The 56,058-nt window shown below is 45.8% G+C and carries 63 protein-coding genes and 1 pseudogene (1 of these 64 only partly in view); 16 read left to right on the forward strand and 48 right to left on the reverse strand.

All coding sequences use genetic code 11. From position 1 onward, the window contains the following. Positions 1-27: 27 nt before the first annotated feature. The 4 genes from AC58PQ_RS00005 to AC58PQ_RS00020 form a co-directional block, all read right to left on the reverse strand. A complete protein-coding gene (locus tag AC58PQ_RS00005) occupies positions 28-198 on the reverse strand; it encodes a hypothetical protein (protein WP_497239962.1) in 171 nt (56 codons plus the stop codon). Positions 199-289: 91 nt separating this feature from the next. Then, the gene (locus AC58PQ_RS00010) at positions 290-631 is read right to left on the reverse strand and encodes a hypothetical protein (RefSeq protein ID WP_497239963.1); all 342 of its coding nucleotides are present in this window, start codon (positions 629-631) and stop codon (positions 290-292) included. Between the two features lie 236 nt (positions 632-867). Next, positions 868-1,770: an S-layer homology domain-containing protein gene (locus AC58PQ_RS00015; protein ID WP_497239964.1), complete on the reverse strand. Its 903-nt coding sequence runs from the start codon at positions 1,768-1,770 to the stop codon at positions 868-870. Between the two features lie 102 nt (positions 1,771-1,872). Next, on the reverse strand, positions 1,873-3,426 hold the full coding sequence (locus AC58PQ_RS00020) for a tetratricopeptide repeat protein (RefSeq protein WP_497239965.1): 1,554 nt from the start codon (positions 3,424-3,426) through the stop codon (positions 1,873-1,875). Between the two features lie 92 nt (positions 3,427-3,518). Between AC58PQ_RS00020 and AC58PQ_RS00025 the strand changes: the two genes are divergently transcribed. After that, a complete protein-coding gene (locus AC58PQ_RS00025) occupies positions 3,519-4,397 on the forward strand; it encodes an alpha/beta hydrolase (protein ID WP_497239966.1) in 879 nt (292 codons plus the stop codon). A gap of 10 nt (positions 4,398-4,407) precedes the next feature. Here AC58PQ_RS00025 and AC58PQ_RS00030 read toward each other — a convergent pair whose 3' ends face one another. From AC58PQ_RS00030 to AC58PQ_RS00055, 6 genes are all read right to left on the reverse strand, one after another. Next, on the reverse strand, positions 4,408-5,781 hold the full coding sequence (locus tag AC58PQ_RS00030) for a PDZ domain-containing protein (RefSeq protein ID WP_497239967.1): 1,374 nt from the start codon (positions 5,779-5,781) through the stop codon (positions 4,408-4,410). A gap of 33 nt (positions 5,782-5,814) precedes the next feature. Then, positions 5,815-6,576 (reverse strand): phosphoribosylformimino-5-aminoimidazole carboxamide ribotide isomerase, encoded by a 762-nt coding sequence (hisA, locus tag AC58PQ_RS00035; RefSeq protein ID WP_497239968.1) that lies wholly within the window; start codon positions 6,574-6,576, stop codon positions 5,815-5,817. Between the two features lie 96 nt (positions 6,577-6,672). Beyond that, entirely contained in the window at positions 6,673-7,152 is a 480-nt protein-coding gene (locus AC58PQ_RS00040) for a hypothetical protein (RefSeq protein ID WP_497239969.1), read from the reverse strand. 15 nt (positions 7,153-7,167) lie between these two features. After that, positions 7,168-7,476 (reverse strand): hypothetical protein, encoded by a 309-nt coding sequence (locus AC58PQ_RS00045; protein ID WP_028555908.1) that lies wholly within the window; start codon positions 7,474-7,476, stop codon positions 7,168-7,170. 227 nt (positions 7,477-7,703) lie between these two features. Then, entirely contained in the window at positions 7,704-7,895 is a 192-nt protein-coding gene (locus AC58PQ_RS00050) for a hypothetical protein (protein WP_497239970.1), read from the reverse strand. Between the two features lie 63 nt (positions 7,896-7,958). Beyond that, complete coding sequence (locus tag AC58PQ_RS00055; protein ID WP_497239971.1) at positions 7,959-9,023, reverse strand: YheC/YheD family endospore coat-associated protein; 1,065 nt, start codon at positions 9,021-9,023, stop codon at positions 7,959-7,961. Between the two features lie 158 nt (positions 9,024-9,181). Here AC58PQ_RS00055 and AC58PQ_RS00060 point away from each other — a divergent pair, with 158 nt between their 5' ends. Next, entirely contained in the window at positions 9,182-9,571 is a 390-nt protein-coding gene (locus tag AC58PQ_RS00060) for a hypothetical protein (RefSeq protein WP_497239972.1), read from the forward strand. A 135-nt stretch (positions 9,572-9,706) separates the two neighbouring features. Next, positions 9,707-10,516: a YitT family protein gene (locus AC58PQ_RS00065; RefSeq protein WP_497240610.1), complete on the forward strand. Its 810-nt coding sequence runs from the start codon at positions 9,707-9,709 to the stop codon at positions 10,514-10,516. Between the two features lie 84 nt (positions 10,517-10,600). Here the strand turns inward: AC58PQ_RS00065 and AC58PQ_RS00070 are convergent, their stop codons facing one another. Next, positions 10,601-11,647, reverse strand: coding sequence for a Gfo/Idh/MocA family protein (locus tag AC58PQ_RS00070; RefSeq protein ID WP_497239973.1), 1,047 nt, complete (start codon positions 11,645-11,647; stop codon positions 10,601-10,603). A gap of 147 nt (positions 11,648-11,794) precedes the next feature. Continuing rightward, a complete protein-coding gene (locus AC58PQ_RS00075; RefSeq protein ID WP_477592798.1) occupies positions 11,795-12,058 on the reverse strand; it encodes an HPr family phosphocarrier protein in 264 nt (87 codons plus the stop codon). Positions 12,059-12,270: 212 nt separating this feature from the next. Here AC58PQ_RS00075 and AC58PQ_RS00080 point away from each other — a divergent pair, with 212 nt between their 5' ends. Continuing rightward, positions 12,271-13,161, forward strand: a complete 891-nt coding sequence (locus tag AC58PQ_RS00080) for a cation diffusion facilitator family transporter (RefSeq protein ID WP_497239974.1) — start codon at positions 12,271-12,273, stop codon at positions 13,159-13,161. Between the two features lie 5 nt (positions 13,162-13,166). Here the strand turns inward: AC58PQ_RS00080 and thrS are convergent, their stop codons facing one another. The 8 genes from thrS to AC58PQ_RS00120 form a co-directional block, all read right to left on the reverse strand. Next, positions 13,167-15,080, reverse strand: coding sequence for a threonine--tRNA ligase (gene thrS / locus AC58PQ_RS00085; protein WP_497239975.1), 1,914 nt, complete (start codon positions 15,078-15,080; stop codon positions 13,167-13,169). A gap of 392 nt (positions 15,081-15,472) precedes the next feature. Next, complete coding sequence (locus tag AC58PQ_RS00090; protein WP_497239976.1) at positions 15,473-16,360, reverse strand: multicopper oxidase family protein; 888 nt, start codon at positions 16,358-16,360, stop codon at positions 15,473-15,475. A 72-nt stretch (positions 16,361-16,432) separates the two neighbouring features. Continuing rightward, positions 16,433-17,416, reverse strand: coding sequence for a peptide-methionine (R)-S-oxide reductase MsrB (gene msrB, locus AC58PQ_RS00095; protein WP_497239977.1), 984 nt, complete (start codon positions 17,414-17,416; stop codon positions 16,433-16,435). Positions 17,417-17,532: 116 nt separating this feature from the next. After that, positions 17,533-18,465 (reverse strand): manganese-dependent inorganic pyrophosphatase, encoded by a 933-nt coding sequence (locus AC58PQ_RS00100; RefSeq protein ID WP_497239978.1) that lies wholly within the window; start codon positions 18,463-18,465, stop codon positions 17,533-17,535. A gap of 175 nt (positions 18,466-18,640) precedes the next feature. After that, complete coding sequence (locus AC58PQ_RS00105) at positions 18,641-19,441, reverse strand: polysaccharide deacetylase family protein (protein ID WP_497239979.1); 801 nt, start codon at positions 19,439-19,441, stop codon at positions 18,641-18,643. A 414-nt stretch (positions 19,442-19,855) separates the two neighbouring features. Beyond that, complete coding sequence (locus AC58PQ_RS00110) at positions 19,856-20,704, reverse strand: EamA family transporter (protein ID WP_497239980.1); 849 nt, start codon at positions 20,702-20,704, stop codon at positions 19,856-19,858. Between the two features lie 45 nt (positions 20,705-20,749). Beyond that, positions 20,750-21,295, reverse strand: a complete 546-nt coding sequence (locus AC58PQ_RS00115; protein ID WP_497239981.1) for a DUF1697 domain-containing protein — start codon at positions 21,293-21,295, stop codon at positions 20,750-20,752. A 60-nt stretch (positions 21,296-21,355) separates the two neighbouring features. After that, positions 21,356-21,865 (reverse strand): HAD family hydrolase, encoded by a 510-nt coding sequence (locus AC58PQ_RS00120; protein ID WP_497239982.1) that lies wholly within the window; start codon positions 21,863-21,865, stop codon positions 21,356-21,358. A 185-nt stretch (positions 21,866-22,050) separates the two neighbouring features. Here AC58PQ_RS00120 and AC58PQ_RS00125 point away from each other — a divergent pair, with 185 nt between their 5' ends. The 3 genes from AC58PQ_RS00125 (at position 22,051) to AC58PQ_RS00135 (ending at position 24,114) form a co-directional block, all read left to right on the forward strand. Then, entirely contained in the window at positions 22,051-22,827 is a 777-nt protein-coding gene (locus AC58PQ_RS00125) for a threonine/serine exporter family protein (RefSeq protein ID WP_497239983.1), read from the forward strand. Position 22,828: 1 nt separating this feature from the next. Continuing rightward, a complete protein-coding gene (locus AC58PQ_RS00130; protein WP_497239984.1) occupies positions 22,829-23,260 on the forward strand; it encodes a threonine/serine exporter family protein in 432 nt (143 codons plus the stop codon). A gap of 158 nt (positions 23,261-23,418) precedes the next feature. Next, a complete protein-coding gene (locus AC58PQ_RS00135) occupies positions 23,419-24,114 on the forward strand; it encodes a class I SAM-dependent methyltransferase (protein WP_497239985.1) in 696 nt (231 codons plus the stop codon). A 37-nt stretch (positions 24,115-24,151) separates the two neighbouring features. Here AC58PQ_RS00135 and AC58PQ_RS00140 read toward each other — a convergent pair whose 3' ends face one another. The 8 genes from AC58PQ_RS00140 to AC58PQ_RS00175 form a co-directional block, all read right to left on the reverse strand. After that, entirely contained in the window at positions 24,152-24,598 is a 447-nt protein-coding gene (locus AC58PQ_RS00140) for a hypothetical protein (protein ID WP_497240611.1), read from the reverse strand. A 60-nt stretch (positions 24,599-24,658) separates the two neighbouring features. Next, positions 24,659-25,006, reverse strand: a complete 348-nt coding sequence (locus AC58PQ_RS00145) for an ASCH domain-containing protein (RefSeq protein WP_477592808.1) — start codon at positions 25,004-25,006, stop codon at positions 24,659-24,661. An 89-nt stretch (positions 25,007-25,095) separates the two neighbouring features. Next, entirely contained in the window at positions 25,096-25,269 is a 174-nt protein-coding gene (locus tag AC58PQ_RS00150) for a hypothetical protein (RefSeq protein WP_497239986.1), read from the reverse strand. A gap of 99 nt (positions 25,270-25,368) precedes the next feature. Next, positions 25,369-26,370 (reverse strand): aldose 1-epimerase, encoded by a 1,002-nt coding sequence (locus AC58PQ_RS00155; RefSeq protein ID WP_497239987.1) that lies wholly within the window; start codon positions 26,368-26,370, stop codon positions 25,369-25,371. 197 nt (positions 26,371-26,567) lie between these two features. Next, entirely contained in the window at positions 26,568-28,055 is a 1,488-nt protein-coding gene (araA, locus tag AC58PQ_RS00160; RefSeq protein ID WP_497239988.1) for an L-arabinose isomerase, read from the reverse strand. A 65-nt stretch (positions 28,056-28,120) separates the two neighbouring features. After that, on the reverse strand, positions 28,121-29,800 hold the full coding sequence (locus AC58PQ_RS00165) for a ribulokinase (RefSeq protein ID WP_497239989.1): 1,680 nt from the start codon (positions 29,798-29,800) through the stop codon (positions 28,121-28,123). Between the two features lie 84 nt (positions 29,801-29,884). Further along, positions 29,885-30,988, reverse strand: coding sequence for a GntR family transcriptional regulator (locus AC58PQ_RS00170; protein ID WP_497239990.1), 1,104 nt, complete (start codon positions 30,986-30,988; stop codon positions 29,885-29,887). 98 nt (positions 30,989-31,086) lie between these two features. Next, positions 31,087-31,461 (reverse strand): MmyB family transcriptional regulator, encoded by a 375-nt coding sequence (locus AC58PQ_RS00175; protein ID WP_497239991.1) that lies wholly within the window; start codon positions 31,459-31,461, stop codon positions 31,087-31,089. A 185-nt stretch (positions 31,462-31,646) separates the two neighbouring features. On the opposite strand from AC58PQ_RS00175, the pseudogene AC58PQ_RS00180 reads away from it, so the two are divergent. Next, positions 31,647-32,351: pseudogene (locus tag AC58PQ_RS00180) on the forward strand (beta-ketoacyl-[acyl-carrier-protein] synthase family protein); the annotation flags it as partial. A 450-nt stretch (positions 32,352-32,801) separates the two neighbouring features. On the opposite strand, the gene AC58PQ_RS00185 reads toward AC58PQ_RS00180, so the two are convergent. Genes AC58PQ_RS00185 through hrpB form a run of 3 tightly spaced genes read right to left on the reverse strand, consistent with a single transcriptional unit; the run spans position 32,802 to position 36,291 of the window. Then, a complete protein-coding gene (locus tag AC58PQ_RS00185) occupies positions 32,802-33,059 on the reverse strand; it encodes a hypothetical protein (RefSeq protein ID WP_497239992.1) in 258 nt (85 codons plus the stop codon). Next, a complete protein-coding gene (locus AC58PQ_RS00190) occupies positions 33,052-33,771 on the reverse strand; it encodes a hypothetical protein (RefSeq protein WP_497239993.1) in 720 nt (239 codons plus the stop codon). Before AC58PQ_RS00190 ends, AC58PQ_RS00185 begins: the two co-directional genes overlap by 8 nt. Positions 33,772-33,804: 33 nt before the next feature. Beyond that, positions 33,805-36,291 carry an ATP-dependent helicase HrpB gene (gene hrpB / locus AC58PQ_RS00195; protein ID WP_497239994.1) on the reverse strand — a complete coding sequence of 829 codons (2,487 nt, stop codon included), beginning with the start codon at positions 36,289-36,291 and terminating at the stop codon, positions 33,805-33,807. A gap of 162 nt (positions 36,292-36,453) precedes the next feature. Between hrpB and AC58PQ_RS00200 the strand changes: the two genes are divergently transcribed. Both AC58PQ_RS00200 and AC58PQ_RS00205 read left to right on the forward strand, forming a co-directional pair. Continuing rightward, positions 36,454-36,708 (forward strand): YpbS family protein, encoded by a 255-nt coding sequence (locus AC58PQ_RS00200; RefSeq protein WP_497239995.1) that lies wholly within the window; start codon positions 36,454-36,456, stop codon positions 36,706-36,708. Positions 36,709-36,722: 14 nt separating this feature from the next. Then, positions 36,723-36,887, forward strand: a complete 165-nt coding sequence (locus AC58PQ_RS00205; protein ID WP_477592817.1) for a hypothetical protein — start codon at positions 36,723-36,725, stop codon at positions 36,885-36,887. A 91-nt stretch (positions 36,888-36,978) separates the two neighbouring features. Here AC58PQ_RS00205 and AC58PQ_RS00210 read toward each other — a convergent pair whose 3' ends face one another. Both AC58PQ_RS00210 and AC58PQ_RS00215 read right to left on the reverse strand, forming a co-directional pair. Next, positions 36,979-37,611: an NUDIX hydrolase gene (locus AC58PQ_RS00210; protein ID WP_497239996.1), complete on the reverse strand. Its 633-nt coding sequence runs from the start codon at positions 37,609-37,611 to the stop codon at positions 36,979-36,981. Between the two features lie 48 nt (positions 37,612-37,659). Beyond that, a complete protein-coding gene (locus tag AC58PQ_RS00215) occupies positions 37,660-37,917 on the reverse strand; it encodes a DUF2164 domain-containing protein (protein ID WP_497239997.1) in 258 nt (85 codons plus the stop codon). A 219-nt stretch (positions 37,918-38,136) separates the two neighbouring features. Here AC58PQ_RS00215 and AC58PQ_RS00220 point away from each other — a divergent pair, with 219 nt between their 5' ends. The 3 genes from AC58PQ_RS00220 to AC58PQ_RS00230 all read left to right on the forward strand — a co-directional run bounded on the left by AC58PQ_RS00220 (position 38,137) and on the right by AC58PQ_RS00230 (position 39,905). Beyond that, positions 38,137-38,313 carry a hypothetical protein gene (locus tag AC58PQ_RS00220; RefSeq protein WP_497239998.1) on the forward strand — a complete coding sequence of 59 codons (177 nt, stop codon included), beginning with the start codon at positions 38,137-38,139 and terminating at the stop codon, positions 38,311-38,313. A 162-nt stretch (positions 38,314-38,475) separates the two neighbouring features. After that, positions 38,476-39,462 (forward strand): YpdA family putative bacillithiol disulfide reductase, encoded by a 987-nt coding sequence (locus AC58PQ_RS00225; RefSeq protein WP_497239999.1) that lies wholly within the window; start codon positions 38,476-38,478, stop codon positions 39,460-39,462. Positions 39,463-39,599: 137 nt separating this feature from the next. Then, positions 39,600-39,905, forward strand: coding sequence for a hypothetical protein (locus AC58PQ_RS00230; RefSeq protein ID WP_497240000.1), 306 nt, complete (start codon positions 39,600-39,602; stop codon positions 39,903-39,905). A 65-nt stretch (positions 39,906-39,970) separates the two neighbouring features. Here AC58PQ_RS00230 and AC58PQ_RS00235 read toward each other — a convergent pair whose 3' ends face one another. The 11 genes from AC58PQ_RS00235 to AC58PQ_RS00285 all read right to left on the reverse strand — a co-directional run bounded on the left by AC58PQ_RS00235 (position 39,971) and on the right by AC58PQ_RS00285 (position 49,857). Continuing rightward, on the reverse strand, positions 39,971-40,531 hold the full coding sequence (locus tag AC58PQ_RS00235; RefSeq protein ID WP_497240001.1) for a DNA-3-methyladenine glycosylase I: 561 nt from the start codon (positions 40,529-40,531) through the stop codon (positions 39,971-39,973). An 80-nt stretch (positions 40,532-40,611) separates the two neighbouring features. Beyond that, complete coding sequence (locus tag AC58PQ_RS00240) at positions 40,612-41,412, reverse strand: TatD family hydrolase (RefSeq protein WP_497240002.1); 801 nt, start codon at positions 41,410-41,412, stop codon at positions 40,612-40,614. Beyond that, complete coding sequence (locus AC58PQ_RS00245; RefSeq protein ID WP_497240003.1) at positions 41,399-42,175, reverse strand: ABC transporter ATP-binding protein; 777 nt, start codon at positions 42,173-42,175, stop codon at positions 41,399-41,401. Before AC58PQ_RS00245 ends, AC58PQ_RS00240 begins: the two co-directional genes overlap by 14 nt. A 17-nt stretch (positions 42,176-42,192) precedes the next feature. Next, entirely contained in the window at positions 42,193-42,960 is a 768-nt protein-coding gene (locus AC58PQ_RS00250; protein ID WP_497240004.1) for an ABC transporter permease, read from the reverse strand. Further along, positions 42,960-43,250: a thiamine-binding protein gene (locus AC58PQ_RS00255; RefSeq protein ID WP_497240005.1), complete on the reverse strand. Its 291-nt coding sequence runs from the start codon at positions 43,248-43,250 to the stop codon at positions 42,960-42,962. Before AC58PQ_RS00255 ends, AC58PQ_RS00250 begins: the two co-directional genes overlap by 1 nt. A 28-nt stretch (positions 43,251-43,278) precedes the next feature. Continuing rightward, a complete protein-coding gene (locus AC58PQ_RS00260; protein WP_497240006.1) occupies positions 43,279-44,295 on the reverse strand; it encodes an ABC transporter substrate-binding protein in 1,017 nt (338 codons plus the stop codon). 501 nt (positions 44,296-44,796) lie between these two features. Beyond that, entirely contained in the window at positions 44,797-45,204 is a 408-nt protein-coding gene (locus AC58PQ_RS00265) for a VOC family protein (RefSeq protein ID WP_497240007.1), read from the reverse strand. Positions 45,205-45,217: 13 nt separating this feature from the next. Beyond that, positions 45,218-46,075: a patatin-like phospholipase family protein gene (locus tag AC58PQ_RS00270; RefSeq protein ID WP_497240008.1), complete on the reverse strand. Its 858-nt coding sequence runs from the start codon at positions 46,073-46,075 to the stop codon at positions 45,218-45,220. Between the two features lie 295 nt (positions 46,076-46,370). After that, positions 46,371-47,936, reverse strand: a complete 1,566-nt coding sequence (locus AC58PQ_RS00275) for a DUF3369 domain-containing protein (protein ID WP_497240009.1) — start codon at positions 47,934-47,936, stop codon at positions 46,371-46,373. Beyond that, complete coding sequence (locus AC58PQ_RS00280; RefSeq protein WP_497240010.1) at positions 47,933-49,468, reverse strand: sensor histidine kinase; 1,536 nt, start codon at positions 49,466-49,468, stop codon at positions 47,933-47,935. The genes AC58PQ_RS00275 and AC58PQ_RS00280 overlap by 4 nt, the downstream gene beginning before the upstream one ends. An 8-nt stretch (positions 49,469-49,476) precedes the next feature. Continuing rightward, positions 49,477-49,857 carry a hypothetical protein gene (locus AC58PQ_RS00285; protein WP_497240011.1) on the reverse strand — a complete coding sequence of 127 codons (381 nt, stop codon included), beginning with the start codon at positions 49,855-49,857 and terminating at the stop codon, positions 49,477-49,479. Positions 49,858-50,180: 323 nt separating this feature from the next. Between AC58PQ_RS00285 and AC58PQ_RS00290 the strand changes: the two genes are divergently transcribed. Further along, a complete protein-coding gene (locus AC58PQ_RS00290; RefSeq protein WP_477595679.1) occupies positions 50,181-50,498 on the forward strand; it encodes a hypothetical protein in 318 nt (105 codons plus the stop codon). A gap of 112 nt (positions 50,499-50,610) precedes the next feature. Then, positions 50,611-51,246, forward strand: a complete 636-nt coding sequence (gene udk / locus AC58PQ_RS00295) for a uridine kinase (protein ID WP_497240012.1) — start codon at positions 50,611-50,613, stop codon at positions 51,244-51,246. A 47-nt stretch (positions 51,247-51,293) separates the two neighbouring features. On the opposite strand, the gene AC58PQ_RS00300 is transcribed toward udk, so the two are convergent. After that, the gene (locus AC58PQ_RS00300; protein ID WP_497240013.1) at positions 51,294-52,451 is read right to left on the reverse strand and encodes an MFS transporter; all 1,158 of its coding nucleotides are present in this window, start codon (positions 52,449-52,451) and stop codon (positions 51,294-51,296) included. Further along, positions 52,441-52,983: a hypothetical protein gene (locus AC58PQ_RS00305; RefSeq protein ID WP_497240014.1), complete on the reverse strand. Its 543-nt coding sequence runs from the start codon at positions 52,981-52,983 to the stop codon at positions 52,441-52,443. Before AC58PQ_RS00305 ends, AC58PQ_RS00300 begins: the two co-directional genes overlap by 11 nt. Positions 52,984-53,152: 169 nt before the next feature. On the opposite strand from AC58PQ_RS00305, the gene AC58PQ_RS00310 reads away from it, so the two are divergent. Next, positions 53,153-54,268, forward strand: a complete 1,116-nt coding sequence (locus AC58PQ_RS00310; RefSeq protein ID WP_497240015.1) for an aminopeptidase — start codon at positions 53,153-53,155, stop codon at positions 54,266-54,268. Positions 54,269-54,348: 80 nt separating this feature from the next. On the opposite strand, the gene AC58PQ_RS00315 is transcribed toward AC58PQ_RS00310, so the two are convergent. After that, on the reverse strand, positions 54,349-55,830 hold the full coding sequence (locus AC58PQ_RS00315) for a L,D-transpeptidase family protein (RefSeq protein WP_497240016.1): 1,482 nt from the start codon (positions 55,828-55,830) through the stop codon (positions 54,349-54,351). Positions 55,831-56,035: 205 nt separating this feature from the next. Beyond that, positions 56,036-56,058 carry the 3' end of a cytochrome o ubiquinol oxidase subunit IV gene (gene cyoD, locus AC58PQ_RS00320; RefSeq protein WP_497240017.1) on the reverse strand. 304 nt of this gene lie beyond the right edge of the window, so only the last 23 of its 327 coding nucleotides appear in the window; its start codon lies beyond the right edge, outside the window; the stop codon is at positions 56,036-56,038.

Here is a 56,058-nt window from a genome sequence, read left to right on the forward strand (position 1 = left end):
CACGTTTTATGGAGGCGTCCTTTTCCTTTACTGTGATACGGTCATTATATTCGTCAATCCCTGGACAGGCAATTCCGTCAGCTTTTGGGCATTATGATTCAGCGGCAACACCATTACAGCAGCAGCTCCGCCTGCTGTACCTGCTTTAACTGCAGTAAAATACTCTGGAGCATACTTAAACGCAGCTTGCTTTGCCATTTTGCCAAAAAACTGCATCTCTAAATGTTAGTTTGTGTCTAACATTAGAGGTGCAGTTCAAATCGTAGTTATTATTATCAGCTTCTAACTTTTAGAGAAACGGAAGCTCAAATAAATCCAATTCATTTTCAACAATTTTCATTATGCTAGCTACCACTATATACCGATTATTATTTGATTTTAAGATATGTATAGCTTCCTTAGCAACATTGTTAGTAAGCTTTTCACTTACATAGTTAATATCTTCTTCTTTAACTTCTTCAAATTTTATACTCGGAAAAAACCGAGGTACCTCAATATATCTAACATCAAAAAACATTATATCGATATTCTTATAATATTTATCATTCTTCGGGCTCCTGATAAGTAGTTCACCATGACTAACTTTATAATGCCAAAGTTGAAACTTTCTCTCTTCAAACTCTCTACTCATTCCCATTCACCTTCTCCCTTACTCAAATGGAATTGAAATTATTCCACCTCATTGTACCATTTAATGGAATCCCACCATTGAGTCTTTTGCTTGATTTGCAAAAGGCAAAAAGACGACCTACACCCAAAAAATTGGGTACATAGGTCGTCTTCTATTTTCGCCTCATTCTGCTCCGAAAAACCAAAGTCCTTCATCGGTCTCATCGGATGCACCATTCTTTCAACTAAATCTACTTACTAATCCCCACTCACTTCAGCCCTAACCTCATAATTCGAAGACACATAAGTCACTGCCTTCGCCTCAGTCATGACTTGTGCATACAACATGTCAGGTTGCGGCTCCTGCAACGAATACTTCACGATCGCTTGACCACCCGACTGGAACTCGATGCGATCAATGGTAATGCCATAGCCAGGATTTGGTTTGATACCTCTGGAGAGTGTTACTTTGTTCACATCAGCGTTCACTTTTTCAACCAGTACAGTGACTTCTTCTACTTGTGGTGGTTTCTGCACATGCGTCTCTAGCACACGAATGGCGTTGTACAACCAGTTCGCGGCTTCTCCTCTTGTTAGCTCACTTTTGGGATTGAAATTTCCGTTCCCATCTAAAGCCGTGATTTTGTACAGTAGCAATCTTTGAATCGTACCTTGATAATCCACGGTAAGTTGATCCTCATCTTGGATGGGGATATACATTTTAACCAGCGGAAACTGACCCTTGGTCTCAAGTGCTTTTACGAGTAAATGACCGAATTGTTCACGGGTGATCGTGGCGTACGGATTCACATCTTTCGGAATATCCAAATTGCTGTAATGAGCAATGATGAACGCTTCGGCAAACCAGGCATCATTGGGGATGTTCGAATAGCTATCAGATGCTAAAGGTTGCTTGATGAAACGCAGATTGTCCATATTCAGGTTCAGACCTTTGACGATCATTTGGACACTTTGCGCATAACTGATTTTACCCTTTGGCACAAAATGCTCGTTATCAAATCCACTGACGATACCTCGGTCTTTTAACGCAAGAATGGCTGTTGCTTGTCCCTCCTCTACATCTGTGAACGCGTAAGCCGAACCGAAGGTCAAACTACTGCACAACAGGATGGATAAGCTGAAAGCTGCTATTTTTTTCATAATTGTACTCCTCTCGTTAATTGGATAGCACCATGCACCATTTGATGTGGTTACCTTCCTAACGCAGGGATCAGAGAGATTGTTGCAGCCACTTGCCAACTTTTATCCAAGAGAGATTAACAATTCCCGCAAAGCAATGGCCTCTTCATGCTCAGGAGATTGCAAAATCGTTCGATCAATAAACTGCTTCGCAGCATCATCCTGCCCCAACTCGTAGTAACACACTGCCATCTCATAGAGAACGGTCGCATCATTTTCAAGCTTAGGCTGTGTTCGTTCAAAATAAGGGATAGCCTCCTGATACATATCCATTTGATATAACAGGATCGCACAAGCTAACGCAACATCCGTATTGCCATCCATTGGATAATAATGTGCCCACATTCGTTCAATTCCTTGCTGAAGCGCAATCCATTCATGGTCAGCAGAATCTGGAATCAACGTAATGAGGCGTTTGGTACAAGGCAGCAGAAATTGCGTATCATAGCCGCTCAACCGCCATAAAGCCAGAAGCTGAGGCATCGTTTTATGCTCGACTTGCGTATCGAAGGCTTCTTTTAAATTGAAAAAATCATCGGGACCAAACCGTTCAACAAACCTCTCATAGGCTAGTCGCGTTAGTCCATAACGGACGGGTTCGGAAAGATTGAGAATACATCCAATGTTTATATAGATATAGGGATGCTTCGTGAACAGCGGCAGGGCTCCCTGCGCTTCGCACACATAGCTTAACGCATGATAATTCGCCGTTAACGAAATACTGCCATGATGTATGAGCTTCGGGGGCTCGTTATACTCCCAGCATTCTAAGCGATGATCTCCTTTATCGGCAGTAATCAACAGAAATCCACCTTGAGACAGTGCGTTTAACCGGTCTAAACATCGCAAGCTTACTTCAGGGATTAGGATATGTGAATCCTTTAGGCTCTGCCGATACACATCGATTAACGCACGATAAGGATAGGAATCCTCTTCATACGCCTGCTCCCGCTGATAATGATAACTGCCTACGACTTCTTTCAACTGCTGGGAAGCACTAAGTTCATGAGCCTTCTCTGGAAATTGCAACGAAATCCGACAATCATACACCTGTTGATCTTCGACATAAATTAATTCCTGTGGCAGGCTATCGAAAAAATAATTCGCCACAATCACAAGCGGCTGCACCAGATCACCTGATTCAATGCGTTCCCCGGTATGCTGTAAATGAATGTCCTGATCATGAACTGCGTCAAATTTAGCAAAGTCAAGAACCCCTTGCTCCACAAATGGTGCTAAACTGGCGTGCTGCCGCCAGAAGGCGATATTTTTCTCTGCCAAATCACTCATCACATATTTAAATGGCGGCAATGGAATTCCTGCCGTTTGTGTAAGCTTCGTTAACTCTTGAAGCACATAAAAAGCGAATTGACCCGATCCCGCACCGAGCTCAAGAATCACTACACGTTCCTTCAATTGCCCCATTCTCGCACGATCCTGCAGAAAGCTGAACAGCATTTCCGCATACGAAATGGCCATTACCCGATTACTCGTTATGTATTGTGGAACATCTCCACTTTGCCAAGCTGTAATCCCCTCTTCCTCATAATAAGCACGCTGCAGCTCCCATATGGGTGCTTCACTAAATCGGTACATGTTCTGCTCTAATTGCGTCATTCGTTGCCCTCTTTCCTTGCATTTCATTTTATTTTCGCACTTACGTTCTCTGGGCATATAATAATTCATCACTAAGCGAGAGGAAGACCACAATGACATACCTGAATGAGAATTACTCAAATCCCGACACATCATGGCCAAACCCATATCAACAACCGTATGCTCCTACACATTGGCCTTATATGCCAACCCCTTGGATCCAAGAGGATTACTCATCCTACCGAGCAAAAGAGCAGCCGCTAACATTCGTTCTCGTCCATGGCTCATGGGCGGATACCAGTTTCTGGGCAGGCATTGCTTCTGAGTTAAGCAAAAAAGGTCATACCGTCTACGTCCCAGAGTATCCAGGACATGGCGCTGACCCCAATAAAAATGTGACCCATGCGATGATGTCCAAATCGATCGCGGATTTCATCATCTCACATAAGCTGCATAACGTCATCCTTGTTGCACATAGCTTTGGAGGTACTTTGATCCAAAAAGCAGCTGAACTTGTTCCCGATCGCTTGAAGCGACTGGTATTTCTGAATGCCTTCGTCCTCAAGGACGGTGGTATGCCCGCCGATGAGTTCCCTCCACACATCATTGAACAATTTAAGCAGCTCGTCGCGAGCTCTAAGAACAACACGCTCACGCTGTCTTTTGAACTGTTTCGGGAAACATTTACAAATTTGGCTACGCTGGAGCAAGCAAAACGCATATATAGTAAGGCATTACCTGAGCCTGCCGGACCGTTATTCGAGAAATTAGATCTGAAGAAATTTTATAGCCTATCTATTCCCAAAAGCTATGTACACATTACGGAAGACAATGTCATTCCATTTGGCGACCCTAACTATGGCTGGCATCCGCATATGTCTAGCCGACTCGGCATTTTCCGCTTCCTACAAGTCCACGGTGATCATATGACGACTCCGCAATACGAGCCCAAGCTTATAGCCCGAAAGCTGTATGAAGCTGCCCGAGACTAACTCGGATGGACTATGAAGAGCAAGCGGATGCGCCAGCCTTAGGATTGGCCTTCAGCCAATTCAAAATATCGTCTAACGTGCGAACGGGCACGATTCTCAGATCACCCGCACCTTTTCTCGCATCCGCTTCATTCTGAGCAGGAACAAAAAACACATCCGCATTCGTACGGCTCACCGTATAAGCTTTCTGCACGAGCCCACCGACCGGACCTACCGAGCCATCGGGTTCGATCGTCCCCGTCCCTGCAACATGATGCCCATACGTTACACCACATGGTGTCAGCTGGTCAATTAGCGTTAACGCAAGCATGGCCCCATGGGACGGTCCACCCTCATGCAATAAGTAATTATGATACGTCACGAGATCTGGGATATCGTATCTGAGCTCGTTCGCAATCATGATTCCGATGGATGCGCGCGCGGGATCGTCCGTACTTGCACGTGTAGCAACCGTCAACTCAATCTTCGCATGATTACGAATGACGGACAATCTGATGGATTCGCCTGGTTTGACCACCTTCAATCGCTCGCTAAGCTCCTGGATCATCGTAACCGGATGTCCGTTCAATGCCGTAATGACATCGCTTGGTTGCAGCACTTCAGCAGCTTGTGTATTTTGCAAGACAGCCGTAATCCGCACGCCTTCCGACGTGACCCCTTTGCCCAAACCCACTTTTTGGAAGGCAATCGCACTACCCGCGGCGTTCGCATCTTCCTTCATCGTACGTACTTCCTGATTATATTCGCCTATAGACATACCTAGTGTTTCAACCTTCTCAAACGTGTAGTCTTTAAAAAGCTTCGCATACAACCAATCGATCGGGAACGCCGGCCGTTCGAAAATAAGAACACCTGATATATCACCATGGGATGATCCACCTTGCGCTTGCGCATACCGATTCATGTTGAGCGTTATGCCCGGATAGGTTACTAAGTACTTGGTCGGCCACAGCATCAACAATAAGAGACCAAGTGTCACACCAAATACAATCATACTTTGGCGTGGCACTTTACGTTTCTTCCGTTCGTACAGAACCATATCCACTGAGATCAGAAGAAGACTAAGAATCATAGCGGAAGCAGAGAACTCCAGCTTTTTGGGTATGGCAACCACGATAACAACACTTATCAAACATACGAAACTGATTAGGCCACGAAATATTTTCAACCTCAGCGATTGCGACTGGACGAGGTGCAGGCGAGCGGCTATCATCCAGAGCAATGGAACAAGAGCAATTGCATAAATCAACAGATCGATGAGATCTATCCAATACAAGCGTGTCCCCCATCTTAGCGGATCTGGCAGCCAGACTAGCTCTCCAATCATGATTAACAGGAGGATTACACCGATCCCCCAGAGATACAGTTTGTGCCAAAGTGCCATCGCACACATCCTTTTTGCAGACAAATACTAAGGTTACAACGCGATGCTTAACTGCTGGACAACCTCATCATACGAGAGTTTCCCACCGAAAATATCAAGTGCACTGCCAATCGTAATATCAAGTTTTCCTTGGGAAAGCTCTCTAAACAATGCCAAATCCTCAAACGATCTTGCACCGCCAGCATACGTTGTTGGAATTGTGACCCACTGTGCCAATGAGCTTACCAAGCTTTGTTGAATGCCGCTTTGCTTCCCTTCTACATCCACCGCATGAATCAGAAATTCATCGCAATACTGCTCGAAGAACTGAATCGTCTCTTGATTTAACTCCACATCACTTAACTGTTTCCATTGATTGGTAGCGACATACCACTTGCCATCTTTTTCTTTGCAGCTCAGATCAATGACCAATTTCTCTTTACCGATCGCTGCTACGATACACGTTAGATTATCCATATTCAGCTGTCCATCGCGGAAAATATAAGACGTCACGATTACATGAGACGCCCCTTGCTCCAGATAAAAGCTCGCATTCTCCGCCTGTATACCGCCGCCAATTTGCAGACCGCCTGGATAAGCCATAAGCGCTTTGATCGCTTCTTCCTTATTCCCATCGCCAAGCATGATCACATGCCCGCCAGTTAAACGATCTCTTTTAAACATCTTCGCATAATACGTTGAGTCATATGAAGACACAAAATTCTCAACAACCGGTTGACCCTCGCCACCCAAGGTTTCACCGACAATTTGTTTCACTTTTCCGTTATGTAAATCAATACAAGGTCTAAATTTCATGACGTTATGTTTCCCCTTTGACATTCGAATACTTGAACGATTTTCCATCTAGTATACCACAAAAAAAGCCCTCCAAGGAGGGCTCTCACGTCCGGATTACTTCTTATCGAATCCTTCTTCTTCCAAATACTCTTGAACCTCTTCATACGTCTCAAAGGCACAATCGAGATTCTCACCCGCATAGATATACCACAAATCTTCCACGAAAGTAACACTCAACGTATTGCCGTCCTCATCCACCCAAATTTCTTCTTGGGGAGCTTGAACATCCTCCGACTTTGAAACCTTAGGACTACCGCTACGAGTTAAAGACTGAATCGACTTCGCGATGATTGCGCGGAGCTCGTCTTCACTATAATCCCGGATATTAATTAAACCTTTGGCATCTACCGTACAACCTGGGATGTATTCGGCATACACAAATCCATTTCCATTCGGATGAAGATGATAAAGAACAGTTGTCTTCTCATAGTCACTTTCTACATAATGAAAATTGATTCGTCCCAAAGAAACATCCTTACGCTGCAGTTCTGGGAAGGATGTTGCAATTGCTAATTTTTCGTCTAAACTAAGCATACATGCCCCCGTAACTTACTCGATCACTTGAATTTTGAACACGTTCTCCAACTTACCGTCCGCTCTTTTCTTCAGGGGCACTTTAATATCTCTCCCAAGCTCTTTGAAAAAAGTCTCAACATCACATTGTACATTGGAAAGAACAACTTTAAATGAACCATCCTGTACGATATTCTGATTAGCTTCAGCAGGCACCGTAATATCAACTGCGTACTTTTTCGTTAACGTGTTAATATAACGACTAAAAATTTCAATGAGCTCCTCATTATTGAAATTTTCGATTACTACTTTGCCCTTGTTTGTAAAATTCAAATGAACGTTCACTATTAAATGTCCCCTTTTCCTGTACACCCTGTATTTGCTTGTGGGTAAAAGCCTACATCGTTCGAATAATGCTTCACTTCTATTTTACTTGTTAATAGGGGTATGAAGCAACATAAAAGCCAAATTCATTTTCTGTACACAAAAAGAAGCAGGTATTTCCTGCCTCTACGGGTATTGCTTCTATACTAATTATGCCACATTTACCTAATTTCTACGCACAAATGGCATTAAGCTTTTTCAGAAATTCGTCTTAAACGCGTTTGATATCGGTTAATGGAGATGATTCGAAACTCACCGAATGTCATGATCCGGTCGAGCACAACCGCCGGAAAGCTAGGATGGTACACTTCCAAACGATCGTCAAGCTCGTTATACCATGGTAATAAATTCATTTTAATGACGAGAACTCGCTCACTCACATCCCAACTCCACCTTTTCGACGCAGCTTGCTATTTGCGAATGACAACCGCGTCTTTTTGGATTCACTTGCTCAATAAATATTTCGCATATAGCATCGGTGTTTCATATGTGCGATAAAATGTCTTATTCAAATTCAAGTGCTTATATTGATAACGCTGATCCCTGCCATTCACTTCGATTAACCAAATCGCACCTTGATCATCGATCCCGATATCCATCCCAACATCGGAGATCGATGGAATTTGCTGACTCAAGCTCTCTGCAATTTGCAAAGCCGCCTTTTCAACCTGCTCCCTTTTCAGAACAGGGTCGAAGCCATTACTAAGAAATAACGTTTCACAAATCATGGCTTCACCGCCTCTTGCCAAATTCGTGACATGACGACCCTGTGCAGCAACCTTTCCAGCTATCCCAGTCACAACCCATTGTCCTTTGTCTCCACGTTGTACAGATACACGTAAGTCATAAGGACGACCATCATACATTGCTAGAGGAATCGCTTTTTGAATCAAATATGATTGACCGCTGACTTTCTCATCTATAAAATCAATGACTTTTTGTTCATCAAGCTGCCTAGGCTTTTGCTTACTCCACCACACCTGCCATAGTTGCTCTGGCAACGCAGAAACCTTCAGCACACCTTTTCCAACAGAACTGTTAGTAGGTTTCACAAAGAAGGCCGTATATCGGCTCATCGCCTTTACCACATTATCACGCGAGTAAGTCATGGCTTTAGGAAGAAAGGCAGAGCTTTCGGTACTCGCACGTAACAATCGATGAATGCGAAGCTTATCATGTCTATTTTGACCATTGAAAACATGGCTTATCTTCGCTAGTTCATTTAATTTCTTTTGTGAAAAAGGGGAAAGCGTCATCGCGCGGTTATGAATGACCTTAGGGATCGGCAGCCGTTTTAATGTGTACTTATTATTCTCATAACACAAGCCAAGAGCTGTCTTCGTGGTCACGTGCTTTAAGCACATGTAAAAAGGAGTCATCCCTAGCTCTACAGCTGCTTGGTTATAGAATTCGATATGTTCATATCCGGTTTGCTTCCGAAGAATGCCGAGATAGGTTTTACGATCTAGGAGAATTCCGATCACATTCGTCACATTTTCACCTCTCACGCTTGCGTTCATCCTACTAATGTATGCAGAATTGGCCTAAATGGACCTGTTTCACAACAGGAAATCGTGACATCAGGCTACGCCTGTAGCGAAGTTGACTCATGGGAAGTGAAGTGCTACAATTCAAGCAAATTTGGATTTTACATAGTTTGGAGGAAATGTCCCTGAACCCTTTTACACGCAGATGCTGTTGGACAATCATGGTCTGGCTGATTCTCGGACTATTCGTCTTTCCTTTAACACCCCCTATTTCCAACCATGCTTCAGCCGATACTGATGTTCTCATTTCAGCCAATACCACTCAGGTCTTGACCATTCAACAGCAGCCGCCTTCTAAGGAAATCATACATGTTTATGAAAACAAGATTCACCTGCATGACCAGTTTAACAAGCAATATGAAATGACAATATTTGTTGTTTTCATCGTGTATCTAGCTAGCCTAATCTGGAAAAAACTGAAAGTTATTCTGCTTGCTTTTCTCAAATTCACATCACGTTATGCGGGCCTCATTCATTCTTACTCATTAGTAACGAAATTGAATGATTGAGGAAAAGAGGCAACTTTCATGGCTAATTCATTATCGAACTCCGAACAAACACAAGCGCAGGAGCAGGCGCAGGCACACGCGCACGAGCAACATCGGAAATTAACACGTTTGAAATTTGCACGCAGAATTCTTTTTATGATTATTGGTACGATCCTCGTTTCCATCGGATTAGAAATTTTCTTAGTTCCCAATCACATTATCGATGGTGGCATAGTCGGGATTTCCATTATCCTATCTCATTTATCGGGCTTCCCTATCGGAATATTTCTTGTTGTACTCAATCTGCCTTTCGTCTTACTCGGTTATAAACAAATTGGCAAAACCTTTGCCATTTCAACAACATTCTCGGTCATCCTCATGTCGATTGGCACCACGCTACTTCATCCTGTTCAAGCACTTACCATCGATCCTTTATTAGCTGCTGTATTCGGTGGAATTATCTTAGGGGTTGGCGTTGGACTCGTGATTCGATCAGGAGGCTCACTTGACGGCACGGAAATTGTAGCCATTTTATTTAGCAAAAAAATGCCCTTCTCCGTTGGCGAAATTGTCATGTTCTTCAACTTATTCATTCTAGGCAGCGCAGGCTTTGTCTTTGGATGGGATCGTGCGATGTATTCACTGATTGCTTATTTTATTGCTTTTAAAATGATTGATATCACGATAGAGGGTCTTGATCAATCTAAATCCGTTTGGATTATCAGCGATGAATATGAGAAAATCGGGGATTCCATCACGAGTCGGCTGGGTCGGGGAGTCACGTACCTCAAGGGCGAAGGCGCCTTCACAGGCGATGACAAAACAGTCATCTTCAGCGTCATTACACGACTAGAAGAAGCGAAGCTCAAATCCATCGTCGACGACTTGGATCCCAAAGCCTTTCTTGCCATCGGGAATATCCACGATGTGAAGGGTGGACGGTTTAAGAAGAAGGATATTCATTAAGGGTGGCTGGAACTGCCACACACACAGAAAAGCCTACAATCACGCACTCCGTGTGGATTGTAGGCTTTTTCCATGCCACGCAGCTTACTCTGCGTGGCTCCAATACGAGCGCAGATCAACCTTCTGGCCAAGCTTTGCGCTGTCCAATGCGCCCAATACCATTGCCATGCTCTTGATATTGTCGCGGCAATCAGTCTCCGCGCGGCGGCCTTCGGCCAGCGCCGCGAACATCTCATCCAAGCAGCCGGCATGGCCGCTGCGACCAGACCAGTTCACGTTCGCGTCCACGCGCGTGAACTCGCGCAGGAACTTGCCGTCGTCATCAGTGCCGGCAGCGACAACCTCCGCGTACGGCGCACCCGATCCGTCCCACAGAGCGGTGCCCTGCTGGCCCGTCACGCGCCAATCCGCCTCCCAGGAGGTCGGCGCACCTTCCGCGCACCAGGAGCCGCGGTAGCAGAACACAGAGCCGTCTGACATCTCATAGATGCAGATCGCAGAGGCATTCCCGGCATACCACGAGCCGGGTGGGTTAAATTCTTGGCAGTACACCGAAACGGGGTCTGCCCCGGTAATAAAACGAGCCTGATCGAACGTATGGATCGCCATATCCAGAATAAGCGGGCTTTCCATCGCTTCGCGGAAGCCACCAAAATGCGGACCCAGAAAGAAGTCCGCCCCTACATAACCAACACGACCAATCGTGCCGGATTGGATCAACTCGCGAAAGGCGCGGATATTCGCGTCATACCGACGATTTTGCATAACAGCTAACGATTTCCCCGATTCTTCCGCAATCTGAATAAGCTCCCTCGCCTCGTCCATGGCAGCAGCCATCGGTTTCTCTCCAAGCACATCGCATCCGTTACGAAGCGCCGTGCTTCCGACTTGGAAGTGACTCGCTGGAATCGTAATATCCAGCACCAGATTGGCGCCATTGTCATCAATGGCCGCTTCAACATCCGTATACACGCCACAAGTTAGCCCATGACGATCAGCCATAGCTTGCGCGAACTCCGCTTTAATATCTACGAGCGCGACAATCTCACACTCATGTCTTTGCTTCATATTTTCAACCCACACGTTTGCCATACCGCCACAACCCACAACAACCACGCGATAGCTACTCATCGATAAATGACCTCCAACAGCCTTTACTAGCGTGTCTCCACACCGATTATATCTGCTATTCTATCCCTTTTATCGTTTCATCGCTCTATCCAATCTTGTCGTAAAATGGTCCCATTTTGTGCATTGGAAGCGCATACGTACAAGCCGTTAACAAAAGATTTGAAATAACTCAAAAATAAAGTGCATAGCCTCTTCCTCGTCCTTCCCTCTCGTTAGCAAACGCAGCGTTGTGCCTGCCTTGATAGGAACTAACAGCATACCTAATACACTTTTCACATCAACCTTATGGTGCTTATCATCAAACTGAAAGTCCAGTGTGATATCCGAAATAAAATGAGATGATTTCACCGAAATACCAGATAAATCACTTCGTTCTAAATCTTTTGAAATCTTAAATTCATGTACGCGCATGCCGCTCAACTCCCTTTCCAAGACATTTGGAGGTTTGTGATTTCTGATTATGTGTGGTATTATACAAAGATATTTCTGAAAAGTGAAGTGTTGAATATGCCATATATTGATAGTTTACTAGATTCCCATAAAAAAAATCAGCCCAATCCCCCGACCTTAGGTCGAGGGATTTTTTTTCCTTCGGGAAACACTTCTGCAGGAGGTCATCATTCATGCATAATAACAACAAGTCATCCGTGTGGGCCATATGGCTCTCCCTCATCAGTAACATTTTACTAACGATAATCAAACTTATTATTGGCCTCATTTTTCACAGTGAAGTCCTGCTAGCTGACGGCGTTCATAACGCAGGAGACATCATCGCGACCGTAGCCGCACTTAGTGCCATGCGGATCTCCAAGCTTCCAGCGGATGAAGATCATCCGTATGGCCACGGCAAAGCCGAAGTACTTGGCTCGGGATTTGTTGCTTTTATCCTGGTGATTGCTGCACTGTATATCGGTTATCACGCCGTGACTGCTTTATTTCACGAGCCTAGCGCGCCAAGTACCATCGCCTTAATCGCCTCTGCCGTTTCGGTTGTATGGAAATACCTCCTATATATATACACCATGCGGATCGGGCGCAGTACCAACAGTAAAAGCTTGATCGCGACGGCTAAAGATCATATAGCTGATGTGTACGCCTCACTTGCAGCAGTTGTAGGTATTGGCTTAGCCTTTGTCGGCAAAGCCAATGACATTCACTGGCTTGCCTATGGCGATGCAGCGGCCGGAGTGATCGTATCCTTATTAGTTTTGAAGCTTGGTATCGAAATGGCGAAAGAATCCTTCGACGTTCTCATGGAAAAAACCGTCGATCAGCATATGCTTTCGCAATTTACTGCGCTGATCGAAGCGGTTCCTCAGGTCAAACGTATTGATCGTGTACGTGCTAGAGAGCACGGACATTATATTTTGGTCGATGCGCGAATTTCCGTTCCTGGCGATCTTACGATTCAACAAGGGCATGACATTTCGCGTGCGATCAAGAAATCGATTATGGAACACCACAGCGACGTGGATGAAGTACTGATTCATTTGAATCCGTGGTATGAGAAATGATCCTGTTAGTGCTTTGCCCCAATGTCTGATACGATTTGATCCTTAATCTCCGGCAGCGAGCTTATACCAAGATCGCCTTCTCCTCGTTTTCTAACGGAGACACCGCCGGAGATTTGTTCTTTTTCGCCAAGGATGAACATGTACATGACTTTTTCAAGCTGAGCTTCGCGAATCTTATACCCTAATTTCTCAGATCGGGCATCTAATTCCACGCGTATTCCCGCTTCCTCTAGCGACTTCTTCACTTGGAACGCATAGTCCAGATAGTGGTCTGAAACCGGCAAAAGTTTAACTTGAACAGGTGCTAACCACAAGGGGAAAGCTCCAGCAAAATGTTCAGTTAAAATCCCAATAAACCGATCAATCGAACCATACACAGCCCGATGGATCACCACTGGCCGATGCTTCAGATTGTCATCCCCGATGTACGTCAAATCGAATTTTTCAGGCATTTGGAAATCCAATTGGATCGTGCCGCACTGCCAGCTTCGTTTCAACGCATCTAGAATATGAAAATCGATTTTGGGTCCATAAAAGGCACCATCACCTTCATTGACACGATAGTCAATCCCTCTTTTATCCAACACATCCTTCAAAGATTTCTCCGCCTGGTCCCACAACTCGCTTGCACCCATGAAATCATCCGGACGTGTGGACAGCTCTATCCTGTACTGGAATCCAAACACATGATAAACATGAGAAATCAGTTCTATAACACGACCGATCTCATCCTCAATTTGTTCTGGCAAAACGAATAGATGGGCATCATCCTGGCAAAATGTACGTACTCTCATCATCCCGTTCAAGGCGCCAGAATACTCATGACGGTGTACTTGACCAAATTCCGAGAGTCGTATTGGCAACTCCCTGTAGGAATGTAAACTGTTTTTATAAATGAGCATGTGACCTGGACAATTCATTGGTTTAAGAGCGAACTTCGTCTCGTCCACATTCGTAAAATACATATTGTCTTTATAGTGATCCCAGTGTCCAGATTCCTCCCAAACGCGATTATTCATCATCAGAGGAGTACGCACTTCATCATAGTCTCTTCGACGCTGCAGCTCACGAGCGAAATTCTCAAGTTCATTCCGGAGAATCATCCCCTTCGGTAAATAGAATGGCATGCCCGGCGCTTCTTCCGAGAACATGAAGAGTTCAAGTTCTTTTCCTAGCTTTCGATGGTCACGTTTCTTGGCTTCCTCGAGCATATGCAGATGATCGTCCAACTGCGCTTTTTTCAGAAATGCTGTTCCATATATCCGCTGAAGCATTTTGTTCTTAGCATCTCCACGCCAATACGCCCCTGCCACATGCAGCAGTTTAAAAGCCTTAATCCGTCCTGTTGAAGGAAGATGAGGACCTCGGCAGAGGTCGAAGAATTCCCCCTGATCATAGATCGAAATTAAAGTGTCTTCCGGCAGATCTCGGATCAGCTCAATCTTATAGGACTCATTCCACTTATCAAAAGTGTCCATCGCTTCTTTCCGGCTGACGACTCGGCGAACAATCGGAATGTTTTCCTGAATGATTTGGTTCATTTCATCTTCAATAGTTCTTAGATCATCACTGGATAACGGGTTATCAATTTCGATATCATAATAAAAACCATCTTCAATGACAGGTCCAATACCAAGCTTGATTGCTTGCATGCCATAGATGCGTTTGAGCGCTTGAGCTAGTACATGAGCTGTGCTATGTCGATAAACTTCTAACCCTTCCTTACTTTCCAACGTGACGATTTCGATGTGACCGTCCGCTTCAATCTGTTGCTGCAGATCGACCAATTTGCCGTTCATTATGCCCGCTATGGCATTCTTCTTTAGCCCCGCACCAATCGATTCTGCTACTTGTTCAATCGTCGTCCCTTGTACATACCTCCTACTTGTTCCATCTGTTAAAATAACTTGAATTTCCATGTCATTATGCCTCCCTTTCCCTGTATTTTTAAACGCAAAAAAACGCCTCTCTCCCAGAAAGGGACGAGTGCGTTCAGCTCGTGGTTCCACCCTAATTCGACTTGCTCCGTCATAAAAGCAAGACCTTATTGGTATCCGATATCGGGGATAAGACGGTGTCGCATACTTCCAAAAGGATGAATCAATGGGTTCAACGGCACAGCTACAAAGGGGTAATTCCCAACCGGCAACAGGAGAAGATTTCAGCTGATACTTCTCTCTCTGGGCAGTTCGTGAAGGAAATCATGTCTTTGATCATAACTTCAATATGTGATTATGGAACTCATATTACCTAGCCAAAGGGATCATCGTCAAGAGGCATCCGTGGATAAAATATCTATAGCTATTCTCTCCTACAGATACTGAACGACTGTGAACATGCCACCTGTAGGCTTCGTCATGTTATTTGACGTATGATGCGGCATGTGACAATGAAGCGGCCAAGCGCCCGGATTTTGAGCTGAAAATTCAATATCCATGGTGACACCGCTTGGCACCAGCACCGTATTTCGCAGCTCCCGATTAAAATGAGGTATCGTGTTCCCATCTGCGGCTACGACCCAGAACTGATGACCATGCAAATGAATGGGATGCGCATTCATCCCGATATTTCCAAAACGAACGCGCATTTCTTCTCCATATCGAACGGGTAACGGAGTAGTATGTGGAAAGCAGCGACCATTCATCGTAAAAAAATTAAAGGCATCCGACATCGTATCCAGCTCATAATGCCCTGTCTTCACCACACCTTTTTCCATTCCTTTTAAGTGAAACTCCTGCAGCATAATGAAATAGTCGCGCTGGGTACTGCATTCGTACGGATCTTCAATAATAAAGCCACCGCCCAAGCCCATTAACGCTTGAAACGCCGTGTCCACATGGGTGTGATACATATGCGTACCTGGTGGATTTACAATTTGAAAATGATAATCAAAATATTGGCCATGCTCGATATATGGTGAGGGCTCAACGGCCGGCACGCCGTCCATGCGATTCGGCACATCAAGACCATGCCAATGCACGCTTGTTGCCTCAGGCAGCCGATTATGCACACGAATGGTCACCCAATCCCCGGGAAACACACGTATCGTCGGCCCTGGGATGCTGCCGTTGTACCCCCACCCTTTTAAGAACACGCCTGGCAGAATTTCTTGCACAACCGGCTCAGCGACCAACTCAAAAAACTTCACACCTTGCAGATGAACATAGTTAAGATCTCGTAGATCCGGTGATACGACCATGGCAGATCCCTCCCGCTTCAACGCTCCATATTTCAATGTATGCGCCAAAGCTCGGGACTTACCTGCATGGTACTACTTCTGATCAAAGAATCGAAGATAAGCGCCGTAACCTGCCGATTCCATTTCCGCCAACGGAATGAAGCGCAGCGAAGCGGAATTGATGCAATAACGAAGACCATTCGGACCAGGACCATCATTAAAAACGTGACCTAAATGCGAGTCCGCCTCCGTGCTTCGTACTTCGGTACGTATCATAAAATGACTCGTGTCCGTTACTTCTTTCACATGACCTTCGAATAAAGGCTTTGTGAAGCTAGGCCAACCGCAGCCGGAGTCAAACTTATCGTAAGATGTGAATAAAGGCTCGCCTGAAACGATATCCACATAAAGACCTTTCTCATGTGAATCATGGAACTCATTTTCGAAAGGACGTTCTGTCGCATTATTTTGGGTAACCGCATATTGGATTGGCGTTAGTGATTTCTTGCGTTCTTCCTTATCCTTGGCTGTGTTCCAATATTGCGAAATATACGCATCGCGTCCTGAGCCTTTGCGGTAGGCTTTGTAGTGAAGTGGATTTTTGTGATGATAATCCTGATGATACTCTTCCCCTGGGAAAAATGCTTCGGCATCAATCCGTACGATTTCCGTTACGATTGGACGATCGAATCGGCCGCTATCCTGCAGAGCTTGCTTGGAAGCCTCGGCTTTCGCTAGCTGCTCATCGCTATGGGCAAAAATCGATGTGCGATACGACGATCCCCGATCATGGAATTGTCCTCCCGCATCGGTTGGATCAATTTGACGCCAAAACGTCTCAAGTAATTTATCATAAGGGTATAATTCGGGGTCAAATGTAATTTGCACGGCTTCCGCATGCCCTGTCGTCTCTGAGCAAACTTCTTTATATGTCGGATTGCTTGTGTGCCCACCTATATAACCGGAAACCACGGATATAATGCCTGGCAGTGATTCGAACGGCGTCACCATACACCAGAAGCATCCCCCTGCGAATGTTGCTTTATCGGAATGAACGCCTTGTAAGTTATCTGTCATGTTAACGTCACCTCTTTCTCAAAGTATCCTCTTATCATACCAAAAGTTGCGAGTAACACCAAAAAACACCGTTCATCGAATGAACGGTGTTCGTCTATGCATCGAAGCTATGGATCCTACAGGTTGTTGAAAATGTCTGTAAGCACAGGCACGATTTGAGATTTACGGGAAACAACGCCTTTTAGAACGGCTTTGTTGTCAACTAGGGATACGTTGTAAGCTTTCTCAACGGCATCTGCTTTACGCCCAAGAGCAAGACCTACGGAATCATTGTTCAAAATGTCCGTTACAACGAACAAGAACAAGTCTAGGTTTTTCTCAGCGATAATAGCTTGAAGTGCTGTTTCGATTTCAGCTTGCCCAGAAAGAACATCGTTCACATCAACCGCATTCACTTGTGCGATTTCTGCTTTGTAGCTGCCCATTTGGAATTCTTTGGCATCCAAAGAAATCAATTGTGCAACGGTTTTGTCACTTAGATCTGCACCTGCTTTAAGCATGTTAAGACCATAAACTTCAGCGTCAACACCAGCAATAGCAGCTAGCTCACGAGCAGCAGCAACGTCTTGCTCTGTGCAAGTTGGGGATTTGAATAGCAAGGAATCCGAAATGATGGCAGAAAGCATCAAGCCTGCGATGTCTTTGTCGATCGCAACGCCGTTTTCTTTGTACAATTTATTTAGAATCGTTGCTGTGCAACCAACCGGCTCCGCACGGTAGTAAAGCGGGTGGCTCGTTTCGAAGTTGGCAATACGGTGGTGGTCAATAACTTCCACAACGCGTACTTGATCGATGTCGCTAGCGCTTTGTTGGCGCTCAACGTGGTCCACCAAGATGACATTTGCTGCTTCGTTAGCAACGGTTTGAACTTCACGTGGAGCTGCTACTTTGAACGTATCAAGCGCGAATTGTGTTTCGCCGTTAACGGAACCTAGACGAACTGCTTCTACTTCTTGACCTAATTTCGTTTTCAGTGCAGCGTAAGCAATTGCGGATGTGATTGAATCAGTGTCCGGATTTTTATGTCCGAAAATAAGTGTTTTTGACATGGTACGACTCCTTAAACGACATATTTTAGTGAGAGTGGCTATCATTTCTATATACGATTATACTCAAAATTCTGGGTAAATCCACTATTAAACTCGGAATCTGCCTATATCCACCCGAGATTCTTGGTAAATTGACACATATAGTAGACCATCACAAGTCTAAAATGAATCTCGCCTACTGTGACGTCGGCACGGACAATTGCCCAACCCAATCTTCGAATGGTTTTTGGCTGTCTACGACGATGCGATGCAGTTCCAGCGGGGGTTGCTTGGATGATGCCCAGCCCTCTAGGGTCGTGAAGGCGTACTGAAATTTGGCCTTTCGTAAAATCTTCAGCGTCGCGTGATTGTAATCGCCGTAAGGATAAGCGAACGTATCCGCTGGCTTCCCCAGCTCTTGCTCGATGCGGGCCCGTGCTGCGAGGATCTCTTCGCGCTGCTCTTTCTTGCTGAGCTTGGGCAGATGCGGGTGCGTCACGGTGTGTGACGCAATATCCCACCCTGCTGCGCTCAGCTCCTTAACTTGCGGCCAGGTTAGGTACCCTGGCGTGCCCACAAGGCCCGTCGACAAGTACAACGTCGCCGGAAATCCGTGCCGCTGGAGGATGGGCAACGCCACCTCCGCATTATTGGCATAGCCGTCATCGAACGTGAGCAGCACGGGGTGAGCCGGTGACGGCATTTTGTCTTCGAGGACGCTGGCGAACTCAGCCAGCGTCAACGGGGTGTAGTGATGCGCGGCCAAATAGTCCATTTGGCGCGCGAACGTATCGGGGTGAAGCACGTACGTGTTCCCGGAGGCCACCCCGATGCTGTGGTAGTTTAGCACGGGGATGGCGATCCCGTGCTTGGCCTCCGCTGGAGCAGCGAAGCTGGCCAGCAGGAGGCACGCGAGCAGCAAAGCACGCGTGACCGCAATCCGCACAGCGCGTGCTGTTTGCGACGTGCTCATTAACTTTTGCAATCGTGTGCTCATAGATCGCCTACCATGATTAGGCAAAGTGGACATTTGCTTAGATCGCCTACCTTTTATTGAACATTTGCTCATGCCCAATGGTTGATCTCCTAAGCCTCCCCTATTCGATCACCGAATATGCAAAAAATCCCAACTACCCGTCACAAGCCACCAGTCTACTCGATTTTATTAACCTGATGCATTTCACCACAAATAAGAGCGCTCTACCACCTCTATTTCGCCATTTCCACCTCATTCAGCAGAGATAAGAGCGGTTAATCGCTCTTATTCTCTTACTATTACCGCCAGTAACAGCATTTCATTTCAAATAAGAGTGGTTTACCACCCCAATTTCTCTCATTTAGCCTAATTATGCCAAAATAAGAGCGGTAGACCGCTCTTATCAACATGCATCCTGCTCTTTGGTACTCAGAATTAACCCCAAACACCTAAAATGATGACTCCCAGTGTAATTAAGAATGATGTTAGTAAACGTCTTGTCCCTTGCTTTTCACGTAAGATAAATACTCCCATAAATGTTCCAAAAACAGTTCCTATTTCTCTCATAGGAGCCAATTGTGAAACAGGTGCGAGTTTTAAGGCAAATAAGAATAGAAGGTACCCTCCAGGTGCGATAAGTCCACCAAATAACATTATTCTCCAGTTGCTCCTCAATTCTTTCCCCATGCCCTTTGAGTTAAAAGCAGCCCATGACAGGGCTAGTAAATTTCCGATATTTGTAGCTTCATTTAGTACTACAGCTGGAACATAGGTTAAGGCAACCTTATCAACCACAATGTAACTGGCAATGCAAATCCCCACTGCTAATGCCAGTAATGGTACTCTCATCGATGAAAATTCATAACCTTTGAATTTAATATTACTTAACAATGCAATTCCTGCGACAATTGAGATAACACCTGTCCATCCCAAAGGAGAAAACTTTTCGTTAAGTAAAGTCACTCCGAGAAGTGGTACTAATAACGGACTAGTTCCTCGTATTATAGGATATGCCTGTGATAAGTCACCTATTGTATAGGTCGCAGCCAGTAATACGATGTACAGCCCGTGCAGAAACATGGATGCAAAAATTATCAACCAACCTGTAGAAATTAATTGTGTACTATTCCATTCTATAATTGTCCATGGCAAGAAAAGGACTACGGCGATTAGTTGGCAAAACCAAAGGAATACATTTTTGTTAATGCTCCTCTTCGTATAGAGATTCCAGACCGAATGAAGGAATCCTGACCCGAGTACGAGCAATATTGCTAAGTTTAACATTGCCACCAACCTCCCAATTGAGTCAGTTAAGCAAACTTTTTACCATTAATTCCCTTCCGCCAATTGAATCAACTTGTTCACCGTCTCCCAGTTCCGTGTGGTAGCAGCCACGCCTAGTTTCTTCTCAATAAAATTGTTACTGAACTTGGAATCACCGTAGTTTTTACGAATGAGTAGATACACCGTTATTCCCTTAACGTGATACTCGTCCACTTCACTTTGTGCAGCTTGTAACTTAGCAAGTGCGGCCTCTGTCGGGGCCTGGGACAGAAATGTAACATATCGTTGCTCATTTTCATCCACATTCACAGTCGGATAAGGTGTGTCTTGCACGACCTCTTGCATCTCAACTGGTGTGCGAATAATGACAGAGATATCAAACGTCAACTGTTCCTTCAGCTCATGCACAATGCGATCACGCAGGACCGTTGGGTCCACCTCTTCACTGTCAAAAATCACATTCCCGCTCTGGATATATGTACTCACATTTGTAAACGCCATCGATTCGAAAAGCTGTCTAAGCCGATCCATTTTAATAATCTTCTGGCCACTAACATTAATTCCGCGCAACATCGCGACAAACCTTGACATAGCCACACCCTCCCTTTTCACTTGAATTTCACTCGCCCTACTCTTAATTCCCCTCTCAGCCTACCCTACCTCATCAACACGCACCCCTCCAAGACGAGCAGCTATATAACTAGCTACGCCATCCTCATCATTACTCGCTACAATCTCATGCTTATTCGCTTCATTCGGCCGACTCGCCCAGAATTGATGATCCCCCGTGCGTGCCAACCACTCATGAAATACACGCTCGTTATCCTGCTCATCCAACGCAAACAGCAGTGGCGTTACACCAAAGGTTTTGCCCATTTTAATAATCGCATTGCTTCGTTCACAATCCAACCAGCGACCGTCTAGCACCCGCTTCACAATAGGATCAAACAACATCGCCCCGTTATAGAGAACGAGCGGATACCGCCACGGAATTTCCGACACGACAGCGTGTGAACTCTGATAACTACGTGCAGTCGCGTAACTAACAACCGTTCCCTGCTCAAGCGCTTGCGTAAATATGCTTACCGGATAGTCAGATGGCTTCGCATTGGATCTCAACATGGTTCCGTCCAAATCTGTCAAGAAATAGTCTTTTCTCATCCGATTTCCAAGCTCATCGCTGGTTTCCTCCAAGTCCTTTGTTTATGTCTATAGGCATTTTTATCCAAGAATTATAGCACAACCACACAGAAATTTGTCCATTCCGCACCTCGCTCATTTTCAATATCTTCCAACATGATTTATACTAAGGTCAATTACTTCAACTGAGAAAGGATACGGATCACATGACGCAGCAGCCTGCAGCGACGAATTATGAAATCGCACAAGTGTGTTTACTCGCAGGTAAAATCATGCTGGAAAACGGCGGCGAAACTTATCGCGTGGAAGATACGATGACCCATGTTGCCGAGGCCTTCGGCATTCCCAATTCGCATAGCTTTGTCACGCCAACTGGCATTATTTTCTCGATCGACGGGCCTGAGCAGACGACGCGACTGATTCGCATCTCTTCTCGATCAACGGATTTACGAAAAGTAACCGTGGTCAATGCCATTTCCCGCAGAATCAGCCAAGGTGAGCTAACTCCGACTGAAGCGTATCAGGAGCTAGAAACGCTCAATACGGATAAACGAAGATATCCTGCTTGGTTGCAGACATTAGCCGCAGCGATCGCTAGCGGTTGTTTTCTCATCATGTTTCAAGGTGAGTGGTCGGACTTCTTCCCGGCCTTTCTTGCGGGTGGAGCAGGTACAATTTCCTTAACTTATTTCCATCGTTTAGTTCCTATCAGATTTTTCGCCGAATTTCTGGCGTCATTAATCATTGGACTTATTGCTTTTTTAACTGTCAAAACAGGGCTAGGTCATAATCTGGATACGATTATTATCGGCTCCGTTATGCCGCTCGTGCCTGGACTTCTCATCACGAATGCCGTGCGTGATTTGATGGCAGGTCATTTTGTATCTGGCGTTTCCAAAGGTGCCGAGGCATTTTTAACCGCTTTTGCCATTGGAGCAGGGATCGCTTTTGTCTTAACATTTTATCCAGGGAAGGGGTTCTAGCATGGACATGTTGGAGCAGCTGATAACAAGCTTCATATCGACTTCCGCTTTCGGCATCATTTTCAATGTACCTCGAAGAACGCTAGTGCAATGTGGTTTTGTGGGCATGGTCGGTTGGATGCTCTATTTCTCTTTTCAAAAAGCAAATCTGGATCCCATCTTAGCCACACTCATTGCGTCTTTTGTTGTGACGATTATTAGTCAGTTTTTTGCAAAAATATATAAAACACCCGTCATCGTTTTCAGTGTTTCCGGAATCATCCCACTAGTCCCTGGTGGACTAGCCTATGACGCTATGCGAAATGTCGTTCAAAATCACTATGATGTGGCTGTGCAGCTTGCTGCGAAAGCTTTTTTGCTCTCAGGTGCAATCGCCATTGGATTGGTGTTCTCCGAAGTCATTAACGTGCTTCTAAGACGGACAAGAGCGTAACGAATATAAATCAGTCCAAAAAACCAATAATCACATACATATTAATAGGTTCAACCTATAACTTCATGCCTTTTACATCTTGGATTTTTTCCCATCTGCCCTTTACACTAAGGATATAGAGTAAATAAGCCAAAGATTGGAAATGGAGCCGATGACAAATGAATGACAACGCCAACCATCACATTTTAACGAAATTCGATGAAATTGCCCAAAAGTATGACAGTCAGCGGAGAAAGCTGATTCCTTGCTTCGATGATTTTTATAATACGGCCGCTTCCTTAGTCCAATTAGGACATGAAGCTCCGCGCATTCTTGATTTAGGTGCAGGCACGGGACTTTTCTCATCCTATCTGCTTCGCACTTACCCGCAGGCGAGTTTAACCTTGATTGACTTATCGACGGGAATGCTCGACATTGCCAAGGAAAGATTCCAGGATGCAGGAGCTGCTGAAGTGACGTACCTTACTGGAGATTATTCGTCATTCGAGGATGCAGAGCCATATGATGCCATCATCTCTTCCCTTTCGATTCATCATCTTGAGGATGTGGCCAAACAGGCGCTATACGCTCGCATTTTTCAATTATTGAAGCCAGGCGGGGTATTCGTTAATGCAGATCAAGTCTTAGGTAAAACACCATTTCTAGATGGCTTATATCGCTCAGATTGGGTCACGAAGATAGAAGCAACGGATCTTTCTCAAGAAGCGCTGCAAGCGGCCTACGAGAGGACGAAGCTGGATAAAATGGCACCACTAGACACACAGCTTGGCTGGCTTCGCGACTCCGGCTTCAAGGATGTGGACTGTGTCTACAAGTCCTATAATTTTGTTGTGATGTTTGCGAGAAAGCCGTAATCGCTCCAGGAATGAGCGCACTTTTCTCGCTCCGTTATTACCAAATCATCGGCTTAGACACCATGAACCACATCATCGCAAGCGTAATAATCACATATAAGATCAAGGCTTTCCGAAGCTTGTTTACGATGAGATCACGATCTTCGTGGGGAGCTTTCAGCTGTCTCAGAAGCGGTGAGAACGCACGTGCGATGAAGTACAACGAAGCTACCATGATCAGGACTGTAGCGACAATCCACGAGGTTTTCCAACTCCATGCCGTTATCCAAGTCAGAATAATGCCTGTGGCCACCAATACATGTCCTGCATGCTTCGTTAGTCGAACTGTAATCCGAAATGGCTCTAAGTAATCTGGAAGCTGCTCAAATGGGGCTCTACGAATAAGGGCAAGTAATGGAAACAAGACGAAATAAGGGCCGATGCTTAACACGACGCTAAAAATATGAATATAGAGCATGACAATGTACCAAGACAAGTTGACCATCCGTTCTATCATGAATTTGAATAAACCGTGTGAATCCAAGGATCCACACGGTTCTTTGTGTTATTCTGCTTTTTGGAATTCGTGAACCCAGACTTTCATTTGCGGCAGCCATGGCATACCCGGGTGCATAGCAAGAATACTGTCGCGATACTCATCAACGGTTTCGTGACCTTCTTGTTTCGCATGCTCAGGTGTAAGTTCACCTAGTGCTTGTTGATACACATTGGTAACCGTAAAGGCTGTACCTTGTAAGTCCATCGTTTCACCAATATCCGCATAACGTCCATTACGACGACAAGCCGTTTTTTGGCCAGCAAGCACTTTGCTTACTTCTGCTTCTTTCGTTACCAGTCGATCGATGGAACACGTTTTTGGTGGTAATGTTTCATTCACGTTCGTTTCACTCATGTTAGTTCCCTCCTTTTGCCAGTTTTTATTATAACGAATCCCATCCACTTTGTCGAACTGACTCGTTTCTTCGTATTTTACTGCCGAAATTACTCGCGCAAGGCTTCTTTAAGCTTCGTTGACATGCTCTCCATTGAACCCGACGCAGGAGGCTTTACGCCGCGTAACCGTGCGATTTCCGCCTTCAACCTTTCGTTTTCAAGCGATAATGCCTCGACTTTAGCCTCGATCTGCTCGCGATCTAAGTGATCCCACTTTCCCATCCGTACACCTCCTAGTATTAAAATACCCCCTCCTCACAAGTCGATCATCCCATTGGATTCTCGCCATGCATCAAAGGGGGCGGTTCCTTTTACTATCGCTTATTTCGTGATTGTAATCGCATATAAACGAGCTGTTTCTTCCCAAACTTCGCCTGGCTCTAGGGAAACAAGTCCGATTTGATCTGCAGGAAGATCCACATTCGGCGCATTGACCAAATTCATTTGCGGCTCTGGGCAGAAGAAGCCTTCTGTTTTGCCATTGTTCCAGATCATCCATTGCTTATAGGAAGTTCCTACATCATAGACTAGTTTGATCCCTTCACGAGCATCTGTCAATGCCATGAAGTTGCGGCTATTTTGCGGAACACTTGTGTAATGATTATCCATGTCAGCAAAGAATGGCGACAACCCGCCTACTTTCATCGTCTCTTCATCCGAGGATAGTGCTTGATATTCGCCCGTTGGCAGCATACGCTCGTTCAACGCCCAACGCTCGCCGATCGTCATTTGGAACGTATAATCAGAAGGCTGACTGTTCACAGCAAAAGGAGCATTAATCGTCGTATGGAACGCCAATAAGCACGGCATCGCTTCATTGCCTTCATTATGTACGGAAATTTGTTGATGCAAACCTTGCTCATTCAAGGTATAGATCAAGCGGATCGTAAAGTCAAAAGGTAAAAATTTATGCACAGAATGTCCTTCGCGCACACGTAACGCTAGTGTTACACGACTTTCATTGCCATCTGCGCTGAAATTCTCAACTGCCCATGGAATATTGTGTACAAATCCGTGCAAATGATTGCCTGTCTTAGGTTCATTGACTGGGAATTGAAATACCTTCCCATTCCAAGGGAATTTACCATCTTCATACCGATTCGGCGGAAATAACACGGGAATTCCATGAACGATTGGACGCTCTTTAAACGATTCCATCTCTTCGAGCGCAGGCTCGCGCAAGAAACGATATTCTTTCTCTATATCACGAAAAGCAATCAGATTTGCACCGACATCTGGCAAAACAACCGCTTCATAACGCCCAGCTTGCAGCCAAATTGCTTGTTCACCATTGTACGTTCCTTCATATGCTTTGGTAGACATCCTCTTCATTCTCCTCCTAAATGACTGCTTGTCCTCTGTCCAATAATTGGACGGACACATTGATTTCACTTTAGCCCATATTCGCGAAAAAAGTCAATGGACGTAAATTGCTTTTATATAGACAAATGTGACTTCCCTATTAGTGTGAAGAAAAACCTGAGGCTATAAGCCTCAGGTCATTCGCAATCACGATCTGATTAGCGTCTCCAAACCGCATCGTTCCAGCGAAGCTCATTACGGAACTGAAGAGGTGACGTATTTTTATTAATGATAACCACTTCAATACCAGCTAGCTCTGCCCAATCCACAAGTTGCTCTCTACTCACTGTGTAAGAGAACACCGTGTGATGAGCACCGCCTGCATAAATCCAAGCTTCTGCTGATTCATTCAGTGAAGGCAGCGGCTTCCAAAGAACGCGTGCTACAGGCAATTTCGGCATAGCTTTAACCGGTTGCACCGCATCAACTTCGTTAATAAGCAAACGGAAGCGATTGCCCATATCGATAAGTGAGGCATTAAGCGCTGGGCCTGAAGCACCGTCGAAAACAAGACGAGCTGGATCCGCTTTGCCGCCGATACCAAGCGGGTGTACTTCGATTTTCGGGCGATTTGCCGAGATCGTCGGACAAATTTCAAGCATATGCGAGCCAAGTACGAGCTCATTGCCTGATTCCATATGATACGTATAGTCTTCCATGAAGGAAGTCCCTTTGTTGTTCGCCATGATTTTCATCACACGAAGCAAAGCGGAAGTTTTCCAATCCCCTTCACCGCCAAACCCATACCCTTGCTCCATTAAACGCTGAACAGCGAGACCAGGCAATTGCTTAAGTCCATGCAAATCCTCAAACGACGTCGTGAAAGCGCCAAAGCCGCCTTCTTTCAGGAATTCCTTCATTCCAAGCTCGATACGAGCTTGCTCACGAATCGCATCACGAATCGGACCTGCTGTACGACCTTCTGGCGTAATATCATACACTTCGTTGTATTCATCCATCAGTTGATCCACTTCAGCTTCTGAGATATCGCCTACACGCTGTACAAGATCACCGACTCCGAACCCATTGATGGACCAACCAAATTTGATTTGCGCTTCAACTTTATCGCCTTCTGTTACAGCAACATGACGCATATTGTCACCAAAACGAGCAACCTTTAAATTACGACCTTCAACGAATCCCATGGCTGTACGCATCCAACCGCCAATACGCTCCAGAACAGCTGGATCTTCCCAGTAGCCGACAATGACTTTACGGGCAATCCCCATGCGTGCACCGATAAAGCCATACTCGCGGTCACCATGCGCGGCTTGGTTCAAGTTCATGAAATCCATATCGATCGTATCCCATGGGATATCACGATTGAATTGCGTATGCAGGTGAAGTAATGGCTTGCGGTATTCCGAAAGACCTGCAATCCACATTTTTGCTGGTGAGAAAGTATGCATCCACGTGATAATTCCTGCACAGGAATCATCCGCATTTGCATCGAGACACAATCTACGAATCGCATCTGGTGTCGTTAGAACTGGTTTGAATACAAGCTTGCTTGGAATTGCTTCTGCACGATCAATGCCTGCAGTGATCTGTTTGGAATGTTCGTCGACTTGAAGCAATGTTTCTGGACCGTACAAATGTTGACTACCGGTAACAAACCAAAATACTTTTTCCGTAAAAGGGTTCATGGGCTTGATGCCTCCTAGGATAATGGGATGTATGATTGCAAATTACGCTCATTTGGGGACAGTAATTAGTGACGAGCTTCCTCACGAATCGAGCGAAGACGTTTCATGACATCATTTTCACCGCAACCAAAATAGTCATGCAGCTTGCTGTACTCTTGGTACAGATTCTCGTAAACAGCCACGTTCTCAGCAATCGGCTTAAACGTTTCTTTACGAACACGAGCCATTTGCTTCGCGGCATCCACGATGCTGTCATAGCCACCTTTGTCTGCGCCAGCAGCCACCGCTCCGAACATCGCAGCGCCAAGCGCTGGCGTTTGTTTGGAATCAGCGATTTTAATTTCACGATTCGTTACATCCGCATAAATTTGCATCAAGAGACGATTCTTCTGTGGCAGACCGCCACAAGCGTACAATTCCTGCACTTCTACCCCATTGCTGTGGAAAGCATCGACAATCTTACGCGTTCCGAAAGCTGTTGCTTCCAGTAAAGTACGATAAATTTCTTCTGGTTTCGTTAGCAAAGAATATCCTAGGATAAGTCCATTTAACTCTGTATCTACAAGCACCGAGCGGTTACCGTTCCACCAATCCAAAGCGAGCAAGCCCGTTTCGCCTGGTTGGTAAGCGGATGCACGGCGCTCCAACCATTCATGAACATTGACGCCTTCCTCTGCGGCGACTTTTTCCACATAAGCAGGGACACCTTGCTCCACATACCATGCGAAAATATCACCAACTGCCGATTGCCCCGCTTCATAGCCTAAGTAGCCAGGAATGATGCCGTCTTCAACGACGCCGCACATGCCTTCTACTTCTTTCTCTTCTGTGCCAAGCAGCATGTGACAAATGGATGTTCCCATCGCCATCACTAGCTTGCCTGGTGTAACCACGCCAACGCCTGGTACAGCCGCATGCGCATCTACGTTACCAACCGCAATTGCCGTTCCCGCTTGTAAGCCCATCCGTTCAGCCATCGCTGCCGTCAATTCACCAGCTTTGGTTCCTAATGCAACAACATCACCGCGTAGCTTGGTAGCTGTCACATGCTCAAGACGAGAATCCAATGCTTTAAAGAAATCTTGGCTTGGATAGCCATCTTTCTTGTGCCAAATGGATTTGTAGCCTGCCGTACAGCTGTTAAGCACGATCTCCGATTGACCTGTCATTTGAGAAACAACCCAGTCTGTCGCTTCTAAGAAACGATCTGCTTGATCATAAATGTCAGGTGCTTCGTTCAAAATTTGCCAAACCTTAGCGATCATCCATTCGGACGATATTTTGCCGCCGTAACGTGGTAAGAAAGCTTCCCCTCTGCTCGCTGCAATTTCATTAATAAGTGTCGCTTCATCCTGTGCTGCATGATGCTTCCAGAGCTTTACCCAGCTATGTGGATTAGCAGCAAGCGCTGGTTGGAAGCACAGTGGTTGACCCTCTTTATCGATAGGAAGCATTGTACATGCTGTGAAATCAATTCCCAGCCCGATAATATCGGACGGATCTACGCCAGATGCACGTACAACTGCTGGAACAGATTGTGTTAGTACATCCATGTAATCCTGTGGATGCTGTAAAGCCCAATCATACTCCAACTTCACGCCGGAAACCGGCAGTTTCTCATCAATCACATTGTGCGGATAAGGAGTAACGTGATCTGCAACCTCTGTGCCATCACTCAAATCAACCAGAACTGCACGGCCGGATTCCGTACCATAGTCAACACCAATCGCATATTTCTTCGACATGGGGAGCCTCCTTCAAAATTGCACCTATTGCTTGATTTCAGTATAGCACTTGTACGTACAAGTTTGCTACCCCCATTTTTCAACTTATTGAATGCGAATTGTTGACTCTCGGATGATTAATTCAGGCTTGTACACTTTCCCCGTTTCACTGCCGCTAACACGCTTATTCTCGATCATATCAATCAAAATGCACGCTGCATCGCTACCAAGTTCTGTTTTAGGATGTGAAAGAGATGTTAATTTCACCTCTGTAGCCGTGGCAAGCGTGGAGTCATCGAACCCGATTAGTGAGATGTCCTGTGGCACCTGCAAGCCAATTGTACGTACAGCTTCAAGGAGGTGAATTGCGAGCTCATCATTGTAGCAAACGAATGCCGTTGGTCGCTCCTGTGAAGCACCGTACTCTAGCATAGCAAGCGCGCTAGCAAATGGCTTTTGCCATTTCTCCTCCGTTGTATAATGAATGACAAATTCCGGCAACAGCGGGATCTGATAGTGCTGATGTGCACGAATAAAGCCTTTAAGCCGGTTCACACCTTGTAAATCGTCTGTTTTGAAAAAGCCAGCCAAACGTCTGTGCCCAAGCTCGATCAAATGCTGTGCAGCCTTATAGCCACCCTCTTCATCATCCACAATCAAAGAAGGACAATTCATCTCTGGGTATCGCTCATTAATCATGAGATAAGGAATATGCTGGTAATCCAACGACAAATAGTAGCTAAGATTCGGGTTACCTTCAGCGCTTTTCGTCGGCTCAATAATAAGTCCGCTCAGTGGTTGACTCATCATCATATCCAAACTTTCTCGCTCTTTCGCTTTATCGTTATCCGTAGAGGAAAGCAGAAGTCTGTACCCTCTTGCTCGTAACGCGGCCTCTGCTCCCCTAACAATATGCGGAAAAATATAGTCAGAAATATAGGTCGTCAGGATGCCAATGGTTTGTACATCGCGTGATTTTTGAGTTTGTGGCGTGGATACATAGGTCCCTTTTCCTTGCATCCGGTAGAGCCAGCCTTCCTTCTCTAGCTCACCAAACGTCTGCCTTACCGTCTGCCGGCTCATTAGAAACTGTTCAGCAATTTCATTTTCAGAGGGCATTTGATCATTGGGTTTGAGCTTTCCTGTATGTAACCAAGATAATATTTCCTGTTTCAATTGTTGATATTTCGGTAATTGCTTTTCTTTCATACTTCACCTCAGGGCTTTGATTGTGAACGTATTATACCATTCGGTTAACTTGTATGTACATATTTTGATGTAATGACGTTCATCGTAAAAATGGACATCTATTCGCCTAATTTACTCATCAGCAGTCTGATTTTCGTATCGGGATCGGATCCAATGGACGGGGTATACACACTGCATCTCAGATCCATTCTCCCTTGCACCTGCAGGGTTGTTAGATCGAATAGCATTTTCCCCACCTTGGCATGTCGAAATTCTATGAACTCTTCAGGTGCCGTGCTGGCATCACTTTCATTCCAAAAGGCGCGAAAATCCTTGCTCCGCTCACTCATTTCTTCAATAAATGCACTATACCAGTTATCCCCCACGTATTGTCCATAATAGGAACGAAACATCGATAAGAAGCCATTTGCAAAGTCACTCCAGTTGACATCCAGTGCTTTTAATTCTTTTCGTGTAAAAAGCAGCCAAATCATATTACGCTCCCCCTCTGCAAGCTTAGCAAAATCCAGAAAACTGCCGCAGACGTTTGATTCCAGCCGACAATATGGCATCTGCGATCGGATACAATCGTCGGACAATCATGAAGCTCAGTCAAAATTCGATTCAAAGCCGGACTTATCGTCGGAATGTGATCAACAAATGTCGTTGGCGCTGGCAGCGCGGAGGCGCAGATGCCGTTATTGCCGGCGGCGCCGAAGCGACGGTCACCGACCTCGCGCTCGCGGGCTTCGGCAATGCCACCGCGTTGTCGACGCGCTGTGACGCGCCGGAGCAGGCGAGCCGCCCGTTCGACGCGCAGCGCGACGGATTCGTCGCTGCCGAAGGCGCCGGCGTGCTTGTCCTGGAGTCGCTCGAGCATGCGGAGCGACGCGGGGCTCGTATCCATGCCGAGATCGTCGGCTATGGATCAACCTCGGACGCCTACCACATTGTGGCGACCGATCCTGAAGGCTCGGGGGCTTACCGAGCCATGCGCGAAGCGCTGGTTGATGCGGAGATCGACGCGTCGGAGATCAGCACGATCAATGCGCCCGCGACGAGTACCGTCGCGGGTGATCTCTCCGAGACGCTCGCGATCAAGCGACTGCTTGGCCGCGGCGCGTTCGACGTGCCGATCAGCGCGAACAAGTCCATGATCGGCCATATGCTAGGCGCTGCCGGCGGTGTCGAAACCGTTGCGCTGATCAAAACCTTGCAGGACGGCCTCATCCCTCCGACCATCAATTTGGACAATCCAGATCCGCAGTGTCATTTGGACTATGTCCCGCATGTGGCGAGGCGCGCGGAGCTGCAGTATGGATTATCAAGTTCGTTTGGGTTTGGCGGGCATAATGCGGTGTTGATTTTGAAGCGGTTTGGGTGAGGGCTCAGTACGCGTACTCGCCTTGTAAATAGGTAGGTAACAAATTTCAAATAATGTCAGTTGTAAAATGATTTTCGGAAGAATGATCAATCAATAATAGTTCATACCATGGAGCGTAAATCAAACCTTAGACGATATCTACGAGTGATTTCACGACATGGGACTGCTGCTTATCCAGGTTCAGCATATCGCCCTCAGGTACTTGGTTTGTACTTACAACATAATTAGCACAGTAACAAAAATCAAATAATGTCAGTTGTAAACTGATTCTAGGCAAACCGATCCATCAAAATCGTTTCTCCACCAAGAGTACATGCCAACTACTTAGACGAACTAGATAAGTTTTCGGCATGAAACTGCTGGTTTGACAAATTGGGCAGCTTCATATCACAACAAAAAACCGTGCGATGCACGGTTTTTTGTTTATCCACTCTATTCGATAGTTTACTTCTACAACGTTTCCCGCGCCGCATTCACAAGCAGATCGAACCACTCATCTTCCTCAAGCAGCTCCTCTACCGCCTCGATGTCCTCTTCTTTACCGGATTCTAGCAAAAAGTGAAGCGCGTAGCTCCAGTCGTTTTTGCCTTTATTGCTTTGAAGTGTGATTTCATAAGGGTGTTCATGACCTTCGACTTTGAATTCGACATGCCCGAGGTAGCCATCTTCCTTGCTGTGTTCCATTCTTGCTTTTAAAATTTCAATCATGTTCAACATCCTTCTCTAATGTTAGTAGCCATGTCCAAATTGTGTTCATGGTTGTTTGTAAATTCGTCGCTTCTTGCCATATATAAGGTGAGTGGTCTCGGAAATAATCCGCATGTCCGCCTATGATGGGGAGCACATGGTGATGATTTGGCGCATGCTTCATGCGATTCCAACCTAGCAGACCTAGCCGCGTTCGGCTCCACCCCCCCCAGGTTCCAAGACGAGGAATGGGATCGCGCGATTGATCTTGCTGATTCGTCGCGTTCACATAGAGTACTTTGTGCTTAAGTGAATGAGAAATTGCGCATTTCGGTGATCCGATTTGAATCACGCCGAGTACATCGCAGCCCTCCTGCTCAAGCTCCCTGGCTGCCATGATGGAGGCAACGGCACCAGCACTATGCCCGATAAAGAGCAGCTTACCCTCGTGCTCCCTCGTATCTTTGACAAAGTGATACAGACTTTTACCGCCATAGCAGGATTTTTTTCGATGCGCATTATGCCACATATCCCGTATGATTTCTTGTAGCTGACCTCGCTTCGAGCGGTCCCAATCGCCGTAAGGAAAGTGAACATGAACACGCACACGCTTTCCCGCTTGCTCATATCGCGAAGCCAGTTTAACTGCAAAGTCATCCAGGAAATTAGACGCGGTTGCAAATCCAGCTGAAACATAAATGACGATGTCCGTGGTATCAGCGTGAATAGTCATGACTTGCTCCGTTCCTTTCTCGGATAAAATGGTTCAGGTTCTTGGCTTCGCACGGTTCGTCGGAATCGCCGCCATGGGATCATCAGGCCAGTAGTGCTTGGGGTAGCGGCCTTTGAGATCTTTTTTAACTTCGAAGTAGGCTTCTCGCCAAAAGCTTGCCAAATCCTTCGTCACTTGCATCGGTCTTTGTGCTGGAGATAACAAGTGCAAGGTCACTGGCACCCTGCCTTTGGCTATTCGAGGGGTATCTGCCAATCCAAACATCTCTTGCAAGCGTACGGATAATGTCGGTGACTCCATATTGCTATAGTCAACTGGGATACGCGACCCACTCGGCACTTGAATGTGCGTAGGCGCCCATTCGTCTAACGAACGACGCTGCTCCCATGTTAGCATTTCCTCTAATAGGCTTGTCAAGTTAAGGCGGCTCAAGGCACCTTTGCTTTTCACACCATACAGATGCGGTCCAGCCCAATCCTCAAGGGTTGCCAGTAAGGTTTCATCGCGAAGATCAGGCCAATTTTCTGTAAAACGGTGCAAAAAGATGCTTCGCTCCTGAAGCTGTCGCGCTGATCGTGTCCAAGGCAATACCTCCAAGGATTCTGATCGAATCCCTGCCAGCAAAGCTTGCAGGACGAGATCCGGATTAGGTTCATGAATCGGTTTGTCTTTGAGTGTAAGTGCGCCAAGCTGCCACCGTTCTCTCGCTCGCACCGAGCCCACTGTTACATCCCACTCTACAACTTGTTCCTTGCGGATGTGAGTTTCAAATGCGGTGAACAGCTCCTCCTCTTCCAGAGGAGCCGCGAGATAGATCCGGCTCTCCGTTCCGCTGTCATCCAGCTCCGCTGCGACGATATAGCGCTCATTCGAGAGCGGCTGCAGCTCAGGCAGCACGGCCCCGCGGCCGTTCGCGAGCGTAAACCGCCCTGTCGACCGCCGCTGCGCGACGCGGTCGGGGAAGGCGAAGGCGAGCAGCAGCCCGCTCGCCGCTGCCTTACCCTCGCTCGGCCGCACGCCGAGCGACTGCATCAAGACCTTGGCCTCCGCCGCGATGCGGCGGCAAAGGCCAAGGTCCACCCCATCGCGCGCGTCGCCTCGCACCGCGCGCCAGAGCACTTCGATGCGGCTGCGCACATCCGCATCCCTGCTGGCGGCGCGCATGAAATCGCGCTCGCTCAGCATGACCGCGAGCTCGCACGCCAGCGCGCCGAGCTCAAGCGGGATGGCTTGCAGCACCATGTGCGCAAGCCGCGGGTGCAAGCCTAACGTCGCGACACGCTTGCCGTGCGGCGTTAGGCTCCCGTTCTCGTGCAGCGCGCCTAGCTGCACGAGCAGTTCTCGCGCCTGCTGATACGCAGCAGCAGGCGGTGGGTCTAACCAGACCAGCGCAGCGGGGTCTGGCGCGCCCCAGGCGGCAAGCTCCAGCGCCAGCGGGGCGAGATCAGCTTCGCGGATCTCGGGCGTAGAGCTCAGCGGGAGCTGCCGATGCTCGGTCTCGGTCCACAGGCGGTAACACACGCCTGGACCGAGACGCCCTGCCCGGCCTCTGCGTTGGTCCGCAGAGGCGATCGACACCTGCACCGTCTCAAGACGGGTCATGCCGGTGCGGGGTGAGAACCGCGGCACGCGCATAAGGCCGCTGTCAATCACGACCGTGATCCCTTCGACCGTTAAGCTGGTCTCGGCGATCGACGTGGCCAGCACGACTTTGCGATGGCCAGACAAACGGACGGCTGATAACGCTTGGTCTTGTGCTTCTATGGATAGATTCGCATACAGAGGCGCGATTTCTACCTCCTTACCTAAGCGTAATGTCGCAAGTCCATTCGCAACACGATGGATTTCGGCCGCACCAGGTAGAAATACAAGGAGGCTGCCCGCGTGCGCCTGCAAAGCTCTCTCAATACTCGCGACAACAGCATTCTCGATTCTCCCTACAGCTTTCTGCGGCAGATGATACGTCTCAACAGGATAAGTGCGTCCTTCACTCGCAATAATCGGCGCATCATCTAATAACGCAGAAATCGGTTTGGCTTCCAAGGTTGCGGACATCAGCAGTATTCGTAAATCATCACGAAGCAGCGTTTGTGATTGACGACACAGGGCAAGACCGATATCTGCATGCAAGCTGCGCTCATGAAATTCATCAAATATAACGATGCCCACCCCATCCAAGGCAGGATCCTGTTGCAGCATGCGCGTTAGAACACCTTCTGTGATCACTTCAATCCGCGTCTTAGGTCCAACGCAAGTATCATTTTTCACCCGATAGCCAATCGTCTGACCCACATCCTCACCTAACAGCTTAGACATGTAACGCGCCGCGGCGCGGGCAGCCAGTCTTCTTGGCTCCAGCATGAGTATCTTTTGACCTTGAAGCCACGAGGCATCCAGTAGCGCTAATGGAACCTGCGTCGTTTTGCCCGCTCCAGGCTGCGCAACCACGATGGCACAGGTATGTTTTTGTAAAGTATGTAATAGTTGTGGCAGCACTGCGGCAATAGGTAACACGTTCATGAGGTTCACTCCGAGTTCTCTTTCTTATTAATGCCATTAAGTATTAATGCAATCAATGAAAGATCACGATTTGTTCATCTGTTTTCTATTTGGAAACCTGTTCCTTCGCTTTTCAATCGTGTATACTAGAAGACAATCTAGTCACAAAAGGAGAACTTTAACATGAATGTACATGAAGCGATTTCCAAACATTCGAATGCACAGCATCTGCATCTCGTTCGATTTGCTGAGCTTGATGCACAGCGAGAGCACGCGATTGACGCAGCTGTCGATTTGTGCAAACGCGGGCTGCCTTTTAACGTTGATACAATCAACGCCATTACGGCCCAAATTATCGCCCATGCCCAAAAAGGTATTTCTCCTCTCCGTTCCCTTGTAACTGAGGATATGGTCCGTGATTACGTAAACAAAGGGTAAGGAGATACATTTTCATGGGTGTACTAACTTTTATTTCAATGCTTATCATGGGATCCGCCTTCAGTGCGGGATTCTTGCTCTTGTTTAAGCAAAAAATCGCATGGGGAATCACCTGCATTGGTCTCTCCATTGTGTGCTACATCGCTTATGTCTACATTGCAAATGCTTATTTCGTCTAAAAGCAGCTTTGCACGGTGAGAACCGATCAGTTCATCTGATTCGGTTCTTTTTCGTGTATGTATTTATTCATGTATGGATGCATTTACGTTCTCAGTTCCAACCATGTTCCTCCATTTTTTGAAAAAGCAGCTCAAAATAAGCCGGAGGATGTGGTACTAATTCGTTCATTGAGATCGGCCATTCTACATCTACGTACTCGCTGATCTTTCCCATTTTGAAACCACTCGCAATAATCTCCACCTGTTCACCGCTTATGAGTTGTTTAAAATCAGAAACGGTCACAGCAAATAGACCACTCACCTCATCTGGCTGCAGGACATAGCTCTTCAACGGTTGATCGCAGCGATAGATGAATACATGGCAGAACTCACGATCTATGAGTTTGTCCGAGATCAGATCTTCCTCTGCAAATACGCCGCATGAGATCAAAGACTCGAAGTGAACGGAAAGTCCCAACTCTTCCTCCAGCTCCCGTGTCCCATCTTCGACGGTCTCACCAGCAGCAAGATGTCCTGCACAGGAGATGTCCAGCAAATCCGGGAACAAATCTTTGTCAGGATGCCTTAACTGAAGCAGAAGCTTCGGCACTTTCTCTTCCAAACTGACAATCCAGCATTGGAAGGTCTGGTGCCATTGCCCCTTGGCATGAACTTCGGAGCGAGGCGCCACGCCGAGCCAATTCCTTTTCGCATCAAACACATCAAAAAGCTCTTCCGACTTCATCATTATCCCTCCCCACTCCAATCAGCCTGCAACACTTGTTCATTGACGCTATCTCCGCGTAGTAATCTTCGTAACTTTCATAGCGTAGAGATCATCCTCTAGCACCGTCATTCGGTCTTTTACACCCTTAAGTGCATCCTCGATGGCTTGGTTATAAATCGGAGCTGTTAGCTGCTGAAGCATATAATCAATCAATTGCTCTGCTGCTATTTGACCAACTGTCACTCCAAGCTCTACATCCAAGTGCTCTTGCAGATCACTGATTAATGCATCTTTTTCATCCTTGGGTAATTTTAAAACTTTCATATTGTACTGTACGCCCCCGATTACTCAAAAATTTGCAAGTCGATTTCCTGGAAGGTGCTAACCCTTCCATTTTCTATCTTCGCTTATTATAGCGGATTTTGTAGCTAGGAACTATATGGGCTCACTCTGTTACCTCCCTATTCCTAAAAAGGGAATAAAATCCTCCTTCTTGGTGCACATTAACGGGGAACTGCAAATCAACTGAAAGGAAGTGCTCCTATGGAAAACAAGAAACATGAAGGCAACTATACAGGAACAACGAATACGAATGCGAAAAATCAAGATATGGCTTTCGTTAATGATACGTTGGAAAACGCACCTAGCACATCTTCTATCAATCTGGCCAAAGACGATATCAGTGAAGACAATGAAGAAAATCAGTTGAACCAAAAATAATCGACCGGTGCTAGGCAGAGCAGTCATTTCGTTCCTTTTCAGGAGCTAATTGCTGCTCTTTTTTCGTTAATTCGACTTAACTTCAGAGTTATTCAATCTTGGCATCTCCTACCACGTGCGCTAGTATAGACAAAGGAACATGTATTGGAGGAGATTGTTAACATGGAACAAGTCATCGTTATTGGTGCGGGGCCTTGCGGATTATCGGCAGCTGTTGCCTTGAAGCGCGCAGGGCTGTCACCTTTACTCATAGAGAAAAGATGTATTGTGAATGCCATTTATTTATACCCTACGTATTTGCAGTTTTTCAGTACACCAGAACTACTCGAGATTGGCGGTTATTCCTTTACGACCCCGCATGATAAACCTTACCGCCAGGAGGCCCTGGTTTACTATCGTGAAGTCGCTCGCAGAGAGCAGTTACGCATTCGTTCTTATGAGGAAGCTGTTCAAATTGAACAAATTGAAGCTGGCTTCAAGGTTCATACTTCCGATCAGTTTGGCAACAAAGCCACTTACGATACACATAAAGTTGTTGTCGCTACCGGCTATTTCGATCACCCGAACATGCTGGGTATTCCTGGTGAAGAGCTTCCCAAAACGACTCACTATTACAAGGAAGCACATCCTTATGCCGGAGCTAAAGTGGCGATCATCGGCGGCAACAATTCCGCTGTGGATGCTGCCATGGATTTACTCCGCGTTGGCGCAGATGTGACCGTTGTCTATCGAGGGAAAGATTTCTCAGCCAATATTAAACCCTGGGTCCGTCCGTTATTTGAAAGTATGGTTAAAAAAGGACGCATCCAGATGTGGTTTGACGCTCAGGTCGAACGAATTGACGAACATACTGTACTCGTGCGAAAAGGAAACGAACATGTCACCTTGGATAATGACTTTGTTCTTGCATTAACCGGCTTTCGGCCGGATCGGCAACTGCTTACAGATATTGGCGTTCAGTTTCATGAAGAAACCAACGCGCCTTTGGTCAATCCCGAGACGATGGAAACGAACATTCCCGGCTTATATGTCGCAGGTGTGGTTGCTTCTTCCAAGTATGATGCGAACGAGATCTTCATCGAAACAGGCCGTTTGCATGGACTTTCCATTACCGCACATATCATTTCCGGCCAGAGCCATCAATCTTAGAGATTGGTGGCTTTCTCTCTGGTTAACTCTATGAAAATTTTTCCTTTTTTTTCATAGCACCCCCTTCCATTGAGAACATTTGTTTGCTATAATGAAAACAAGAACAAATGTTCCAATTAGATGAGGAGGTTGTTAACATGATGAACCCCAGTCACAATTTCCGTTTTATCGAGAGAGATTATTGGTACCAGAAGGCATTGTGTGACACTGACCATCTTCTTCCCGAACAGATCGATGCCTTTCTTGACGAAGCTCACTCCTATTATGCCGACTATACGTTCAAGTTCTATGACGATGGGTCGGTGACAATCATAGATAACGACACGAACAACCGTATTAAACCAAGAGAACTTACGGGTGCTGTTTATGATTTCTACATCCGCAAACGGATTTATATGATCAAGGCCAATTTAATCGAGAAACAACTCCAACATGCCAATTGAAGCACAATTAGGCCATCTGATTCGGACAATTCGTCCTCTCAGATGGCCTTATGTTTACCTACATGCTATTCGTTATGATATCGAAAACAAGTTTGCGTGTGATCACTTACCATGCCCACAGCTTGCATATAGGCATAACAAATCGTTGAACCAACAAATTTAAATCCACGCTTCTTTAAGTCCTTACTCATACGATCAGAGATATCTGTTTTGGCAGGCAGCTGACGGCTATCTTCCCACTGATACTTTATCGGTTCTCCGCCTACGAAGCTCCAAATGTACGTATCGAACGTACCGAACTCCTGTTGAACCTTAAGAAAGGCTTTCGCGTTCCCAACAACAGAAGCAATTTTCAAGCGATTGCGCACGATGCCAGGATTTTGCAGTAAATCCTGCAGCTTCGCTTCGTCATAGTTCACGATCACATGCGGATCAAAGCCGTCGAACGCTTCCCGATAGTTCTCTCGCTTCTTCAAAATCGTATACCAGCTTAAACCAGCTTGAGCGCCTTCCAAATTCAGCATCTCAAACAAGACGCGATCATCATGTACGGGAACTCCCCATTCATGGTCATGGTAATCTTGATATATAGGGTCTTCATTAACCCAACCGCAACGGTTTGTCATGTAACTCTTTCACCTCACCCAAGTATAGAACATGTGTTCTGTTTTATTATAAAACTATAACGAACACTTGTCCAGTTGATTTAGCGCAGACTTAGTGACAAGCCATAAAAGTGTTCGGTGTTTTGAAGTAACATGGCCGCCGTTTCTTGCACACCCTGCCCTTTTAGCTCAGCGATCTGTTCAATAACAGCATGAATCATACGAGGATGGGTCTCTTCGCCTGCGAACGGCCCCTCAAACGGCCAAGGACCATCCGTTTCAACCATCATTTGAGCTAATGGATATTTACGAACAAGCGCTCTAATTTCATCTTCATAGAGGACGTCCGGGGTGATCGATATATAATAGCCAGCGCTTATCATACGTTCCACTGTTTCGCTCGGTCCCTTAAACCAATGAAAATGTGCTTTCTTGATTCCATATTTCTCAAGAAGCTCACATACAATCGCAGCATCATCGTACACGGCATGAAGTACAACTGGTTTATCCCACTCGGCAGCCAGCTGGAAGAAGCGCTCCAGCAGCTGAATGTACGGCGCCAAGTCGAACACCTGTCCCGCATCTTCTACCTCTTGTCGTTTGTAATAAGGCAGTCCTATTTCGCCAACTGCAATCATTTCGCTTGCATGCTCACCCATCCAACCGATTAATTCATCCAACTGTTCTTCCGTAGGCAAATCCTGCTCTGGATGAAACCCATAAGCCGCAAAAACACGCTCTGGCGCTAATGACTGCAAGTGTTTCGTGGCCTTACAGGAGTCTATGTGTCTGGACACCGCAATCAATGCATGCACCTGTGAACCTTCCAAATCTGCGATAATCGCCTTCGCAGACGCTTCCGAATACATATCAAGATGTATATGCGCATCAATGGCCACCATCGTTTGTTCTCTCCCGTCGCAAAAGTCCTTGAATATGCTGCCTAAGCGCTAAAAATTCAGGTTCCTGCAGAACAGCTTCCTGTCGCGGTCTTGCGAATGGAACTTTCAACTCTTCCACGATACTAGCTGGCTTATTGGAAAGCACATAGATGCGATCAGATAGAAAAAGCGCTTCCTCGATACTATGCGTTACGAATAGAATGGATCGTTTATTTTGCTCCCATATGTTAAGCAGCCACGCCTGCATATCCTGCCGTGTTAACGCGTCTAAAGAGCCGAATGGCTCGTCCAAGCACATGAGCTCTTGTGGACTTAATAACGCTCGCAGAAAGGAAACCCGCTGCTGCATCCCGCCTGAAAGCACGTGAGGAAACTCCCGTTCATAGCCCCCTAAGCCGACTTTGGGCAGCCATTCTCTTGCTTTTGCGATCGCCGAACTGCGCGACTCCCCTGCCACTTCCTGCCCTAGCGCCACATTTTCCTCAATGGAGCGCCATGGAAACAAGGCCGGTTGCTGCGGCATGTAAGAAATTAATCCCTTTTTCCCAGTTACCTGCTCGCCATCTAACCAAACTTCACCTGAAGTAGGCTGTAGGAGTCCACCGATGATATGGAATAACGTACTTTTCCCACTCCCAGAGGGTCCAATGATGGAAACGAACTCACCTTGTTCGACATGCAGATGGATATCTGCAAGCACGGGGACTATCGCTTTTTTGCTAGGAAACCCATGTTGAATTCCCGACAGCTCTAATTTGCTCATGGTCACTGCTCCCCTTTCTACGATGACCGTTTGACGTTCCAACGAATGACGAGCTTCTCAAGCCCTGCAATCAGCCAGAAAAAGAGTAAACTCAAGATCACGATAATGCCAATCGCAACAAATTCCCGATCCGCGCGGAAGGCTGATTTTTGAAGGATCATATAATAGCCGAGCCCCACATTTCCGCCCAGCCATTCGGCAATAACAGCGCCCATGACACTATAGGTGGCCGATATTTTGAGTCCCGTAAATAGAAATGGCAGTGCGTGAGGCAGCTCCAATTTATAAAAAATTTGGCGTTTCGATGCGCCAATCATTTGCATGTAGGTATACATGCTGCGATCGGTCTGCATAAAGCCATCTAGCGTCGACATCGTCACAGGGAAGAAACAGACAAGTGAAATCAATAGAACTTTAGGTAAAAGGCCAAAACCGAATAAAATAATCAAAAGCGGTCCCAGCGCGATGACAGGGATATTTTGAGATAGGATGAGCAGCGGATAGAAACCCGCCTTAACGAGCGGCAGCCTATGTAATACGCTGGCAACGAGAACACCGCCAATGGCTCCTACACTAAATCCGATACACATCAAACGTACCGTTGCCCACATATGCATCCACACGCGCGGCATATCTGATGTGCCGTCTCGCCAAATTTTGAGCGGACTCGGAAGCAACCAATCTGCAGTTCCACCCCACGTGACGGCAAGCTGCCAAATAAACAACAGAAGGATGACTACCACAAGTGGTGGCCATCCTGCTTTGATCCAGCGAAAGATGTTCATTATCTGTATTTCTCCGTCAGCTTGTCCATTGAAGCACCAGACGGATTAAAGTAAATTTTCACTTGTGAAATGACGTTCGGGCTGCCCATCTCAATCATCGCGGTATTCATATCTTGGATAATCAGAAGGAGCTGATCCAGCTCGCCTTCCATTGTCGTCTCCAAGGGTGATACGAAATACTTGACACCTGAATTCGCGATCACTTCGATCGCACGATCTACATAAGGAATAACATCTTCGCCATTTACGGTTTTTGGAATGATTTGAATGCTGACAAGCGCATTTGCCATTGGAATTCTCCTCTTTTAGAACATGGGATTATTTCTTACTTTCAGGTAAAAATGTATTCGTAAATGCCGCATCAACATCCAGCTTTTTCTCCAAAAGCTTGTGGTCCAGCATCCAAGTCGCATAATTTTCCCACACGGATTTCTTCTGCTCGCCCCAACGTGCTGCATCGTCTTGATAGCGTGGGCTTAACCATTTTTGACTGGCAACGACCAATTTAGGATCAAGATCTGGCACGGCTTTGATCAAAATATTAGCTGCATCTTCAGGCTTCGTAATCGCATATTGATAGCCTTTGGACGCTGCTGCAACAAAAGCTTTAACGATTTCTGGTTTCGATGAGATCATCTTCTCATTTGTCGCCAAAACCGGTGTATAATAATCCAGTTTATCCGAATATTTGTTCAAATAAATCATATTGAGCGGCTCACCACGAAGTTCCGCATCGACTCCCGTCCAAGCGTAGTAAATCCAAGCGAAATCGATATCGCGTTTGACCGCTGTAAAATAATCCGCATCGCCGATATTGACCACTTTCACCTTCGTCGGATCCGCTTTCTCGGATTGCATCAAAGAATCAATCATCGCACTTTCAGCAGGAGCACCCCAACCGCCGTACGATTTGTTCTCGAAATCCTTTGGTGTTTTGATGTTCTTCGCAACTGGTGAAGCAAAGCCAGATGTATTATGTTGAATAACTGCTGCAATCGAGACTAACGGAACTCCTTGAATACGGCCCTGTGTAATACTTTCTTGATAGCTCACGCCAAACTCTGCCGCCTCAGATGCGATCATCGTATCCGCTCCGCCTTCGCCTGGCGCAATAATTTGTACATTTAAGCCCTCTTGCTCAAAAAAACCTTGATCCTTCGCGACATACAGCCCCGTATGATTCGTATTCGGCGTCCAGTCTAGTACAACCTTTACATCCGTTAGCTTTTTGGCTCCCTCTGTCGGTTGAACTGACTTCGCTGAATCGTTGCCGCAGCCTGCGATGAAAACTGTAAAGCTGACGAACAGAAGTGGTGCAATTTTTTTCCATTTCATACCTTGTTACCCTCTCCTTGTTTCTCTATGTACCCATACGAAAAAGCCCCCGATGTCCGGGAGCGCCATGTGTAGAAAATGATATTTCCAATCGACAAATGATACCATCGATGGACGTGCATTTATATGAGATCTCTACGCTGGCATTATCCAGATCAGATTAACGGTTAGTGACAAAGACGGTCACAATCTCAGCCTGACTTCTCAAGCTCCCGTGGGTTCTAGTTGGGTTAGCTTCTAACATACCGCATGTTTCGACAAAATGCAAACCTATACTGAAAGTAAACTAATCTATACCCGCCAAAGATGTCTGCCCCCTGCCGCTTCACTCCCGCTGTCAAGAAAGCCGATTTCCAACGCAGAAAAAACTAATAATATCGGGTTTCACTTGGTGGAAAGCACTAATCCGCGATGTTTCATATTATCTTATATAACACAAAAACCACCCTCCGTGGTTGGAAAGTGGTTTCACTCGTGGTTTCATCATTCAATTGTGCGAAGCTATTTCTCGAGACTCAACTGCCAAGTTACGCCGAAGCGATCGCCTACCCAACCGAATCTTTCGCTAAAAGGGTAAGTATCTAAGCCCATATAGACTCTGCCGTCTTGCTCTAGTGTTGCAAATACGCGATTAATTTCCTCGACAGTATCGCATGTCACAAACAAAGATATCGAAGGTGTAAAGGTAAAAGCGTGCTCAACTGGACTGTCACTACACATAAATTGTTGCCCATGAATAGAGAATGTTGCCTTCACAACACTTCCCTCAGGACCTAGTTCATTAGGACCATATCGCTGAATACTGACAATCTCAGATTGATCAAATATTGATGTATACAAATTCATTGCTTCCTCAGCTTGCCCAGTAAACATCAAAAAAGTCTTAACCTTCTGTTTCCCATGACTCAATCCATACAACCCCCTAGTGTAGTAACCATTCCTTTAACTGAGGTCCAAGCTTCTTCACATCTTCATAGCCAAGCTCATGTAATTTCTCAAGCTTACGCGGATCCTTCTCCATGCGTCCTACTTTCACTTTGGTGGACGGTCGGATAATAAGCGCACTTCCATCTGCTTCCATGCGTTCAATCGTTTCTAACGTGTTATTGTAAATTTCGCTGCGATTGACAAGCACATCCACTAAGCCATTATATTTCGGATAAAAGCTCTTTGCCAACCAACGCTGTGTGTTGTTTAAGGGCCGTTTACGGTAGCCGAGCTCTTTCGTTAAGACAATAATATGCTTTTTATTGCCGTCAGCCACCGACTTCTGAACGGGGATCGGATCGACCAATCCGCCATCAAATAAGGTTCTGCCCTCATAATGAATCGGCGTAGCTACAAAAGGCAACGAACTAGAAGCTTGTATGATCGGCATCGTTTGCTGCAGCAGCTCATGTTTCGTATAATAAATCGGCTCCCCTGTATGCGCATCTGTCGTTCCAATAGCAAATTGCTGTGAAGAAGCATAGAACGTGTCATAATCAAATGGGACTAGCCGGTTCGGCAGTTCATTAAATATAAAATCCATGCCAAATATACTTTTACTGCGCAATAAGTTTCGATAACTTAAATAACGGTGGTCCGCAATATAGTCGATCGTTACTTTCTTATTCCGCCCAGGTTGTTTAGAAATATATGAAACGGCATTGCATGCCCCCGCTGAAACACCTACCACGTAAGGGAAATATAAATCCTGCTCCATAAAGTATTCCAAGACTCCTGCGGTGTATACCCCTCGCATACCTCCGCCTTCCAGTACGAGTCCAATTCCTTCCATGGTGTCACCTTCTTTCTGTCTGTCTCAAGCCCCTTTCTAGCATACAGGAATTGTAAATTAAAAGAAACGGGTTTTTTTCTTCGAAAAAGAGACATAGACGACGATTTCATCCTACTTTCTAAGACAAATTAGGGGAAATCCCTGTTCAACCGTATTTTTGCCGAAATTTAATGTGTGTACGTCAACTTATCAAACCCTTGTACACGTACATTATATTACGTAAAAACCCTTGCTCCTAAGAGTAAGGGTTAACAGGTGATCCTTATCTTATACCAACCTGAAATCCTTAAGATGATTAACGATTTTCTTTATACATTTCTTTGATGACCATAAATTCATCCAAATTGCCCAGAAAAAGATCTACAATGACGGGATCAAAATGTTTACCGCGTTCAGACTGCAATAAATCTAACACACGATCTAATTCCCACGCCTTCTTATATACACGATCGCTGCAAAGGGCATCAAATACATCTGCTAAAGCTGTTATCCGGCCGTACAGGTGAATGTTTTCCCCGCTAAGTCCTTGTGGATAACCAGTCCCGTCGAATCGTTCATGATGTTGATGAGCAATAATCGCCGCGGCGTGAAGTACTTTCTTGTTCGAATGCTTGAGCATTTCATAGCCTAAATTAGAATGAGTTTTCATGATCTCGAATTCATCTGTTGTTAAGGGGCCAGGTTTGTTGAGAATGGCATCAGGAATACCAACCTTGCCTACATCATGCATCGGTGTTGCTAATCGAACGATTTCGGCTTCCTGCTTGGATAAGCCATACTTCAGGGCTAACAAGCGCGAATATTCGGCCACCCTTTTCACATGATGACCCGTTTCCTGTGACCGAGTCTCTGTGATCTCACCCATCGTATAAATAATTTCCTGTTGCGTGCTTTCGAGCTCATTGTTCAGGTAAATATTCTCGAAGGCTACAGACACGTTCGCGCAATAAATATCTACGAGGTAGTGCTCCCATTCGCTAAGGGAATTAAACCCATTCATATAAATCACATTTTCCATCCCCATCTTACTCTGGAAATAGATGACGAAGCGATCCGCAGCAAAGCTGCTTTTGCGGGATTGGAACGCAATTTCAATCTCCTCGAGAACATTCGCAGGAACGACATCACGTGCTCTCGCATCTTGATTCGACGCATAATCGCCGCTGGCCGCGAGAATATAAATATCCTCGACACCCTTAGTCACCGCGAAGCTGCAATGTATAGCATTCTTATGTAAATTTACTATGGAAGTCATTTGGGTCAGTACACCTGACGCAAATTTCTTCATAGATTGTAATTCAAACAAAGTCGCCGATGACTTAATAATTTCTTCCAAACCGACTCTGCTTTTCTCAATCGTTTTGATATCGCGGAAGGACCGCAGCGCTGTAACTACTGTTGTAAATAGCTTCGTAGAGGTAAGTTCTGTCTTTTCTTTATAATCGTTAATGTCATAATCCATGATGACCGTTCGTTCGGGTGCTTGGCCTGGCTGACCAGTCCGCAAAATAATGCGTACAGCTTGATTATTCAATTCTTCACGAATATATTTAACAATCTGCAAACCCGAGTCCTCGTATTCCATAACAACATCTAATAACACAAGGGCCGTTTGCGGTTGCTCTCTTAATAGCTGTTTAGCTTCAAACGCAGAGAATGCACTATGGAACTCCAATTTCCTTCCAGCAAATTCAAAATCCTGCAGCACCATTTTGGTCACTTGATGAATTTGTTTCTCGTCATCCACAATAAGTACGATCCACGGGTCCTGCTGGGCAGTTTGTAGACTTGCTATTTCACTGTCTTCCTCTGCAGCAAAAAGAAGCTCATCCTGATCAACAGACTCCACTTTCTTGGTCATATCTCAGCTTCCTCCTCTTTGGGGATTGTTATCGTAAATAAGCTGCCTTGACTCAGTACGCTGGAACATTGAATCGAGCCGTTCAAAGATTCTTTCACGAGGTTATAAAAGATATTCATGCCTAATCCCGTCCCGCCTTGTCCGCGGCTTGTGGTGAAGAACGGATCAAAAATGCGAACTAACACGTCCTCAGTCATCCCTTTGCCATCATCGGAATAGGCGAGCAGGAAATGGTCGGTACTGTCGATCACACGAATACATATGTTACCTTCATCTTCGGGCTCATAAGCGTGATTCACTGAGTTCATGACTAAATTGGTAATAATTTGAGATAGAGCTCCAGGATACGTGTATAACCGAAGTCGTTCATCGCAGAATACGTCCAAACGTATATGTGTTTTCTTAAGTGCAGGCTTCAAACTTGCAATAATTCCTTCCAGATACTCTTTCAAAAGGATCGTACGTTTAATCTCAACACTTTGATCCACAGAAATCTGTTTGAAGCTCTTCACTAAGGAAGATGCACGTTCCAAATTCGACTGTACCATCTCATTCGTCTCATGGGCAATGGACAGAAATTGCTCGAGATCCGACTTTTTCATCTTGCCAGATTCATACAACGACTGAAATTCGTACGTTTTCTGATCGAGATAACTGATGGCTGTTATACCAATACCGATCGGGGTGTTTATTTCATGCGACACGCCAGCGACCAGATTGCCCAGTGCACCCATTTTCTCCGAATGTACTAATTGATTCTGAGTGACATGAAGTTTATCTAGCACCTGTTGAAGCTCCTGATATCGTTCATCCAAATTGCTTACCATGTCATGAAAAGCATCGGAAACCTCAGCAATTTCCGGTGATTCTTTGAAATTCAACTTTGGTAAATCTCCGCCTTGCTTGACAATAACTGCCGCTCCACGCAACCGACTTAACGGCTGAATGACTATGACTCGTAAAATAAGCCATAACAATGTTGAAAGTATGATTGCTATACTTAAACCAACAATGATAATAAGACTGGTTCGCTTTTTGAGTAATTCTTCTTCCTCGGAAGAATCGAAAATAACCTCCACAGCACCAACGACATCTCCATCCTCTTGCAGAGGCGCAGTCAACCTAACAATTGGCTTATCACTAGCGGCCATAGGAACCCGATCAACAATGGTTTTATCCTGTTTAGGCATGACAATCGTATCTTTAATGATATGAGTTCCGATTTGCGAACGATTCGAAGCTGCAAGAATAAATCCTTCAGCGTTATAAAGCTTCAATTCCAACACACGACTATTTTTATACTGAATATAATCGAAAATTTGTTGCACATCTGAGATTGATTTAGACTCTTCAAAACGTCCATTAATGGCAATCGTCATTCCACTTATTTGGCTGACATAGGCTGCTCGGATGGATTGATTCAAGGAGACCGTGTCGACAACCAACATGGTCGAAATCATGCCTACCGTTACTGCTGTGACTAGAAATACAATACGTCCTTGTAGACTAAACTTCTTTCGTTGAAATGACATAGCCATCCCTACTTCACATCGAACGTGACGATTTTGCTGACATTGTAAGGCGTGTGGTCGTTATTATGTAAAGAAACTTTAACTTCGTGTGGGCCTTTGGCTAATGGATCCAACACTTTTTGATTATCCGTTACAACGATTTTCTCGCCTCCGTCAACAGAAACATGGACATGACCTTCACCTTGAACCTTTTGCTGATCATAATGCTCTTTGGAGAGTTTCAAATCAGTTGTCAGATCAAGTGTAGCGATATTATCATTGACGGTAGCTGAGACCTCTAATGTTGGTGTATAAGATGTTGCCGTCGACGTCGTCGTCTTCGCTTTACCACATCCGGAGATTACTATAATTAATGCAGCAATTACAATTAAACCCTTGATTTTATACATTATGTGATCCTCCATGAAGATGTTTTTTGTCTAATCATGCCAAAAAAACTATTCTCTCTAGCTTAAGAATAATCATGTACTTTGTCCACTTTTATTTTGGAAACATGTGTCATATAGAATGTATTTTGATGAATAGTTTTTTTATTCACAATTGTCTGACAACTTATGTCGAATCTTCATGATAACGCTCACATTTTGCGCTTACCCAGGAAATAATTTCATTTCCCGAATGCGAATGATTTCCCCAATTTTGGTGCAATGTAGTAAAGTCGCTTTTCATAGCTTCTCCCTTCTCATCATGAACCTATAGGAGGCCTTTCCCAATGACAGGAACCAATCAGCATCAACAGCCTGTTCAGCACGCCATTGACGCCGCTGATCATGCCATACTTCAAGCACAAGCCGCCCAGCATGAGCTGCAAGTCGCCATAACAGAAGCCAATCCACATGCCATCCAATCCGCTCAAGCGGCACTTGTTCAAGCAGACCAACAGGTCCAGCAAGCACAAAGACAATTAGCAGAGTTTGCAAACGATCAGTTCGGACAGCAAATTAAGCAAACCTTCGAGCAATTAAACCAAGCCGCTCAGGATATCGAGGCCAATCAAGAGAAGTTTCATACGCCTAAGCAAATTCGATAAGGTCTTTCTCAAGCTAAAAGTGATCGATATTCGATCGCTTTTTCTTTTTATGTACACATTATGTTAAACTACGTAGGAAGGTTTTCAAGTTATTTGGGGAGGCACTACATACATGCTCGTGATTGGAATTGCCGGTGGAACCGGTTCAGGTAAAACAACAGTAGCTAGGTCAATCATTACAAAACTCGGATCCACGAATGTGACTTTAATTTCACAAGATAATTATTATATTCATCATAGCGGTCTGACCTTTGAAGAACGGGAACGCATTAATTATGATCATCCTCGTGCATTTGAAAATGAATTGCTCCTTCAGCATTTGACTTTGTTGAAGAACGGGCAACCCGTCGACATCCCTGTCTACGATTTCACCCAGCATGCCCGCTCGCAAGAAACGATTCGCGTTGATGTTAAACCGATTGTGCTTCTTGAAGGTATCCACGTATTAACGGATGAAGACCTGCGCGGCGCACTGAATATCAAAGTCTTCGTTGATACAGATCCAGATGTCCGTGTACTCCGTCGCCTATCTCGCGATATTAATGAACGCGGCCGATCCTTGCAATCCGTTTTCGACCAGTATTTGACGACGGTTAAGCCCATGCATGATGCGTTTATCGAACCATCGAAGAAATACGCGGACATCATTATTCCTGAGGGCGGAGAAAATCAAATCGGGATCTCACTACTTACGATTTTGACAGAACGATATATGACCGACCAAGCAGCCAATTACGAAATCGGCTAAAACACGAAGAAGAAGCCACCTTCCTTGGATAAGGAAAGCGGCTTTTTTCATCTCTCACGAGCTCGAAAGATTGAGCCTGAGAGTCCAAACAACAAGTAAACTAGGCCTAAGAAGTAGAAAATACTGACCACACTCATATAGTGAAGCGCCATCCCTCCCACTAAAGGGCCAATGATACTTCCCACGCTATATTGGATCGAAGCTATTATATTGGCAGTTGGCAGCAGATGTCGCGGCAAAATATCAGCTGCATACGCTAACCCTAGCGAAAAGAAAGATCCAACCATCCCCCCTGCTACACCTAAACAGAGTCCAAGCCCCCATAAGTTCGTCCCAACTAATGGAACGCAGCTAAAAGCAATGGCTCCAATAATAGCCGTTCCCATCAAAATCGGCTTTCTACCTATACGGTCACTCCAAACACCGAGCGGCAGCTGCATGATAAGGCCTCCAATGCCGGTAACCGGAAGCAAAAGTCCAATCGTCGACTCAGATATACCTATACGAAGCCCATACAAAGGAAAATTACTATTCAGCGTTGCTTCCATATAGCCAAAGAGAAGTGACGTAATAAGCGGGAACCATGCTAATGAAATGACCGTTGTAGCACGTTTGTGCGCGGCATCCATGCGTTCTGCCCGTTCTGGCTTCTCATTCTTGAGCCTTGTCAGGAGGATCAATATAAGAAGAAAGAAAGCACTTGTGACCATAAAAGGTACCCAAACCCCTGCTTTTAGCAACGTAATCCCTAATGGTCCCAGACTAAACCCAATCCCATACGCCATTCCGTAGAGGGAGATATTGCGTCCTCTCTTCTCCTTCGGACTGGAGGCTACAATCCAGAGTTGTGTGGCAAAATGCAAAGCGCTGTCCCCAATGCCCACTAGAAGACGCAGTACAAACCAAAAACCAACATGCTGCCACACGGGGAACAGACAATTGGCGATTATAATCAAGCTCATTCCGATCATAATGACGGGTTTATAGCCAAAACGTCGAACAGGCTTTTCTATGAAGAACATTGTCGCAAAAATCCCAATATAAAGAGCCGCCGCATTTACACCGTTAGCATCAGTTGAAACACCCGAACGATCTAGCAAAATCGTGAGCAAGGGCAGGAGCATACCCTGACTCATTCCCGCCACGATGATTACCATAATTAATGTGGTTAATTGATAATTGGAACGCAGTAATTTAAGAGCCATTCCCAAAATCCACCGTTTCCCATCTCTCGGCATAGTCATTTAGCTTGCCATGAAGGGGAACACGGAACTGCGTAAATATGACGAGTCTTGCTTTTTTAATCCACTCTTTGAAGGATGGGTATGTAACAAACAGGTTCGCGTAACGGTCACTCATACAAATAAAGTGAGGCCCGGGAGATTTCTCTGCAAGAAAGCTTAAGGAGGTATCAAGCGGCGTGTATTTCTTACGCTTTCCTTCCCATTTATCCACTTCTGCTTGAAGGGGTGTATCTACATTCTCCAACAGCTCTTCGAGATGCTTCACACGGGCATAATAAGGCATTTCGGCACGAATATCCATCCTGCGAAGCGTTTCCTCGTGCTGTGGGTAAAAAATCGCGCGCACGAATTTCCGTTCCTCTGCCCACGTCATAAAAGCGCACATTTCGTGCTCTGTCCAGTCTTCGAATGTTTCGAATACCAAGACGGTTCCCTTCTGTGTTTCTGCCGGGGGTTCATACCCGAAGGGTACTTTAATTTGATCTCTTGCCATAGCGTCCTCCTCTAGTTGTCTATATACCTTGTTGAATATTGTAATGACCCTACTCCTATGTGTAGTATACCCCTTCGATGTTTATGAAGCCATTTCCTCGATTGGATTACGCGAACGCGTTGCGTTATAATTTGGGGGTACGTATTTTTGATTAAGGGAGACCTACAGTATGAGAGATCCAAGACTTCAGACTTTTGCCCGAAACATTATTCGGTATTCCGTGAGCCTACAGCCCGGTGAGAACATATTGATTGAAATGATTGGTGTTAAAGACCCCGAACTCTCGAAATGCTTAATTGAGGAAGTTCATGCTGCTGGAGGTAACCCCTTCATCGAATTGCGCGATCCTGCGATAACGCGGAGTCTACAAATGAAAGGCACACAAGCACAATTCAGCGCGTGGTCTGACATTGAGCTTGCTCGGATGAAACAAATGGATGCCTACGTTGCTGTTCGCAGCGGCGATAACATCACCGAATCCTCCGATGTGCCTGATGCGCAAATGAAGCTGTTCCTGAAGTACTTCCAACGTCCGATCTTCGACGAGCGTATTAATAACACCAAATGGGTCGTTATGCGCTATCCGAATCCTTCTATGGCGCAGCTGGCTGGTAAAAGCACCGAAGCCTTCGAGGATTTCTACTTTAATGTGTGTAACCTTGATTACAGCAAAATGGCGAAGGCCATGGAATCCCTTGTCGATCTGATGAATCGCACGGATCGCGTTCGTTTGATCGCCAAAGGAACGGATCTCAGCTTCTCGATCAAAGATATCGGGGCCGTTCCATGCTCTGGCCTGCGAAACATACCGGATGGCGAAGTGTATACGGCACCTGTGAAAGATTCCGTAAATGGTGTCATCAGTTATAACACGCCAACCATCTATATGGGCACATCCTTTGAGAACATTGTGCTGACCTTCGAAAATGGCCGCATTACTAACGCAACCAGCAACGATACCAAGAAATTGAATGAGATCCTTGATACGGATGACGGAGCTCGCTTCATTGGCGAATTCGCGATTGGCGTGAACCCTTATATTCAACATCCGATGAAAGATATATTGTTCGATGAGAAAATTGATGGAAGTATCCATTTCACACCAGGTCAAGCCTATGAAACCGCGGATAACACCAACCGTTCTTCCGTTCACTGGGATATGGTTCTGATTCAACGACCTGAATATGGCGGCGGCGAAATTTATTTCGACGATGTGCTTATTCGTAAGGACGGTCGCTTCGTCATTCCTGAGCTGGAGAAACTAAATCCAGAAAACTTAATGTAGTTAACTATAGGAAGTAGTGTCAAACTGAAAAGCAGTTGAGACTTCCGAGAAAATGTTCTCGGTAAGCTTCAGCTGCTTTTTTAACCTAACCAATGGAAAATGACCTTTTCCGCGGATTCCGAATGCTGGGGTAAACTTGCCGGGATCAGCTGTGAAGTGTGACTCTCCTGACCAAGTAGATTAGGTGTGTTTTCATTTGAAAGTATGCGCACCTCAGCGCCTTTGGGTACGAAAGGGAATACCTGCTGTATGTCCTCATTCGTTAATCGAATACAGCCCAGGGATTTATTCCCTCCGATGGAGCTCTCATCATACGTGCCGTGTAGAGCGATTGCACCTAGTCCTAGGCCTGCATGACCATAGCTCTGACTTGTCTTCCCATTTGGCTGTTGAACGCGGTCTACGACCCGAAATTCACCTTCTGGTGTGCTCCCATTGGCACCGAGTCCGATTTCTTTTTCCCATAACAAATAGGGGCCGCTAACGAGCTTCAATTGATACTCCGCCTTATTGACATCGAGATGAACGGGGTCAAAAGGAACCCCTGTTCCTCCTACGGTATTCGCATAAAACATGTGTGCGACATCTGCCGCTTTGGGGTCATATACCCACCCCCCATCACCGTTGTAAACTTCAGTGACCACATTGGAGCCAGATACAGCTTCGATAGGGATGAAGCTCAAATAATTATTAGGATAATCCTGCAGTAACGCATCTATTTGCGGCGGAGCTTGTCCAACATCCGTTCGATACGAATCCAAAGCGGTTCGAACTAAATTAGCACCAATCGCGCTAAGCGGTTGGTGCTCTTCAAATTCAGCGTTCAAAAACCGGATGTGAACCATGGCGTCTGTCTCAGGCTGATACGATGCGACGACCATCGCGCGCTTGATATCGGCCTCATTGGTCAGCAGCTTGGTTTTCCCTTTATCCCTGTTATCCTCAGAGACAATGCCATAAATCATAATATTTGCATTCGGTATTTCTTTGGCTAAAACCAAGGCTTGATCATGAAGCTTCTTTTCGATTTCTGATCGCGTGGTCTCAGGCGTGAGATACAGGATAAAAGGCTTGTCCACCGTCTCATAGGTTACCTGAGCGCCTACTCCCCAAATTTTCATTTTGGAAATCGTCCGAGAGATCGACTGATCTCCAACAAAGAACAAAACTAAGAGCACATTCAGAATCAGCAGTACGAGCAACAACATTTTCATAAATGGAGGTAATAAGGGCTTGGGCTTCACTTGTAATGTCTGTTCTAGATTCGCAACATGTGAGGCTTGCTGCTGATCTATCAAGTGAATTGCACGATTCGCAGCAGAATAGAATGGTGAGGGATAGGTTTTGAGCACTTCCGTATAGTGAAACCGAGCTCTTTTCCAATTCCCCTTCTCGCGAAACTTCTGCCCCAAATTGAAGTGAGCCTCTGGAGAATTCGCATCCAAATAACGAATAACCTTCTCATGATAGAGCGGATCAGCATGACTAATGAACAAATTTTTGTGCAAATGGACGAGTTGATCATCGAGTTGGTTACGGAATCGTTGGTTTCGTCGGAACATTTGGCTCCTCTCCGTTCAGAAATGTAGTTTGTCTCGCCAGATGAATGATACGAAAAGTATCTCTGATACATAATGTATCACGCGTTAAATGGAAAGACAACCCTTTTTGTTGCTGAACGATCCATGAAAACCAATAACCCAAAAAGACGCCATCAGCCAATACTTGTTTGGCCGAGAACGTCTATTCATTCATCCTATTAAAACCTTAATGAGCAACTGTATTATACG

It is taken from the genome of Paenibacillus sp. J22P143 (assembly GCF_059692035.1).

Excerpts from the sequence above, each read along its gene's own strand:
- AC58PQ_RS00030 (WP_497239967.1), bottom strand. The coding sequence starts at position 5,781 with ATGGCACTTTGGCACAAACTGTATCTCTGGGGGATCGGTGTAATCCTC.
- AC58PQ_RS00140 (WP_497240611.1), bottom strand. The coding sequence starts at position 24,598 with ATGGTCAACTTGTCTTGGTACATTGTCATGCTCTATATTCATATTTTT.
- AC58PQ_RS00075 (WP_477592798.1), bottom strand. The coding sequence starts at position 12,058 with ATGCGCGTACATGAATTTAAGATTTCAAAAGATTTAGAACGAAGTGAT.
- AC58PQ_RS00225 (WP_497239999.1), top strand. The coding sequence starts at position 38,476 with ATGGAACAAGTCATCGTTATTGGTGCGGGGCCTTGCGGATTATCGGCA.
- AC58PQ_RS00125 (WP_497239983.1), top strand. The coding sequence starts at position 22,051 with ATGACGCAGCAGCCTGCAGCGACGAATTATGAAATCGCACAAGTGTGT.
- AC58PQ_RS00120 (WP_497239982.1), bottom strand. The coding sequence starts at position 21,865 with ATGAGAAAAGACTATTTCTTGACAGATTTGGACGGAACCATGTTGAGA.
- AC58PQ_RS00135 (WP_497239985.1), top strand. The coding sequence starts at position 23,419 with ATGAATGACAACGCCAACCATCACATTTTAACGAAATTCGATGAAATT.
- AC58PQ_RS00230 (WP_497240000.1), top strand. The coding sequence starts at position 39,600 with ATGATGAACCCCAGTCACAATTTCCGTTTTATCGAGAGAGATTATTGG.
- AC58PQ_RS00270 (WP_497240008.1), bottom strand. The coding sequence starts at position 46,075 with ATGGAAGGAATTGGACTCGTACTGGAAGGCGGAGGTATGCGAGGGGTA.
- AC58PQ_RS00200 (WP_497239995.1), top strand. The coding sequence starts at position 36,454 with ATGAATGTACATGAAGCGATTTCCAAACATTCGAATGCACAGCATCTG.
- AC58PQ_RS00240 (WP_497240002.1), bottom strand. The coding sequence starts at position 41,412 with ATGGTGGCCATTGATGCGCATATACATCTTGATATGTATTCGGAAGCG.
- AC58PQ_RS00305 (WP_497240014.1), bottom strand. The coding sequence starts at position 52,983 with ATGGCAAGAGATCAAATTAAAGTACCCTTCGGGTATGAACCCCCGGCA.
- AC58PQ_RS00175 (WP_497239991.1), bottom strand. The coding sequence starts at position 31,461 with ATGATTTGGCTGCTTTTTACACGAAAAGAATTAAAAGCACTGGATGTC.
- AC58PQ_RS00315 (WP_497240016.1), bottom strand. The coding sequence starts at position 55,830 with ATGTTCCGACGAAACCAACGATTCCGTAACCAACTCGATGATCAACTC.
- AC58PQ_RS00130 (WP_497239984.1), top strand. The coding sequence starts at position 22,829 with ATGGACATGTTGGAGCAGCTGATAACAAGCTTCATATCGACTTCCGCT.
- AC58PQ_RS00310 (WP_497240015.1), top strand. The coding sequence starts at position 53,153 with ATGAGAGATCCAAGACTTCAGACTTTTGCCCGAAACATTATTCGGTAT.
- AC58PQ_RS00185 (WP_497239992.1), bottom strand. The coding sequence starts at position 33,059 with ATGATTGAAATTTTAAAAGCAAGAATGGAACACAGCAAGGAAGATGGC.
- thrS (WP_497239975.1), bottom strand. The coding sequence starts at position 15,080 with ATGGAAATTCAAGTTATTTTAACAGATGGAACAAGTAGGAGGTATGTA.
- AC58PQ_RS00070 (WP_497239973.1), bottom strand. The coding sequence starts at position 11,647 with ATGAGTAGCTATCGCGTGGTTGTTGTGGGTTGTGGCGGTATGGCAAAC.
- AC58PQ_RS00215 (WP_497239997.1), bottom strand. The coding sequence starts at position 37,917 with ATGAAAGTTTTAAAATTACCCAAGGATGAAAAAGATGCATTAATCAGT.
- AC58PQ_RS00165 (WP_497239989.1), bottom strand. The coding sequence starts at position 29,800 with ATGTCGAAGAAATATGCGATTGGTGTTGACTATGGTACGGAATCCGGC.
- AC58PQ_RS00205 (WP_477592817.1), top strand. The coding sequence starts at position 36,723 with ATGGGTGTACTAACTTTTATTTCAATGCTTATCATGGGATCCGCCTTC.
- AC58PQ_RS00005 (WP_497239962.1), bottom strand. The coding sequence starts at position 198 with ATGGCAAAGCAAGCTGCGTTTAAGTATGCTCCAGAGTATTTTACTGCA.
- AC58PQ_RS00110 (WP_497239980.1), bottom strand. The coding sequence starts at position 20,704 with ATGTTAAACTTAGCAATATTGCTCGTACTCGGGTCAGGATTCCTTCAT.
- msrB (WP_497239977.1), bottom strand. The coding sequence starts at position 17,416 with ATGACAGATAACTTACAAGGCGTTCATTCCGATAAAGCAACATTCGCA.
- AC58PQ_RS00020 (WP_497239965.1), bottom strand. The coding sequence starts at position 3,426 with ATGACGCAATTAGAGCAGAACATGTACCGATTTAGTGAAGCACCCATA.
- AC58PQ_RS00155 (WP_497239987.1), bottom strand. The coding sequence starts at position 26,370 with ATGTCTACCAAAGCATATGAAGGAACGTACAATGGTGAACAAGCAATT.
- AC58PQ_RS00250 (WP_497240004.1), bottom strand. The coding sequence starts at position 42,960 with ATGAACATCTTTCGCTGGATCAAAGCAGGATGGCCACCACTTGTGGTA.
- AC58PQ_RS00210 (WP_497239996.1), bottom strand. The coding sequence starts at position 37,611 with ATGAAGTCGGAAGAGCTTTTTGATGTGTTTGATGCGAAAAGGAATTGG.
- AC58PQ_RS00015 (WP_497239964.1), bottom strand. The coding sequence starts at position 1,770 with ATGAAAAAAATAGCAGCTTTCAGCTTATCCATCCTGTTGTGCAGTAGT.
- AC58PQ_RS00285 (WP_497240011.1), bottom strand. The coding sequence starts at position 49,857 with ATGTATAAAATCAAGGGTTTAATTGTAATTGCTGCATTAATTATAGTA.
- hisA (WP_497239968.1), bottom strand. The coding sequence starts at position 6,576 with ATGAAATTTAGACCTTGTATTGATTTACATAACGGAAAAGTGAAACAA.
- AC58PQ_RS00190 (WP_497239993.1), bottom strand. The coding sequence starts at position 33,771 with ATGACTATTCACGCTGATACCACGGACATCGTCATTTATGTTTCAGCT.
- AC58PQ_RS00300 (WP_497240013.1), bottom strand. The coding sequence starts at position 52,451 with ATGGCTCTTAAATTACTGCGTTCCAATTATCAATTAACCACATTAATT.
- AC58PQ_RS00145 (WP_477592808.1), bottom strand. The coding sequence starts at position 25,006 with ATGAGTGAAACGAACGTGAATGAAACATTACCACCAAAAACGTGTTCC.
- AC58PQ_RS00280 (WP_497240010.1), bottom strand. The coding sequence starts at position 49,468 with ATGTCATTTCAACGAAAGAAGTTTAGTCTACAAGGACGTATTGTATTT.
- AC58PQ_RS00255 (WP_497240005.1), bottom strand. The coding sequence starts at position 43,250 with ATGGCAAATGCGCTTGTCAGCATTCAAATCATTCCAAAAACCGTAAAT.
- AC58PQ_RS00260 (WP_497240006.1), bottom strand. The coding sequence starts at position 44,295 with ATGAAATGGAAAAAAATTGCACCACTTCTGTTCGTCAGCTTTACAGTT.
- AC58PQ_RS00170 (WP_497239990.1), bottom strand. The coding sequence starts at position 30,988 with ATGAAAGAAAAGCAATTACCGAAATATCAACAATTGAAACAGGAAATA.
- AC58PQ_RS00100 (WP_497239978.1), bottom strand. The coding sequence starts at position 18,465 with ATGTCAAAAACACTTATTTTCGGACATAAAAATCCGGACACTGATTCA.
- AC58PQ_RS00245 (WP_497240003.1), bottom strand. The coding sequence starts at position 42,175 with ATGAGCAAATTAGAGCTGTCGGGAATTCAACATGGGTTTCCTAGCAAA.
- AC58PQ_RS00275 (WP_497240009.1), bottom strand. The coding sequence starts at position 47,936 with ATGACCAAGAAAGTGGAGTCTGTTGATCAGGATGAGCTTCTTTTTGCT.
- AC58PQ_RS00090 (WP_497239976.1), bottom strand. The coding sequence starts at position 16,360 with ATGGTCGTATCACCGGATCTACGAGATCTTAACTATGTTCATCTGCAA.
- AC58PQ_RS00080 (WP_497239974.1), top strand. The coding sequence starts at position 12,271 with ATGCATAATAACAACAAGTCATCCGTGTGGGCCATATGGCTCTCCCTC.
- AC58PQ_RS00105 (WP_497239979.1), bottom strand. The coding sequence starts at position 19,441 with ATGAGCACACGATTGCAAAAGTTAATGAGCACGTCGCAAACAGCACGC.
- AC58PQ_RS00235 (WP_497240001.1), bottom strand. The coding sequence starts at position 40,531 with ATGACAAACCGTTGCGGTTGGGTTAATGAAGACCCTATATATCAAGAT.
- udk (WP_497240012.1), top strand. The coding sequence starts at position 50,611 with ATGCTCGTGATTGGAATTGCCGGTGGAACCGGTTCAGGTAAAACAACA.
- AC58PQ_RS00065 (WP_497240610.1), top strand. The coding sequence starts at position 9,707 with ATGATTATTGGTACGATCCTCGTTTCCATCGGATTAGAAATTTTCTTA.
- AC58PQ_RS00115 (WP_497239981.1), bottom strand. The coding sequence starts at position 21,295 with ATGTCAAGGTTTGTCGCGATGTTGCGCGGAATTAATGTTAGTGGCCAG.
- AC58PQ_RS00010 (WP_497239963.1), bottom strand. The coding sequence starts at position 631 with ATGAGTAGAGAGTTTGAAGAGAGAAAGTTTCAACTTTGGCATTATAAA.
- AC58PQ_RS00220 (WP_497239998.1), top strand. The coding sequence starts at position 38,137 with ATGGAAAACAAGAAACATGAAGGCAACTATACAGGAACAACGAATACG.
- AC58PQ_RS00060 (WP_497239972.1), top strand. The coding sequence starts at position 9,182 with ATGTCCCTGAACCCTTTTACACGCAGATGCTGTTGGACAATCATGGTC.
- AC58PQ_RS00290 (WP_477595679.1), top strand. The coding sequence starts at position 50,181 with ATGACAGGAACCAATCAGCATCAACAGCCTGTTCAGCACGCCATTGAC.
- AC58PQ_RS00025 (WP_497239966.1), top strand. The coding sequence starts at position 3,519 with ATGACATACCTGAATGAGAATTACTCAAATCCCGACACATCATGGCCA.
- araA (WP_497239988.1), bottom strand. The coding sequence starts at position 28,055 with ATGAACCCTTTTACGGAAAAAGTATTTTGGTTTGTTACCGGTAGTCAA.
- hrpB (WP_497239994.1), bottom strand. The coding sequence starts at position 36,291 with ATGAACGTGTTACCTATTGCCGCAGTGCTGCCACAACTATTACATACT.
- AC58PQ_RS00150 (WP_497239986.1), bottom strand. The coding sequence starts at position 25,269 with ATGGGAAAGTGGGATCACTTAGATCGCGAGCAGATCGAGGCTAAAGTC.
- AC58PQ_RS00040 (WP_497239969.1), bottom strand. The coding sequence starts at position 7,152 with ATGCTTAGTTTAGACGAAAAATTAGCAATTGCAACATCCTTCCCAGAA.